Raw genomic sequence first — 56,406 nt, 5'->3', positions numbered from 1 at the left:
TTGGCGAGCTGGATCGTGATCGATCCGACGCCGCCAGAGCCGCCATGGATGAGCACCCGCTGGCCGGGCTTCACCTGACCCAGGGTGACCAGCGCCTGCCAGGCGGTGAGTCCTACGACGGGCAGTGCGGCAGCCTCCACCAGCGGGACCGTCCGGGGAGCGTGGGCGAGGGCGGTCTCGTCGATGACGGCATACTCCGCGAAGGCGCCCATCCGGACCACGCCGGTGTAGGCGATCACCTCGTCGCCGATGGCGAAGCCGGTGACCCCCTCGCCAACGGCCGTGACCTCACCGGACAGCTCGCCGCCGGCCACGGCGGGCAGGCTCGGCTTGAACAGGAGCTTGAACTCGCCCGTGCGGCTGCGCTCGTCGGCGTGGTTGACGCCTGCGGCGGTCATCCTGACGAGCACCTGGCCGGCCCGCAAGGGCTACAGCATCTTTCTTAGAAACTTCATATTCAGAATATTGGGGCTCGTGTTCAGTCTTCGCTGCATCTCGACATCTTCGCTGCATCTCGACACCGCCGCCCACCTCAGTGCTGCATGTCGACAAAGCGGCTGTAGTGGCCCTGGAAGGCGGTGACGATGGTGTCGGTGCGTCCGTTTCGGTGCTTGGCCACGATCAGGTCGGCCTCGCCGGCGCGGGAGGACTCCTTGTCGTAGACGTCGTCGCGGTGGAGCAAGATCACCATGTCGGCGTCCTGCTCCAGAGACCCGGACTCACGAAGATCAGAAAGCATCGGCTTCTTGTCGGTGCGCTGCTCCGGGCCACGGTTCAGCTGGGAGAGCGCGATCACCGGGATCTCCAGCTCCTTGGCCAGCAGCTTGATCTGGCGGGAGAATTCCGAGACCTCCAGCTGGCGGCTCTCCACCTTCTTGCCGGAGCTCATCAGCTGCATGTAGTCGATGATCACCAGCTTGAGGTCGTGGCGCTGCTTCAGCCGTCGGGCCTTGGCCCGGATCTCCATCATGGTCAGGTTCGGCGAGTCGTCGATGAAGAAGGGGGCCTCGCTCACCTGCGGCGTCTTGCGCACCACGCGGCTCCAGTCCTCCTCGGTCATCTTGCCGCCGCGGATGTGGTTCAGCGGCACCTGGGCCTCGGCCGAGAGCAGACGCATCACGATCTCGGTCTGGCTCATCTCGAGGGAGAAGAAGGCGGTGGTCAGCTTGTGGTGGATGGCCGCCGCACGCGCGAAGTCCAGCGCCAGCGTCGACTTTCCGACGGCGGGACGCGCGGCGATGATGATCATCTGCCCCGAGTGCAGGCCATTGGTCAGGTCGTCCAACTCGGAGAAGCCGGTCGGCACACCGGACATCTGGTCGCCACGGTTGGCGATCGACTCGATCTCGTCGATGGCCGGCTCGATCAGCATCGACAACGGCTTGTAGTCGTCGCTGGTCTTGCCCTCGCTCACCTCGTAGATGGCCTGCTGGGCGGCATCGACGATGTCGGTCACGTCACCCTGGCCCTGGTAGCCCATCTGCGCGATCTTGATCGACGCCTCCACCAGCCGGCGCAGCACCGCCTTGTCGCGCACGATCTCGGCGTAGTAGCCGGCATTCGCCGCGATCGAGACGCTCGCCAGCAGATCGGCCAGGTAGACGTGCCCGCCCACCTTCGAGATGTCACCACGCTTGCCCAGCTCGTCGGCCACCGTCACCGGGTCGGCGGGCTCGCCGCGGCCGTAGAGGTCCAGGATCGCGTCGTAGATGAGCTCGTGCGCGGGACGGTAGAAGTCGCGCCCCTTGAGCACCTCCACCACGTCGGCGATGGCGTCCTTGCTCATCAGCATGGCGCCCAGCACGCTCTGCTCCGCAGCCAGGTCCTGCGGGGGAGTGCGGTCGATCCCGCCACCACCCTGCTCGCGGGGGGCGTCCCCGTACGGTGCCTCACCCATCACAGCCTCCTGGCCTGTCGTGCTCGGCCCCGGATGGCCCGGGACAACGGGTCCAACGACCCGCGAGCGACAGTTCTCGCCTGCCCAAGATAGCCACCGACCCGAGCGTGGACAAACCTTGGGACGGAAGTTTTCCACAGGCCATGTGGACAACCGGTGGATGAGTGTGGAACACGCCGAGGGCCGGCTGTGGAGAACGCCGGGTGAACTGTGGGCGACACGCCATGTGTCGCGTCATAAGTGCATCTGGCAAGGGGTGATGAACTTGATGGCGGAACTTTGGAAACCTGTCCGTTCGGATGTGAACATCTTGCCCCGCCGGGCTGCGCCGGTTTGACAGCCATGCGGGAGAAGGTGCTATGGGAGTTGTCAACAGCTGCTGTCCACAGGCAGCTGTGGAACGAAGATCAGCCCGGTCAGCACGATCAACAGCCTCACGACAAGGGGTAGTACCCCGGACTTGAATCCATACCCAAGGGGGGTACTGTAGAGCGCATGGAGCACGCGAGTCATGCCTACATCGGCAACAAGGACGCCTACCTGAACCGCCTCAAGCGGATCGAGGGGCAGGCGCGCGGGCTGCAGAAGATGGTCGACGAGGAGAAGTACTGCATCGACATCCTCACGCAGATCTCGGCCATGACCAGTGCCCTCGAGTCGGTGGCCCTGGGGCTGCTCGACGAGCACCTCAACCACTGCGTCCTGCACGCCGCCCAGCAGGGCGGTCCCGAGGGCGAGGCCAAGATCAAGGAGGCCAGCCAGGCGATCGCCCGGCTGGTCAAGAGCTGATCCCACCGCATCACCACACCACGATCAACCGAGGAGTTCCCATGATCACCAACTACACCGTCACCGGCATGACCTGCGGCCACTGCGTCAACCACGTCACCGAGGAGGTCAGCGCCCTCGACGGCGTCCAGGCCGTCGACGTGCAGCTCGAGGGCGGCACCATGGCCGTCACCTCCGACGCCGAGATCGACTTCGACAAGATCACCGAGGCCGTCGCCGAGGCCGGCGACTACACCGTCGCCAAGGCCTGATCCTTCCCCGTGCCCTCCGCGTCGGCGTTGCCGTCGTGGACGGGCCGACCGGGCAGACGCCCACCCCCACCGTGAAAGGCACCTGAGTTGAGCACCACCACCGAGCAGCCCACGCGAGACCTGCGCCAGTCCGTCGAGCTCGACCTGCAGGGCATGACCTGCGCCTCCTGTGCCGCTCGCATCGAGAAGAAGCTCAACAAGGTCGACGGGGTGCAGGCCAGCGTCAACTACGCCACCGAGAAGGCGCACGTCCTGGCCGGCCCGCAGATCACCACCGAGCAACTGATCGAGACCGTGGAGAAGGCCGGCTACGGCGCCAGCATCCCGGTGCCCGATGCCCCGCCGGTGGACCACGCCAAGGACCTGAAGCTGCGCATGATCCGCTCCTTCGTCTGGTCCATCCCGGTGGTGCTGATGGCCATGGTCCCGGCCCTCCAGGTGCCGGGCTGGCAGTGGTTCAGCCTGATCCTGGCCACCCCGGTGGTCTTCTGGGCCGGCTGGCCCTTCCACAAGTCCACCCTGGTGAACCTGCGCCATGGCGCCACCACCATGGACACGCTGGTGAGCATCGGCACCAATGCCGCCTACTGGTACAGCGTCTATTCGCTCTTCTTCTCCTATGCCGGCTACATGGGCTACAAGCACGGCTTCGAGCTGCACCTGGGTCACGGTTCCCCGGCGGGCAACATCTACTTCGAGGCCGCGGTGGCCATCATCAGCTTCCTGCTGCTGGGGCGCTGGATCGAGGCCCGCAGCCGCCAGGAGGCCGGCGCCGCGCTGCGCTCCCTGCTGGAGATGGGGGCCAAGGAGGTCACCATCCTGCGCGACGGGCGCGAGGAACTGCTGCCGATCAGCCAGCTCATGGTGGGCGACAGCTTCGTGGTGCGCCCCGGCGAGAAGGTGGCCACCGACGGCGTGGTCCTGGAGGGCTCCAGCTCGGTGGACAACGCCCTGGTCACCGGCGAGTCCGTGCCCGTCGACGTGACGGTGGGCGACGAGGTGATCGGCGCCACCATGAACACCGACGGCCGCCTGGTGGTGCGCGCCACCGCCATCGGCTCCGACACCCAGCTCTCCCAGATCAGCCGCTTGGTGGAGGCCGCGCAGACCGGCAAGGCCCAGGCCCAGCGCCTGGCTGACCGGATCTCGTCGATCTTCGTGCCGATCGTGCTCGGCATCGCCGCGCTCACCTTCGTCGGCTGGACCATCTACGGCGCCGGCTTCGCCTTCTCCTTCATGGCCATGGTCAGCGTGCTGATCATCGCCTGCCCGTGCGCCCTCGGCCTGGCCACCCCCACGGCGCTGCTGGCCGGAACCGGACGCGGTGCCCAGCTGGGCATCGTGATCCGTGGCCCGCAGACCCTGGAGAGCGCCCAGCGGCTCAAGACCGTGATCATGGACAAGACCGGCACCATCACGTCGGGCGAGATGTCCGCGGCCGAGGTCGTCACCGTTCCCGGCGTCGAGGCCGACGAGCTGCTGCAGGTGGCCGGTGCCCTGGAGCAGCCCTCCGAGCACCCCATCGCCCGCGCCATCACCGCCCACGCCGGCTCCACGCTCACGGCCGAGGGCTTCACCAACCTGCCCGGACGGGGCGTGCGCGCCGAGGTGGCCGGCCGCAAGGCACTGGCCGGCAACCTGGCGCTGCTGCGCGAGAACGGCATCGAGGTGCCCGAGCAGCTGCAGCGGGCCGTCGACGACGGTGCCTCCCTGGGCCGCACCGTCATCCTGGTGGCCTGGGACGGACAGGCCCGAGGGGCCGTCGCGGTGGCCGACACCGTCAAGCCCACCAGCGCCCGCGCGATCGCCGAGTTCAAGAAGCTGGGCATGCGCACCGTCATGCTCACCGGCGACAACGAGCGCGCCGCCCGCGCCATCGCCCGGGACCTGGACATCGACGAGGTCCATGCCGACGTCCTGCCCGCCGACAAGGTGGAGGTGGTGCGCCGGGCGCAGCAGGGCCAGGAGCAGGTGGCCATGGTGGGTGACGGCGTGAACGATGCGGCGGCGCTCACCCAGGCGGACCTGGGCATCGCGATGGGCTCGGGCACCGACGCGGCGATCGCCGCCAGCGACGTGACCCTGATGCGCCCCGACCTGATGCTCGCCGTGGACGCGATCCGACTCAGCCGACGCACCCTGTCCACCATCAAGAGCAACCTGTTCTGGGCCTTCTTCTACAACGTGATCTCCATCCCGGTGGCCGCGGCCGGTTACCTGAACCCGATGTTCGCCGGTGCCGCCATGGCCTTCAGCTCGGTCTTCGTGGTGCTCAACTCGCTGCGCCTGCGGGCCTTCCGCCCGCTGCCCCGCTGAGAGCAGGCCTGCGAGGAGTCGTGGGCCACGCGGTCGGGAGAACGCTCAGCCGGGGTGAGCGTTCAGTGAAAGGTCACCGACCCTCACCCGGGTGCCCGCCTGAGCGCGGGCCATGGCGTGTCGGGTGTCACCCCGAGTCACCCGAACAATCACCCTGGCCGGCTCCACGCCGGGCTGGACGGGTGACATGATGGCTCTATGGGTCAGCGCAGCTTCTGCGCGGGCCCTGCGAGGCCTCGATATTGCTCGGGGGAGTGGCGAGTCCTCGCTGGTGGACGGGCCGGTTACCGCCCCAGGGCGCAGGTGGCCGGCTCCCACCATGTCTGGGGCGGTGCAGGCCACAGGACATGAGGCTCAAGACACCCCGGAATCCCAAGCACCATTCACTTTCGGGCAGAATTGCTCCAGTGCTGGAAACCGAAATGTCATCCGGGCGACCGGCTTCACAGCCGCCCCGCCACGTGCTACGCGCTTCCGACGTGACGAACCCCCGGCCCAGTTCACAGCGGCCGGGGGCTCGTCGTGGAGACACAGGTCAGCGACCGTAGGCGGCCTTCGCGCGCTCCAGAGCGGCCACGTAGCCGGCGCGCTCGTAGGCATCGGCCTGGGCATCGGTGGGCATCGCCAGCATTCCGCGCGCCTGGTCCAGGGTGAGCTCCTTGCGCTCCAGCCAGGTGGCCAGGCCGTCGCCGAGCTGCGCGGCATAGGCCGCCCCGTGGCGCACCAGGGCCGAGGTGCTCATCACCACGTCGGCACCGGCCAGGATGTACTTCACGACGTGCTCCGCGGTCTGCACGCCCGTCGTCGCGGCCAACGAGGCCTGCACCCGGCCCCGCAGCGCAGCGATCCAGGTGCGCGGCAGACGGCTCTCGAAGTCCGTGCTCAGCTCCAGGCCCGGTTCCACCACCACCTTCTCGATGTCGATGTCCGGCTGCACGAAGCGGTTGAAGAGCACCAGGCCGTCGGCGCCGGCCTCGCTCAGCCGCACCGCCATCTGGCCCACCGAGCTGAAGAAGGGCGAGAGCTTGACCGCCACAGGGATGTCCACCGCCTGCTTCACGCCGGCCAGGATCTCCAGGTGGCGCTCCTCCACCACGGGACCGGGCGTCGTCACGTCGCCGGGCACCATGTAGATGTTCAGCTCGACGGCCGCCGCCCCGGCGTCCTGCATCCGTCGCGCCACCTGTACCCAGCCACCGTGGGTGGCGCCGTTGACCGAGGCGATCAGCGGCACCTCCAGCCGCGAGGCGCCCTGCTCCAGCAGTTCCAGGTAGCGGGTGGTGATCCCGCCGGTATTGGTGGGCCGGGTGGGGAAGTAGCTCATCGCCTCCGCGAAGCTCTCCTCGTGCGCCTCGGTGATCGCGGCTGCCCGGGCCTCTTCATGGCGCAGCTGCTCCTCGAAGAGCGAGTACATCACCACGGCACCGACGCCGGCCTCCTGCAGCCGAAGCATCCCGTCCACGCTCTGCGAGATGGGGCCCGCCGAGGCCACGACGGGGGAGCGCAGCGCCAGGCCCAGGTAGCGGGTGGACAGGTCCAGGGTGCGCCGCACCGTTGGCTCCTGCCCCTGCGGCGACGAACCCTCGGTGCGCAACTCATCCGGCGGCACGATCCCGCCCGGCTTGAGCTGGTCGGTGGCATTGGAGCCGGTGGCCGCCTTGCGGGCGGCCGACTCCATGGCGGCCCGCAGGGCCTCGTTCATCTCGACGGCCATGGCTCAGTCCTCCTTGCGGGCGTCGGCGGCGAAGGCCTCGGCCGGTTGGGTGGCCAACTTCTCGTAGTCCAGCCAGCGTCGCATCACCTGGTCCTGCGCCAGTTCCAGCAGGCGCTGCGACTCCTCGGGGTCGGCATTGGCCAGCATCTTGTAGCGCAGCTCGGCCGAGTGGTACTCCTTCAGCGTGATCCGAGGGCGCGGCGAGTCCAGCAGGAAGGGGTTGCCACCGGCATTGCGCACCACCGGGTTGTAGCGGATCAGCGGCCAGTGGCCGGAGTTCACGGCCTTGTACTGCTGCTCCAGACCCTTGCGGATGTCGATGCCATGGGCGATGCAGTGGCTGTAGGCGATGATCAGGCTCGGGCCGTCATAGGCCTCCGCCTCCCGGAAGGCCTTCAGCGTCTGCTGCGGGTCGGCACCCATCGCCACCCGTGCCACGTAGACATTGCCGTAGGCGATGGCCTGCATGGCCATGTCCTTCTTGTTGGTCATCTTGCCGCCGGAGGCGAACTTGGCCACCGCGCCCAGCGGGGTGGACTTCGAGCTCTGGCCGCCCGTGTTGGAGTAGACCTCGGTGTCCAGCACCAGCACGTTCACATTGCGCCCGGAGGCCAGCACGTGGTCCACGCCGGCCGAGCCGATGTCATAGGCCCAGCCGTCGCCGCCCACGATCCACACCGAGCGACGCAGCAGGTGGTCGGAGACGCTGAGCAGGTCCGCCACCTGCGGGCCCTCCAGGGCGCCCAACCTCTCGCGCAGCCGCTGCACCCGCTCCGCCTGACGGGTCAGGTCGCTCTCCAGCACCTGGTCTGCGCCCAGCAGACCGTCCACCAGCTCGTCGTCGCCGATCTGCTCGCGCATCTGCTCCAGCCGGGTGCGCGCCAGGTCGGCGTGCAGGTCCGCGGCCAGCCGCAGGCCCAGGCCGAACTCGGCATTGTCCTCGAACAGCGAGTTCGACCAGGCCGGTCCGCGTCCCTTGGCATTCTTGGCCCACGGGGTGGTGGGCAGGTTGCCGCCGTAGATCGACGAGCAGCCGGTGGCATTGGCCACGGTGGCGCGGTCGCCGAAGAGCTGGGTGAGCAGCTTCAGGTAGGGCGTCTCGCCGCAGCCGGAGCAGGCGCCCGAGAACTCGAAGAGCGGCTCCAGGAACTGGGTGCCGCGCACCGTGCCGAAGTCGACGCGGGAGCGGTCGTTGACCGGCAGCGTCTCGAAGAAGTCGACATTCTGCTTCTCCTCGGTGCGCTCCAGCACCGGCTCTAGGTTGATCGCCTTGCGGTTCGGCATGCCGATCGGGTGCACCGGGCAGGCCTCGACGCACAGGCCGCACCCGGTGCAGTCCTCCGCGTAGACCTGCAGCGTGTAGCGGGTGTCCGGCAGGCCGGCCGCATCCAGCTCGACGCTCTGGAAGCCGTCGGGTGCGCCCTCCAGCTCGCCGGGGCTGTAGTACTTGGCGCGCAGCACCGAGTGCGGGCAGACGAAGGAGCAGTTGCCGCACTGGATGCAGGCCTCGGGATCCCAGACCGCGATGATGTCGGAGATGTTGCGCTTCTCGTACCGGGTGGTGCCCGAGGGGTAGGAGCCGTCCACGGGCAGGGCCGAGACCGGCAGGTCGTCGCCCAGGTCGGCCAGCATCGGGGCGGTCACCTGGCGCACGAAGCGCGGGGCGTCGGCCGGCACCGGGGCCAGCAGCTCGTGGCTGCTGGTGGTGGCCTCGGGAACCTCCACCTGGTGCAGGTGGGCCACGGCAGCGTCGACGGCCAGGTGGTTCTTGGCCACGATCTCCATCGACTTGCGGGCATAGGTCTTGGTGATCGCCTTCTTGATCTTCTCGATCGCCAGGTCGCGCGGCATCACGCCGCTGATCGCGAAGAAGCAGGTCTGCAGCACGGTGTTGGTGCGTCCGCCCAGGCCCGCCTCGCGCGCCACGGAGTTGGCGTCGATCACGTGCACCTGGATCCCAAGGTCAATGATCTTGGTCTGCATGGAGCGGGGCAGCCGGTCGAAGACCTCCTCGGCCGGGTAGGGCGAGTTGATCAGCAGGGTGGTGCCGCGTCGCGCGAACTTCAGCACGTCCACCCGCTCCAGGATCGACCAGTGGTGGCAGCCGATGAAGCCCGCCTTGCTCACCAGGTAGGGCGCCCGGATCGGGTTGGGCCCGAAGCGCAGGTGGCTGACCGTGCGCGAGCCGGACTTCTTGGAGTCGTAGACGAAGTAGCCCTGGGCGAAGGTCTCCGGATCCGAGCCCAGGATCTTGATGGTGTTCTTGTTGGCGCCCACCGTGCCGTCCGAGCCCAGGCCGTAGAAGACGGCGCGCAGGGTGGCGCTGTCCTCGATGTCCAGCTCCGCGTCGTAGGGGATCGACAGGTGGGTGACGTCGTCGTTGATGCCGACGGTGAAGCGGGGGCGGGGCTTGTCACGGCCCAGCTCGTCGAAGATGCCGGCCACCATGCCCGGCGTGAACTCCTTGCTGGACAGGCCGTAGCGGCCACCGATCACCAGCGGCATCTCGCTGCGACGGCCATTGGCCACCGCCTCGCCCAGCGCGGTGACCACGTCGAGGAACATCGGCTCGCCACCGGCGCCCGGCTCCTTGGTGCGGTCCAGCACCGCGATCCGGCGAACGGACGTGGGGATGGCGGCCAGCAGCTCCTCGGTGGGCAGCGGGCGGTACAGGCGCACCTGCACCATGCCCAGGCGACGGCCCTGCGCATTGAGGTAGTCGATGGTGGAGCGCACCGTCTCCGCACCCGAGCCCATCACCACCACCACCTGCTCGGCCTGCGGGTCACCGTGGTACTCCACCAGCTTGTACTGGCGCCCGGTGAGCGAGGCGAAGCGGTCCATCACCTTCTGGGTCACCGCCGGGGTCCAGGCGTAGAAGGAGTTGGCGGTCTCGCGGCTCTGGAAGTAGGTGTCCGGGTTCTGCGCGGTGCCGCGGATGAAGGGGTTCTCCGGGCTGAGCGCACGACGCCGGTGCTCCTGCACCAGGGTCTCGGGCACCATGGCGCGCAGCACCTCGTCGCTCAGCCGCTCCAGGGTGTTCAGCTCGTGGCTGGTGCGGAAGCCGTCGAAGAAGTGCACGAAGGGGATGCGGGTGTGCATGGTGGCCACCTGCGAGATCAGCGCCATGTCGTGCGCCTCCTGCACGCTGGCCGAGCTCAGCAGGGCCACGCCGGTCTGGCGCACCGCCATCACGTCCTGGTGGTCGCCGAAGATGCTCAACCCCTGCGTGGCCAGGCTGCGGGCCGCCACGTGGAAGACCGTCGAGGTGAGCTCACCGGCGATCTTGTACATGTTGGGGATCATCAGCAGCAGGCCCTGGGAGGCGGTGAAGGTGGTGCACATGGCACCGCCCTGCAGCGCACCGTGCATGGCGCCGGCGGCACCGCCCTCGGACTGCATCTCGATCACGGTGGGCACCTGGCCGTAGATGTTGGTGCGCCCGTGGCTGGCCCACTCGTCGGCCAGCTCGGCCATGGTGGAGCTGGGGGTGATCGGGTAGATCGAGCACAGCTCGTTGAGCCGGTAGGCCACGTCGACGGCGGCCTCGTTGCCGTCGACGATCAGCCGCTCGCCGGGCTCGATCGGCGGGCCGTCGTGGCCACCGGGCTCGGCCAGGATGCCGTGGGACATCTCCGGGATCGGCGGGGCCAGGGTGGCGCCGTCCTCCATCCGCTTCGTGGTGGTGGAGTCAGCCGCGTGCCACTGGTTGACGGGTTCGGTGGGGAGCACGGGGTTCATCAGATCTCCGGAATCATCTCGATGGCGTGGACGGGGCACTGGTCGTAGCAGCTGGCGCAGCCGGTGCACTTCTCGTAGTCGAAGCGGTAGCGGTGCCCCTTGCCGAGCTTGATGATGGCGTCCTCGGGGCAGGCACCCAGACAGCCGTCGCACTCGAAGCAGTTGCCGCAGCTCAGACAGCGACGCGCCTCGAAGTGGGCCTGCTCGGGATCGAGCCCGCCCACCACCTCGTCGAAGGCCAGCCGCTGCTCGGGGGTGAGCTCGGGCTGCACCCGCCGCGAGTGGTCGCCGAAGTACCACAGGTTCAGGTCGTCGAAGCCGACGACGGGGTGCTTGACCTGGCTCTCGGCCTGGAAGCGGTTCAGCCAGGCGTCGATCTGCTTGGCGGCCTTCTTGCCGTGCCCCACGCCCACCGTCACGGTGCGCTCGGAGGGCACCGCGTCGCCCCCGGCGAAGATGCCGGGCACGTCGGTCATCAGCGTGGTGGTGTCCACCTTCACCACATCACCGTCGAAGCTCATTCCGGGGATCGCCTGCAGGAATCGCGTGTCGGCGTCCTGGCCGATGGCCAGGATCACGGTGTCGGCCTCCAGCTTCTCGAACTGGCCGGTGCCGCGGGCCCGGCCGTTCTCGTCGAGCTCCATGATCTCGACGGTGAGGTCCTGCTCGTCCATGGAGGAGATGGTGCGCAGCCAGTTCATCTTCACGCCCTCGCGCTCGGCCTCCTCGGCCTCGAACTCGTGGGCGGGCATCTGGTCCTTGGTGCGGCGGTAGACGATCACCGACTCCTCGGCGCCCAGCCGGCGGGCCACGCGGGCGGCGTCCATGGCGGTGTTGCCGGCGCCGTAGACGGCCACCTTGCGGCCCAGCACCGGTCGCTCGCCGCTGGCCACCTCGCGCAGGAAGCTGACCGCGTCCACCATCCGGCTGGCGTCCTGGTTGGGGATGTCCACCCGCTTGGACAGGTGGGCGCCCACCGCGACGAAGACCGCGTCGAAGCTGCCCTCCTTCTGCTCGGCCAGCAGGTCGGTGACGGTGTGGTTGGTGGTGATCTTCACGCCCATGTCCACCAGGCGGCCGATCTCGGCGTCCAGCACGGTGCGCGGCAGGCGGTACTCGGGGATGCCGTAGCGCATCATGCCGCCGGGCTGCTCGGCCGAGTCACGGATCTCCACCTCGTGGCCCAGCCGGGTGAGGTGGTAGGCGGCGCTCAGGCCCGACGGGCCGCCGCCGATCACCAGCACCCGGAAGCCGGTGCGCTGGCGCGGACGGTCGAACTTCCATCCCTTCTCCACCGCGGTGTCGCCCAGGAAGCGCTCCACCGAGTGGATCGAGACGGCGCCGTCCAGCTCCACCCGGTTGCAGACCGTCTCGCACGGGTGGTAGCAGACCCGGCCGTGGATGGCGGGGAAGGGGTTGTCCCGGGTGAGCTGGCGCCAGGCCGACTCCTCCTGGCCGTGCTTGATCAGCCGCAGCCACTCCTGGATGTTCTCGCCGGCGGGGCAGCCAGCATTGCAGGGCGGCAGCAGGTCGACGTAGATCGGCATCCTGGTGCGCACCGGTCCCACCCGCGAGGTGCCGGTGGCGAGGTCCGGCAGCTGGGTGATGTCACGGGCCGTGGGCCCGTTCACGTCCTGGGTCATTGGAACTTCCCTTCGAACCGGACGCAGCGCCGCGCCCTCCTACGACCGATCGTAGTACCGGGCGATCCGTGGGAAATCGAGGGGTCCGACCAGTGGCCCGGGGCGGCTGGGACGCGCCCGGATCACGGGTGGGTCTGCCGTCCTGCCGGCCCGGCAGGGCTCAGGCTGCCGGCTCCGGGCGCCACATCCGGAACATGGGTGCGTGGAACCAGGAGGCCCCGCAGCTCACCTCCAGGCCCTCCTCGACGAAGCCGTTGCGACGGTAGAAGGCCTCGGCGCGCGGGTTCTGCCGCAGGATCCACAGCCAGGCGCCCCGCTGCCGCCCGGGATCGTGGGGGTCGGCCAGCGCGAGGTCCAGCAGCACCTGGCCGAGGCCGGTGCCGTGGGTGGAACGTCGGGTGTAGATGTGGTCCAGGTTCAGCTCCACCGGAGGCTCGGGATTGGTGAAGTGCTCGCGCTCCCAGGCGGCGACGCCCGGTCCGGCGCTGACGATGCCCACCACCTGGTCACCGTCGGTGGCCAGCCAGTGACTGCGCTTCGGCACCCGGTCGGCGGCCAGCGCCTGCTCCATCTCCACCAGCTCCTCACGGGTCTCGGTCGCCTCCTGGGCGAAGCGGTCGCGACGGATCTGGGCGAAGGCCGGCGGCATGATGTGGGCATAGGTCTCGGCCAGGCACTCGATGTAGCAGTGGGTGTAGGCCTCGGCATCGGCCGGGACGGCGGGCCGGACGGTGAGGGCACCGAGTGTCAACGGGGATCCGCCGTCCACAGGGAGGCCGGCTGGCGGCTCGGAGCTCACTGCTGCTCCAGCGCCTGCTCCAGGCGCTCCAGCTTGCCGGTGATCTCGCCGGTGTGGCCGGGCCGGATGTCGGCCTTCAGCACCAGCGCGACGCGGCTGCCGTAGCGGCCCACCGCCTCGGTGCAGCGGCGCACCACGTCCATGCACTCGTCCCAGTCACCCTCGATGGTGGTGAACATGGAGTCGGTGCGGTTCGGCAGGCCGGACTCGCGCACGATGCGCACGGCGGCGGCGACGGCCTGGTGGACCGAGGCGTCGGGATTCTCCCCGCCCTCGGGTCCCTGGCCGGACGGGGCGACGCTGAAGGCGACGAGCATGCTTCCTCCTGGTACTGGGTGCGGTGCTGTGCCGAGTCTAGGCAGCCACGCCACGTCACCGGCCCACAGCGGTGGGGAGGGGCGGTGCGCCCTGCCTCAGCCGCTGGGCCGGATGCCCATCATCCGCGCCCGTTCGATGGCCTCCTCGCGGTTGGCCACCCCCAGCTTCTTGTAGATCCGGCGCAGGTGGGTCTTCAACGTGTTCACGCTGATGAACAGCTCGTCGGCGGTGTCGCCCAGGGTCTTGGCGGAGTCCAGCCGGGCCAGCACGTTGCGCTCCGCCTCGGTCAGCGGCACCTCCTTGCGGGAGGAGACCGCCACCCTGGTGTGGCGGGCGGTGGGCAGGTTGAGCCCCATTCGCTCGGCGAGCACCCCGGCCCGCTGGAAGGCCTGCAGGGCCTCGTCGGCGCGGTGCATCTCGTCGGCCGCGATCCCGAAGATCATCAGCAGGAAGAGGGTGCGCTTGCCGTTCTCGACGGTGGTGCCGGGGCCGGTGAAGACGACCTGCAAGGCGTTGTAGGCGGTTCGCGCATCGCCGCGGGCCAGGGCCAGCCGGGCCTCGAAGTAGGGCAGGCCCGCCTGCACGTCGGCCAGTTCGACGGTGCGCAGCAGCCGCAGCTCGGCCTCGGCGACGTCCAGCTCGCCCAGCTCGATGGCGGCATTGAAGGCGGCGATCCCGATGCCCAGGACATGCAGGTCCACCATCGGGCCGCGCGGCTGGTCGCGGTAGGCGCCCACCAGGCGCTGCGCGCCCTGGGCGTCGTCCTCGGCCAGCAGCAGACTGGACTCCACGTAGACCCGCAGGGCGTCGTTCTCCGGCAGATGGTCGTCGTGGCGGTCCAGCTGGTCCAGCCAGCGACGCGCGCTGGGCAGATCCCCGGTGTCGACGGCCGTCAGTGCCAGGGCCAGCATGGCGCACTCGTCCAGCGCATCGGTGGTGAAGACGGTGTCGGCGCCGGTCAGGATCGCCTCGTCGGCCAGGCGATGGGCGGCGTTGACATTGCCCTGCTCGGCATTGATGAAGGCCAGCGCCCCCAGTGCGGTGACCGTGGTCCACGGGACATTGGACACCCGGGCCACGCCCAGGGCGCTGAGCAGCACCTCATGGGCCTCGGCCATCCTGGCATGGTGCATCAGCCACAGCCCGTACTCGGTGCGCACCGCACTGAGCAGGGCCAGGTCGAGCTCGTGGACGCTGCGCCCGTCGCTCTCGGCAGCGATCTCGAGGGCACGTGAGACGTCCACCTCGTCGGGATAGCTCACCCGGCGCACGGTGCCCAGCACGAAGCAGGCATAGGCCAGCCGGCCGGAGTCGCCGCGGGCGACCATCTGCTCGGCGTCGATGGTGTCCATCAGCGAGATCATGGTCTGCGGCGTGGCCAGGCCACGGGTGAGGCTGCGCACCAGGTCCAGTTCCCAGCCGGGGGGCAGCTGCTCCACCAGACGGGGCAGGGTCTGCACCAGCTCGGGGCGGTTCATGTGGGCGGTGAGGAATTCCGCGGCCAGCATCCAGGCCAGGTCCACCAGCCCCACCTGCATGGCCAGCTGGATGGCCTCCATCGAGCGGCCGCGGTTGCGCAACCAGAGCGCCGCGCGACGGCTCAGCTCCTGGCTCAGCTCGGGGTCCTCGCGGGCCAGCCGACGGCTCAGGTATCCGCGCAGCATCGGGTTGAGCCGAATGGTGTTGGCGTCGTCCCAGGTGATCGGGACGCCGTGGGCCTGCAACCGGCTGAGCTGGGCGGCGGCATCGCTGCGCCCCGTGATCCAGGCAGCTGACAACGGGTCCAGCGAGGGCAGGGCGGACAGCTGGGCCAACAGCTCGCGGTCCGCTGGGGAGAGGTCGTGCAGCACCTCGCGGTCGATGTAGGAGTCCGCCAGCCGGGCGACCTTGGAGGTGTGCGCCCAGGTGAGCGGCTCGGCCGCCAGCATTCGCCCGATGGCCGGCCAGCCGCGCGTGCCGCTCATCACGGTGTCCAGTGCCGAGCCCGGCAGTGCCGGGTTGCGAGGGGCCAAGGCCTCCCCCATCTCCTGGCGGGTCCAGGCGAGCTGGTCGGCGTCGAGGTCCACCAGCAGGCCACGGGCCGCCAGCGAGCCCAGCGGCGCCTCGGGGCGGGAGCGACCCACGAAGACCACCCGGACGCGGGCATTGCGCTCGGCGAGGTCCAGGGCTCGGGTGACGAAGGCCTCGTCCTCCAGCAGCGCGCCGCTCTCCGCCACCAGCACCAGCAGCTCTGCCTCGGACTGTCCGAAGCCTTCCAGGACCGCGTCCAGCTCGTCGGCGGAGCCGAGCCAGTGGGCGTGCAGGTCCTCGCGGCTGGAGATCCAGGTGCGCACCAGGTCCCGCTTGCCGAAGCCGGCCGGTGCACAGATGACGGCGATGCGTGCCTGCACCAGACGGTCCAGCTCGCTGACCAGGCGCTGGGGCACGGCGGGGCCGTCGTGGTCGGTCGTGGCCACGCCCATGCATCCCCCGTCCTGCCTGTTCCGCGGCACGTCCCCTGCGTGCCGGGCCCACGGGTCTGCCGGCCGGTTCGAGCCCGACCAGGAAGTCCTCGTGGGGGTCCTATGACGAACAGGCTAGCGTCCGGCCTTGCCCGCTGTCACCCGTTGCATCACCCCGTGGGCGGCAGGGCGCTCACCCTGTGCGCCGACGGGGGCCGCGAGGTGGAGACGGTGGCTGCAGCTGGCCACCACCGTCGGGTCATGGGTGATGACCACCACCGGGGCACGGCCCACCGAGGCCCACAGGTCAGCCATCAGGGCCTGCGCGGTCTCCGGGTCCAGGTGCTCTGTGGGCTCGTCCAGCAGGTAGACCTGGCTCTCCTTCCCCAGGACGTCCTGGCTTGCCAGGAGCCTGGCGAGGGCAAGCCGACGGGCTTCGCCGCCGCTCAGTGTGGCGCCCTGCTCGCCCACCACCCGGGCTGGATCCAGGGGCAGGCCGGCGCGCCGCAGGGCCGCGCCCACCTGCTCGTCGGTGGCCTCGCGGTGACCGATGCGGACGTTCTCGGCCAGGCTGGTGGCGAAGACGTGCGCGTCCTGGGCCAGGTAGGAGACCGGCCCCGTGACCTCAAGAGCACCTTCCAGCGCTGGAACAACACCCATGATGGTGGCGGCCAGCGTCGTCTTGCCCACCCCGGAGGCCCCGGTGACGGCCAGCCGCTCACCGGGCCCCAGGCTGAGCGTGAGCCGTTCGGCCAGCGCCGGCTCGCCGGGCCAGCCGATCGAGACATCCCGCAGCACCAGGCCGGGGCGGGACGAGGGTGGCACCTCGGGTCGGTCCCCGCGCCCCACCGGTGGCTCGTCGAGCACCTGGGCCACCCGCGCCAGCGAGGTGCGAGCCCGGGTCCAGGTCTGCGCAGCCTGGGTGAAGGTGGCCAGCACCTCGTGCAGGGCCAGTGGTGTGAGGACCAGCACGGCCAGGTCCCGGGCCGGGAGCCTGCCCGCGGCCACCGCATGGCCGCCGATCCACAGGGCTGCGAGCACCGCCGTTCCGGCCGCCAGCAGCTGGCCCGCGGTGGCCAGGCCACGGGTCCAGGCAGCGCGGCGCTCGGCCTGCTCCAGCACCCGCTGCGCGGCACCGACGCGGTGCAGGACGTCCTCCTGCAGGCCGTAGGCCACCAGGTCGGGAGCATGGTGGCTCAGCTCGTCCATCGCGACGGCCAGCGCGGCCCGGCCCGTCACCGCCTGGGCATCGGCCTCCCGGCTGGCATGCTGCGCCAGCCAGGGAAGCAGCAGCCCGGCCAGCAGGGCGGTGCCCAGCAGGACGGCTGCCGAGGCAGGGCTGAACCAGCCCAGCATCAGGGTGGTGCCCAGCATCACCACGGAGGCGGAGGCCAGCGGGACCGCCACTCGCACCACCACGTCCTGGACCGCCTCGACGTCGGCCACCAGCCGGGTCAGCAGGTCGCCGCGGTGACGCCCCAGAAGGGTGGTGCCGCTCAGCGCCTGGTAGCTGCGCAGCCGCAACGCTCCCTGCATCCGCAGGGCGAGGTCGTGGCCCACCAGGCGTTCGGCATACCGGGCCACGCCGCGGGTGATGCCGAAGAAGCGCACCCCGACCGCAGCCACCTCCAGGTAGAGCACCGGCGGGTGCTCGGCGGCCCGGCTCAGCAGCCAGGCGGAGGTGGCCATCAGCGCCACCGAGGCGCCGGAGGCCAGGGTGGCCAGCAGCGTGGCCAGCCAGAAGCGGGTGCGTCCGCCGGGCAGTTCGCGCAGCAGGTCGCGCACGATCCGCACCGCGGCTCCTCCCGAGGGGCTCGTGCCAGCTGGGGCGTGGACGGTGGCCTCAGTCATGCTGCCCCCGCCCGGTGCCGGCTCCGGCAGCGCTCCCGGCCGGCTCGCGGCCGTCCAGCTGCACCAGACGGTCAGCCATCGCCAGCATCGCGGGCCGATGGCTCACCACCAGGGCTCCGGCGCCGGAGCGGCGCACCGCCTCCACCACGGCGGCCTCCGCATCGGCGTCCAGCCCGGCGGTCGGTTCGTCCATCACCAGTAGCCGGGCCCGGCCGTGGCTGATCCGCAGCAGGGCTCGCGCCACCGCCACCCGTCGTCGCTCGCCCGCGGAGAGGCCCTCGGCGTCGTCGCCGACGGTGCGCTCCAGCGCCAGGCCCTGGCCACCGGCCAGGTCGAGCACCTCACGCAGCACCTGGTCGGGCACCGGATGCGGCGAACCGAGCGCGACATTGCGGCCGATGGTGTCGGCGGGCAGTCCGGGTTCCTGGCCCACCCAGGCGATCAGCTCGCGGCGGCGGGCTGCCGGCCACAGCTCCCCGTCCACCAGCACCTGCCCCTCGTCGGGCTCCAGGAAGCCCATCAGCACCGAGACCAGGGTGGACTTGCCGCCGCCGGAGCGCCCCTGCAGGGCCACCACCTCGCCGGGCGGCAGGACCAGGTCGACCCCGTCGAGCACCGGGTGCTGTGCTCCGGGCCAGGTGTGGCGGATGCCGCGCAGCTCCAGCGTCGGGGCCAGCGGGAGCGTGGGGGCCTCGACGCCCCCGGCCTCGTCGGCCTCGTCGATCCCGGCGGCCTCGAGGTAGCCCAGCGCCTGGTCGGCGGCGGCCATGCCGTCGGCGGCGTCGTGGTAGTGGGTGCCCACCTGGCGCAGTGGCAGGTAGGCCTCGGGCGCCAGTACCAGCACGAACAGGGCGGTCTGCAGGTCCATCCGGTCGAAGACCACGCGGAAGCCCACCTGGACGGCCACGACGGCGACGCTCAGCGTGGCGATCAGCTCGAGCGCGAAGGAGGACAGGAAGCTGATCCGCAGCGTCTTCATGGTCTCCGCGCGGTTGCGCTCCTCGGTGACCCGCAGGCCCTCGCGCTGGCCGCGGGCCCGGCCGAAGGCCTGCAGCGTGGGCAGGCCGGTCACCAGGTCTGCGAAGTGGTTGGCCAGCCGGGTCTGCACCCGCCAACGACGGTCCACCTGCTTCTGGGTGGTCCAGCCGATCAGCACCATGAAGACCGGGATCAGCGGGAGCGTGACGGCCATCACCACCGCGCTCAGCACGTCGGCGCGCAGCACCATGACGCCCACCACCAGCGGCACCAGCACGGCGAGCACCAGCTGCGGCAGGTACTTGGCGTAGTAGCCGTCGAGCGCGTCCAGCCCCTGCGTGGCCAGTGTGACCAGGGTGGAGGAGCTGGTGCCCGGGTCCAGCGGACGGGCGAGCCGGGCGCGGGCCAGGTCGTGGCGCAGGCCGGCCTTCACCGCAGCGGAGGCGCGATGGGCCAGCAGGGCGTTGAGCCAGGCCAGGGCGGCCCGCAGGGCGAAGACTGCCGCCAACGGCCAGATCCAGCGCACGAGCTGGTCGGCGCGGTGGCTCGCGAAGACCTGGGAGATGGACACCGAGAGCAGGTGGGCCTGGGCGACCAGCGCCACGGCCTGCACCAGCCCGACCAGGCAGAGCGCGACGAGGAACCACCTGGTGGCCCTCCCGCGTCGCACCAGGCGAGGATCGATCGGACCAGCCATGCTGCGAAGGCTAGGCGTCGACGGTCCGGCAATCGGGCGCAAAGCCAATCCCGACAGGGATTCCACAGTTTTCGCGACACGCCGGACGGACAATTCTGATCGGGAGCACTTGGGGACACCTGACCAGACCGGATTTTTCCGGGTCAATTCATGAATTCATGGCGGGTAGGGAAAAGGCGCATTTCCGTCCGGGGAATTCCGGACGCCGGGAATGGAGTGGGGTGGTTGGCGATTCCGCAGCAGGAAAGAACAAGGCCGTCGGGTGGACGATTCCACCCGACGACCTCAGGACTTCTTGCGGTGCAAGGAATTCAGGCGGTGCGGGCCCGCCGCGCCCCCACCGTGACCACCGGCAGGTTCCCGGTGGACAGCCGGCGACGGAAGACCCAGTAGCTCCAGGCCTGGTAGCCCAGCACCACCGGCACCGCGGTGCAGGCCGCGATGGTCATGATCTTCAGCGTGTAGGGGGAGCTGGAGGCGGTGGTCATGTCCAGCGGACGGCCGGCGTCGAGGCTGATGAAGCCCAGGTTGCCGTACATCTTGCAGAAGATGTCCACCACCAGCGCCACGATCGCCAGGCCCGTGAAGGCGAAGGCCCAGCCGTCGCGCTCCCGGGTGGCCATCAGCGCACTGACGGCCAGACAGGCGACGGCCAGCAGCCCGGTGGCCCAGCAGATCACCGTGGCGGCGCCGCCCAGCCAGCTGGTCTCGCCGGCCGGCCAGGCCAGGTTCTGCCAGACCACGAACAGTGCCATCAGCACCGCCGCGGCCAGGGTGGCCCGCACCCCGAACCGGTTGGCCCTGGTCCGCACCTCGCCGCGCGTCTTCAGCGCGATGAAGACCGCGCCGTGGGCCAGGAAGAGCACCACGAAGAGCACGCCGCCCAGCAGGCCGAAGGGGTTGAACAGGCTCCAGAAGCCCTGGGCCACGAGCACGTCGGAGCCCACCCGGATCCCCTTCACGAAGTTCGCGAAGCCGATGCCGAAGACCAGCGAGGGCAGGAAGGAGCCGATGGTGGCGCACCAGTCCAGGCCGTTCTTCCAGCGGGCGTCGTCACGCTTGGCGCGGTACTCGAAGGCGACGCCGCGCAGGATCAGGCCCACCAGCACCAGGAAGAGTGGCAGGTACAGACCGCTGAACAAGGTGGCGTACCAGCCAGGGAAGGCCGCGAACATGGCGCCACCGGCGGTGAGCAGCCAGACCTCGTTGCCGTCCCAGACCGGGCCGATGGTGTTGACCAGGACGCGGCGCTCGTCGTCGTCGCGGCCCAGCACCGGCAGCAGCATGGCCACGCCGTAGTCGAAGCCCTCCAGGAAGAAGTAGCCGGTCCACAGCACAGCGGCCAGCACGAACCAGATCATCTGCAGCCCGGTGGGCTGGGTGTGCATCAGTGTCAGCATGACGGTCTCCTCAGTAGGCGAAGGACAAGGGGGCATCCTCGTCCTCCACGACCTCGACGGGGGCGACCTCGGGCAGGCCGGCGCGGTTCCACTTCAGGATCAGGCCGAACTCGACCACGGCGAGGGCGCCGTAGATGACGGTGAAGAGCACCATCGTGAGGATGGCCTCACCCAGGCTCACCGACGGGGAGACCGCCGCCTGGGTGGGCAGCACGCCCGCCACGATCCAGGGCTGGCGTCCCATCTCGGCCATGATCCACCCGAAGGAGATGGCGAACAGCGGCAGGAAGGGCAGGGCCGCCATGGACCACTGCCACAGCTTTGTGGGCATCGGGTTGCGCCCGCCCCGCAGGGCGAAGAGGACCCAGGCGCCGATCAGCGCGCCCAGACCGCCCAGGCCCATCATCAGCCGGAAGCTCCAGTAGGTCACCGGGACGTTGGGGGTGATCTTGACCGGCTGCTGCTTGGGCTGGTCGGCGAACTCGGCCTGCAGCGGCAGCTGGCCGCGGTCGTCCAGGCGGAAGCCCTGCTGCTCGTACTGGGCCTTCAGGTCGTCGATGCCCTGCACCTCGCCGTGGATGTTGCCGGTGGCCATGAAGCTGAGCACATAGGGCACGCGCACGCTGAAGACCTCCTCGGTGCCGTCCAGGTTGCCGACGGTGAAGACGCTGAAGGAGGCGTCGTCGCGGGTCTGGTAGAGCGCCTCCGCGGCCGCCATCTTCATGGGCTGGGCGTGGGTCATGGCCTTGGCCTGGATGTCACCGGAGATGATGGTGAGCACCGAGGCGGCCAGCAGTACCCAGGCGCCGAACTTGGCCGCCCAACGCCAGGTGGTGATGTCGCGTTCGACGTTCTCGGCCTTCACGTGGGTGCCGCTGTAGTCCAGGTCAGTGCCGGGGGCGGCCTGCTGACGTGCCTTGTTGAGCCGCGCCAGGTGCCAGCCCGACAGGCCGGCGATGAAGCCACCGGCCACCATGTAGGCGCTGGAGATCTGGTGCGGGAAGGTGGCCAGGAAGACCGGGTTGGTCAGCAGGGCGCCGAAGTCGGTGAGCTCTGCGCGACCGTTGCGGTAGGTGGCGCCCACCGGGTGCTGCATCCAGCTGTTGGCGGCCAGGATGAAGACTGCCGAGAGCATGGTGCCGAAGGCGGCCAGGTAGATGGCCATCAGGTGCAGCTTCCTGGGCAGCCGGTCCCAGCCGAAGATCCACAGGCCGATGAAGGTGGACTCCAGGAAGAAGGCCAGCAGGGCCTCCAGGGCCAGCGGGGCGCCGAAGACGTCACCCACGAAGCGGGAGTACTCGGACCAGTTCATGCCGAACTGGAATTCCTGCACGATGCCGGTCACCACGCCGGCCGCGAAATTGATCAGGAAGAGCTTTCCGAAGAACTTTGTCAGGCGGAGGAAGTTGTCATTGCCGGTCTTGTACCAAATCGTCTGGAGCACGGCGACGAGCATCGACAGCGCGATCGTCAGCGGCACGAAGAGAAAGTGGTAGACCGTCGTGATCCCGAATTGCCATCTGGCAATGATCTGCGCGTCCATGCGGCGAAAGATACTACTCAGGGTCGTAGCCACCAAGCGGGCAACTATGCTTGTGACATGGCGATCTTGGGCGAGCTCGAACAACGAATCATGGAAACCCTTTGGCAGCAAGACAATCCGGTATCCGTGCGGTTCGTTCATGAAAGTTTGCTGACGGAACGCGAGCTGGCCTACACCACGGTGATGACGGTGCTGGACCGGCTGGCCAAGAAGGGCCTGGTGGATCGTGAGCGCGACGGCCGGGCATGGCTCTACACCGCGGGCACCAGCCAAGCCCGCCTGGTCTCCGACTCGCTGGCCGAGGTGCTGGGACAGTCCGGCCGCCACCGCGGCGACGTGCTGCGCCAGTTCGTCGCCGGGCTCGACGAGGACGACCGCGCCACGGTCCGCGAGGCCCTGGGCTGACCCCGGGGGTGCGGCCGCCGTACCGCCTAGGGTGCGGCAGGCGGGCGAGGCCAGCGAGCGTAGCCAGTTCAGCGTCGTGGGCCCTCGGTCGCGATCACGGCCCGTGCTGCACGATCACCCCTACAGGAACGGGGGCGATGCGGCCCGTACTGCCGTGATGCGGGCGCGGGCTCCCCGCGCCGCGAGCAGCTGGCTCAGTCCAGCACGCGGTAGCGGCCGCGCACGTGGTGCAGCGGCGCCGGGTCCTCGCCCGCCCCGGCCTCGACGACGGCCAGCACCAGCTGGCGTGACCAGCCCAGGTCGGTGGCGGACTCCAGCTCCAGCGTCGCCCAGTTCTGCGCGCCCGCCAGGCGTGGGCCGTACGCAGTCTGCTCCCAGTCCGCCAGGGTGAAGACCCCACCCGGGGCGGGAGCCGTGCCGGCGAAGGCGTCGGCCAGGTACTGGTGGCCGCCGTCGAGCAGCTGCAGCACCGCGCGTCCGCTCTGTTCCACCCGCTCGACGAAGTCGCAGTCGGGGTCCAGGAAGGCCACCACCCGCCACGGATCGCCGCCCACCACCGCCAGCGAGCTGACCGTCCAGCCGGCGCGCTCGCGTCCCTCGCCGGCGGTGAGCAGCGTCACCCGGCCGCCCAGCCGGCCACGCAGCTGGCGCGCCGCCTCGCGGGAGGAGTCGGCAAAGGGGTGCTCGGCGTGGATCGTCATGGCCCCATCCTGCCAAGCCCCTTGTCCGAACGGGGACTGTGGCGCCCTCGGGGCCGACGCTAGGTTGGGCGGATGGACCCGCGGACCCGTCGCGTGCTGCTGGCTGTCGGCGCGCTCACCTACCGGCTGCCGGAGGCCCAGCTCGACCGTTTCCTGCTGCGGCTCGGCTTCGGCCTGCCCGAGGCCGTCGACGAGGTGGAGATGGTGCGCCGCCGTCTGGAGCGACGCCAGGAGTCCACCGCGCTGGAACCGGTGCTGGACGCCGGGCAGCTGCTGCGACTGCAGGCCACCGTCGAGACCGTGCACGTCTCCGACCAGGTGCAGCGCTATGCCGTCGAGCTGGTGCGCGCCACCCGCAGCCACGAGGCGGTGCTGGTGGGTGCCTCGCCCCGCGGCTCGCTGGCCCTGGTCACCTGCGGTCGGGCGCTGGCCCTGCTGCAGGGGCGTGACCACGTGGTGCCCGAGGACCTCAAGGCCTTGGCCCCCGCCGCCCTGGCCCACCGGATCACGCTGCGGCCCGAGCTGTGGCTCGGCGAGGTCCGGGCCGAGCAGGTGGTGGACCAGGTGCTGCACTCCGTCGCCGTGCCGGATGCCCGACGATGAGCCTGTACCCCGGGCTGGAGACTGACCGCCGCGTGGTGGCCGGCCCTGCCCTGACAGTGGCGGTGATGCTGGCGGCCGGGCTGTCCATCGCGGCCGTCCCTGCTGCACCGGCCGGTACTGGCCCTGCTGGCCAGCCCCTACCTCGCCTTCTCCCTGCGCGCGGCCGGCCGGCGGTTGGCGCCCAGCTGGCGCCTCGCCGAGGTCAACCAAGTGATCGACGAGGGGAGTTCGGTGCGGGTGGAGGTGGAGGGCGGCGAGCGGGAGCTGGTCACGCTGGCGCTGGAGCCGGCGAGCCTGCAGCACCGCTGCCCCGCCACCGCCGCCGTCACCGATGCCGGGCGGGCCGTCGTCGAGGTGCAGCCGCTGCGCTGGGGACGGCACCGGGTGGGGGCGGGCGTGGCCACCGCCACCGACCCCTCGGGCGCCTGGCTGGCCTGTGCCACCGTCGAGCCCCTAACGCTGCGGGTCCGGCCCGCCAGCCAGCAGATGACCGGCGGCGCCGGCGTCGGCCGGCCGCTCGGGATCCAGGGCGACCACCTCTCGACCCGACGCGGCGAGGGCACCGAGCTGGCCGAGGTGCGCGAGTACCGCCCCGGTGACCGGCTGCGTCGCATCACCTGGCGGATCAGTTCGCGCACCGACGAGCTGCACGTGGTGGACGCCCTGACCGAGCGCGACACCGACGTGCTGCTGGTGCTCGACAGCCTGCGACCCGCCCAGGAGCTGGGCCTGGAGCCGGACAGCTCGCTCGACGTGGGGGCGCGCGCCGTGCTGGCGCTGGCCCGCCACTACCTGGGCTTCGGCGACCGGCTCGGCGTGCACGACCTGGGCCATCGGCTGCCCGACCTGCCGCTGGGCAGCGGCCCCCGGCAACTGGTCCTGCTGCACGAATTGCTGGCCGCGGCCAACCGCACCGACCGCACGGACGCGGTGCGCCAGGCCACCCTGCGCCCCACCCGGGCACCACGGCCCGGCACGCTGGTCTTCCTGTGCAGCCCGCTGCTGGCCGACGAGGTGCTCGCCGAGGTCGGGCGGCTGCGGCGCCTCGGCGTTGAGCTGGTGGTGGTCGACACCCTCCCCGCCGCCCTGGGGCAGGTCGGCCAGCACGCCCAGCCCGCCGGGGGCCACGGCGTGCAGGAGGCGTGGATGCTGCGACGGTTGCAGCGCGAGGCCGTACTGGAGCGGCTGCGCGCCGCCGGCATCCCAGTGGCCGCCTGGCGGGGACCGGCGAGCCTGGCCGCGGTGCTGCAGGCCATGGAGGACAGCCGTCACGCCCCACGGATGGCCCGGCGATGAGCCCGACGCCGCGCGCCCTGCCCCGCTCCTGGCGACGGCTGGCCCGGGCCGGGCGCTTCCAACTGCTGGTGCGGCTGTGCCTGCTGCTGGTGGGGCTCGCGCTGGGGCTGCTGGTGGCGCTGGCGGGCGACAGCCAGGTCTCCCGGCTGCTCGCCGTGCTGGTGGTGGCCGCCGTGGTCGGCTGCGCCCTGGGCCACGGACCGGTCTGGCTGGGTGCGGCCGTGGTACTGCTCGCCCTGTGGGCGGTGGGCCGCCCGCTGGCCTGGCCCGTGGTGGCGGCGCTGGTGGCGCTGGTCTGGCTGGCGCACCGGCTCAGCTGCTGGCTCCAGGTCGGGCCCTTGCACGGCGAGCTGGGCGCGGCCGGGTTGCGGCTGTTGCTGGGCGACGCAGTGCGCGAGGCCGGCTGGGTGCTGGGGATCGTGGGCCTGCTGCTGGCCGGCGGTCTGCTGGCCCACCGGCTGCCCGCCACCGGGGTGCTCGCCTGGGCGCTGCTGGCGCTGGCGGCTGTCGCGACGCTGGCCTGGCTGTCGGTGCCGCGTCGGGACTGACGGACGCCCTACGCGACTGCCCGGAGACGAACAGGGCCCGCGCCCCGGAGTCGATCCGGTGGTGCGGGCCCCGTGCCCGGGCGGCCGGCTCAGGCGGCCTCGACCGGGGCGGCGAACTGGCTCTGGTAGAGCTCGTAGTAGTGACCCTTGGCCTCCAGCAGCTCGTGGTGGGTGCCCTGCTCGACGATGTCGCCGTGCTCCATCACCAGGATCAGGTCGGCATCGCGGATGGTGGACAGCCGGTGCGCGATCACGAAGCTGGTGCGGTCGGTGCGCAGGTTGGCCATCGCCTTCTGCACCAGCACCTCGGTGCGGGTGTCCACCGAGCTGGTGGCCTCGTCGAGGATCAGCAGACCCGGCTCGGACAGGAAGGCCCGCGCGATCGTGATCAGCTGCTTCTCGCCCGCGGAGACATTCGAGCCCTCCTCGTCGATCACCGTGTCATAGCCGTCGGGCAGGGCGTGCACGAAGCGGTCCACGTAGGCGGCGGTGGCGGCGGCCACGATCTCCTCCTCGGGGGCGTCGGTGCGGCCGTAGGCGATGTTCTCACGGATGGTGCCGCCGAACAGCCAGGTGTCCTGCAGCACCATGCCCATCTGGTCGCGCAGCTCGCGTCGCGGCACCGTGCTGATGTCCACCCCGTCGAGCGTGATCCGGCCGCCCTGCAACTCGTAGAAGCGCATCAGCAGGTTCACCAGGGTGGTCTTGCCGGCGCCGGTCGGGCCCACGATCGCCACCGTCTGGCCGGGCTCGGCCAACAGGTTCAGGTCGTCGATCAGCGGACGGTCCGGCAGGTAGCGGAAGTCGACGTGGTCGAAGACGACGCGCCCCTTCACCGGGCTGCGCAGCTGGCCGGTGGCCTCGGCGGACTGCTCCGGGGCATCCAGCACCTGGAAGACGCGCTCCGCGGAGGCGACGCCGGACTGCAGCAGGTTGCTCATGCTGGCCACCTGGGTGACCGGCTGGGTGAACATCCGCGAGTACTGGATGAAGGCCTGCACGTCGCCCAGGCTCATCGATCCGTTGGCCACCTTGAGCCCGCCGATCACGGCGATGGCGACGTAGTTCAGGTTCCCGACGAAGAACATGACCGGCATGATGATGCCGCTGATGAACTGGGCGCCGAAGGAGCTGCGGTACAGGCCCTCGTTGTGCTGGGCGAAGACCTCGGCCACCTCGCGCTGGCGGCCGAAGACCTTGACCAGCGAGTGGCCCGAGTAGGCCTCCTCGATGTGGCCGTTCAGCTCGCCGGTGGACTTCCACATCTGCGCGAACTGCTTCTGCGAGCGCTTGCCGATGATGCCGGCCAGCACGCCCGAGACCGGGATGATCAGCAGGCTGACCAGCGCCAACTGCCAGCTCACCCAGAACATCATCACCATCACGCCCACCAGCGTGAGCAGCGAGTTCAGCAGCTGCGAGAGGGTCTGCTGCAGGGTCTGGGAGATGTTGTCGATGTCATTGGTGACACGGCTCAGCAGCTCACCGCGGGGCTGCTTGTCGAAGTAGGACAGCGGCAGCCGGTCCAGCTTCGCGCTGACCTCCTGGCGCATCCGGTAGATGGAGCGCTGCACCACGCCGTTGAGCAGGTAGCCCTGGGCGAAGCCGAGCAGCGCGGAGGCGACGTAGAGCCCGACGGCCAGCAGCAGGATCCTGCCCAGCCGCTCGTAGTCGATGCCCTGGCCCACGATGACGCCCATCTTCTGCACCATGTCGGCCATCTCGCCCTGGCCGGCCCGGCGCAGCATCTCCGCGACGGTCCCGGCGGGGGTGCCGGCCGGGATGCCCTGAGACTCCAGGGCCTTGCCCATCACGCCGCCGAAGATCACGTCGGTGGCCCGGCCGATGATCTTGGGACCCACCACGCTGAAGCTCACGCCGACGGCCGCCATCAGCACCACCAGGCTGATCAGGGCGCGCTCGGGACGCAGGTGGCCCAGCAGCCGCTTCAGGCTGGGGACGAAGTTGACCGCCTTCTCGGCGGCGCGACCCATGCCCATCGGGCCGTGGCCGCCCCCGGTGGGGGCATCCTTGGGGCGTTCCGGAGCATCGGCGGCGTCGACCGCCGCCGCGGCGGCCATGTCGGCATTCAGGTCGACGGCCTCGGAGGTGGCGGTCCCGGAGGCCTCGCGCGCGGCCGGAGGGGTGCTCGGGGGCTCCTCCACCAGGGCGTGGCGAGGGCTGGCCGCCGGCGCGGCGGGGGACTCGTCGTCCATGGCGTGACGAGGACTGGTGCTGGTCATGCTGCCTCCTCGGCGCTCAGCTGGGAATCGACGATCTCGACATAGGTGGGGCAGGTCTGCAGCAGCTCGTCGTGGGTGCCGCGGCCGACGATCCGGCCGTGCTCCAGCACCAGGATCTGGTCGGCAGTGCGGATGGTGGACACCCGCTGGGCGACGATCAGGGTGGCGGCCTCCGCGGTCTGGCGGGCCAGGGCGGCGCGCAGCCGGGCGTCGGTGGCCACGTCGAGGGCGCTGAAGGAGTCGTCGAAGACGTAGATGCCGGGCTTCTTCACCAGGGCGCGGGCGATCGAGAGCCGCTGGCGCTGGCCGCCGGAGACATTGGTGCCGCCCTGGGCGATGGGGGCCTCGAGCTGGCCGTCCATCTCGCGCACGAAGTCCTCGGCCTGGGCGGTGCGCAGCGCCGCCCACAGCTCCTCGTCGGTGGCATCGGGCTTGCCGTAGCGCAGGTTGCTGGCCACGGTGCCGGTGAACAGGTAGGGCTTCTGCGGCACCAGGCCGATCTCGGCCCACAGGGTGTCGGGGTCCAGCTCGCGCACGTCGGTGCCATCCACCAGCACGGTGCCGCCGGTGGCGTCGAAGAGCCGCGGGATCAGGTTCACCAGGGTGGACTTGCCCGAACCGGTGGAGCCGATGATGGCCGTGGTGCGGCCGGGCTCCATGGCGAAGGAGATGTCCGAGAGCACCGGCTCCTCGGCGCCGGGGTAGGTGAACTCCACGTCGCGGAAGTCCAGCCGGCCGATGCCGCCGCCGTCGCTGCTGCCCAGCTCGGTGACGCCCCGGGTGGGCGGGACCACGGAGGAGGAGGTGTCGAGCACCTCCATGATGCGCTTCGCGCAGACCGCGGCGCGGGGCACCATGATCATCATCATCGTGGCCATCATCACGCTCATCAGGATCTGCATCAGGTAGGTGAGGAAGGCGGTGAGCTGGCCCACCTGGATGTGGCCGTCCATGATCCGGTGGCCACCGAACCACATCACCCCCACCGAGCCCAGGTTCATCACGAACATGACGAAGGGGAACATGGCGGCCATGTGGCGGCCCACGCTGGTGGCGACGTCGGTGAGCTCGGCATTGGTGCGCTCGAAGCGGGCCGCCTCGTGGGGCTCGCGGACGAAGGCGCGCACCACGCGGATGCCGGTGATCTGCTCGCGCAGCACCCGGTTCAGCGCGTCGATCCGGTCCTGCATGGCCTGGAAGAGCGGGGTCACCCGGCTGATCAGCAGCACCACGCCGGCACCCAGCAGGGCGACGGCGGCCAGGATCAGCCAGCTCATCCCGGCGTCCTCGCGCACCGCCATGAAGACGCCGCCGGCCATCGTGATGGGGGCCGAGACCATCATCACCAGGGTCATCAGCACGAGCTGCTGCACCTGCTGGACGTCGTTGGTGGTGCGGGTGATCAGGCTGGGGGCGCCGAACTGGTTCACCTCGCGGGCGCTGAAGGAGAGCACCCGGGAGAAGATCGCGGCGCGGATGTCGCGGCCCACCTGCATGGCGGCGCGGGCACCGAACCAGACCGCACAGATCTGGGCGGCGATCTGCACCAGGCTGACGGCCAGCATCCAGCCGCCGTGCACCCAGATGTAGTGGGTGTCGCCGCGGGCCACGCCCTGGTCGATGATCCGGGCGTTCAGGTTGGGCAGGTAGAGCGAGGCGATGACGGCGATCAGCTGCAGCAGCAGCACGATTCCCACCAGGCCCCAGTAGGGCTTGATGTAGCGATTGATGAGTCTGACGAGCATCGGTATTCCTCAGGAGACCAGGCCGTGGACCAGCAGCTGGGCCAGGCGATGGGGGTCGGTGACGTGGTGGTCGCTGATGTGCGGGTGCGCGGTGGAGAAGGCCATCGCGCGCAGCAGGGAGGCGGCCTCGTCCGGGCTGGCGGCCAGTTCTTCCGCGTCGGGGACGAGCAGCCGCAGCACCGAGGCGTGCAGTCGCTCCGACTGCTCCTGGTGACGGGCGCGGGCCGCCTCGTCGTGGTGGCTCTCCTTCATCCGCGGGCCCTCGTCCTGCTGCATCATCACGGCGAAGACGGCCGAGACCTCGTCGACGCCTCGCTGGATCCGCGCCAGGGCGGCAGCGATCCGCTCCTCCAGCGGGAGCTCCAGGCTGATGGCATCCAGGTCGGCGCAGATCTCGCGGGGGTCCATGAGCTGCTCCACCACCGCGTCGAACAGGTCGCGCTTGGTGGGGAAGACGCGGAACAGGGTTCCCTCGGCGATCCCGGCGGCCTCGGCCACCTGGCGGGTGGTGAACCGGGCTCCCTGTTCCAGCAGCAGGGGGCGGGCGACGGCGAGGATGGCGGCGCGACGCTCGTCGGGGGGAAGAGGAGCCGCCCGGGTGGTCCGCGCGGGTCTGGCACTGGCTTCTGGCACGTCCGTCAGCGTAGTGAGTGAGTGCTCACTCATTCAAGCGGATTTCTGTGGTCCAGCTGACAGCGCCCATGCCGCCGCCAGTTCAGGACAGCCGGATGCCCTCCCGGGTGACCTCCCAGTGCACCTCGGAGAGGTCGGCGACCACGGCGTCGGCCTGCAACTGCTCTCGCGGGGTGGAGGTGAGCAGGGCCAGGCTCGCCATGCCGGCGGCCCGGGCGGCGTCCAGGCCCAGGGGAGCGTCCTCCACCACCAGGCAGTCGGCCGGGTCCAGGCCGAGGCCGTGCGCGGCCTGCAGGAAGACATCGGGCGCGGGCTTGCCGTGCTCCACGTCGCTGGCGGTCACCAGCACCGACGGGACCTCGAGGCCGGCGGCCGCCAGCCGGGCCCGGGCCACGTGGTGGCTGCCGCTGGTGCCCACCGCCACGCGCTCGCGGGGCAGCGCGGCCAGGGCGTGCTGGGCGCCCGGCAGCGGCACGATGCCGGTCGTGGTGGTGGTCTCCAGCTCCTCCATTCGCGCCAGGCCCTCGGCCACGCGCTCCTCGGGCAGGCAGAGCCGGATGATGTCCTCGCTGGTCCAGCCACCCCAGTTGCGGCTCGGGTCCGGGGTGATCTGGTACTCCCGCATCCACGTGCCCCAGGTGATCGCCAGCGACTCGCGGGAGTCCACCAGTGTCTGGTCGAGGTCGAAGATGACGCCCTGGAAGAGGCGTCCGGACAGCGCGGGAATGGCCATGGGCCCATCCTCGCACCGCCGCAGCCAGGGCCGGGCGGTCAGCTGGTGGGGCGGACCATGAACCAGGTGTGGAAGCCGTGCATGGTGTCCTGCTGCACCACCTGGAAGCCCTTGCGCCGGTACAACCGGGCGTTCTGCTCCAGGTTGGTCTCCAGATAGGCGGGCAGCTGCAGCCGGTCGGCGGTGGCCAGGCCACGGTCCAGCAGCTCCGAGCCCACGCCCTCACCCTGCCGGCCGGGCAGCACGCCCAGACCGAGCAGGTAGAGGTGGGGTGCGGACATCAGCTGGTGGTGCACCTGCCCGATCCGCTCCTGCACGCTCATCAGCCGCAGCGCGTCGCGCAGGCCGGCGGCCAGGCCCATCCGCACCAGGCCAAGGCGCGCCACCTGGGTCCAGCCGATGTCGGCGCGCAGCCCGTCGACCCACAGGGCCGCCCCGGCCGGCTGGCCGTCCCGCTCGGCAAGGTCGATCCACCCCTCGCCGGCGCAGTGCTGGGCCAGGGCTCGCCACAGCAGGGGCAGGGCGGCCACGCGACGCACCGGATCGCGCAGGGTGCCGGTGAAGATGGGATCGTCACGGAAGGCGGCGGCCAGCACCTCGGCCGCCACGGCGACCTGCTGGGCGTCGATCTCTCCGCGTGGCAGGACCTGGGTGCGCGCGCTTCTGGCCATGGCTCCATCCTGCACCGTGGCAGGGATTGCCGAGACCGTGCCATGTCCCCGGTTTCGGTGACACCGGCCCGCCGACCCTCCTGCTGGCCGCCGTGGAGCGGGAGCGGGTGGGCCGTGCGGGGATGACTCAGAGGCCCTGGGCCCGGGCGGCGTCCTCGGCCGCACCCTCGGAGGCGGGCAGGCCGAAGTCGTCCTCGCCGACGGGCGCGGTGACCGCATCGGCGGAGCGCACCTCGGCCTGCTCGCGGCCCTGCTCGACGTCCTCGCTGCCGGTGGCGTCGGGGCCCACGGCGTCGGGCAGGTCGGGGCTGCCGGGATCCTGGTCGTGGTCGGGGGCGTAGGGATTGCTCATGGCGTGCTCCTGTCGACGGGGCCGGCACGGCCGGCGTGGTCCCTCCAGTCTTGGCCTCGACGGCGCCCCGGGACCAGAGCTGGGGCGTCGAGTTCACGAAGAAGTAACCAGCGGCGAAACGATAGGCTGTCACCGTGAGCCAGAAGACCCAGAACAGCGCCGCCGTCCCCGAGACTGCCTCCGTGCCGGAGCAGATGCAGGTGCGCCGCGAGAAGCGTGAGCGCATCCTCGAGGCGGGCAAGCAGGCCTACCCGGCCGACCTGCGCCGCAGCCACAGCCTGGCCCAGGTGCGCGCCACCTGGGATGCGCAGCTGCCCGAGCCGGAGGATGCCGACACCGAGACCGAGGTCACCATCGGCGGCCGCGTGGTCTTCGTCCGCAACACCGGCAAGCTGGCCTTCGCCACCCTGCAGGACGGATTCACCCATGCCGACTCCGGGGAGCGGCTGCAGGTGATGCTCTCGCTGGCCAATGTGGGCGAGGAGGCGCTGGCGCAGTGGAAGGCCGAGGTGGACCTGGGCGACTTCGTCTGGGTGCGCGGCCACGTGGAGCGCTCCCGACGCGGCGAGCTGTCGGTGATGGCGCACGAGTGGCGGATGGCCTCCAAGTCGCTGCGCCCGCTGCCCACCCTGCACAAGGAGCTCAGCGAGGAGGCGCGGGTCCGCCAGCGCTATGCCGACCTGGTGGTGCGCCCCGAGGCCCGCGACATGGTCCGCACCCGCGCCGCCATCACCCAGGCCGTGCGTCGCACCCTGGACGGCCAGGGCTTCCTGGAGGTCGAGACCCCCACCCTGCAGCTGGTGCACGGCGGCGCCGCCGCCCGCCCCTTCAACACCCACCTCAACGCCTTCGACATCGACATGACCCTGCGCATCGCGCTGGAGCTCTACCTGAAGCGCGCCATGGTGGGCGGCGCGGACCGGGTCTACGAGATGGGGCGCATCTTCCGCAACGAGGGCATCGACTCCTCGCACTCGGCCGAGTTCACCATGCTCGAGGCCTACATGAGCTGGGGCGACCAGTTCACCATCGCGCAGGTGATCAAGGACGTCATCATGGCCGCCGCCGAGGCCACCGGCATCCACCAGGTGGAGACCGAGGCCGGCACCATCGACCTGGACGGCGAGTGGAAGTGGCTCTCCTTCTACCCCGGCCTGTCCGAGGCGCTGGGCGAGACCATCGACGTCAACACCCCTGCCGAGCGGCTGGTGCAGCTGCTGGAGGAGCGCGAGATCGACCACGACCCGAAGTGGTCGGCCGGCAAGCTCGCCATGGAGCTCTTCGGCGAGGTGGTGGAGCCCACCCTGATCAACCCCACCTATGTCTGTGACTACCCGGCCATCGCCCAGCCGCTGGCTCGCCCGCACCGCAGCGAGCCCGGCCTGGTGGAGGCCTGGGACCTGATCATCGGCGGCATGGAGCGAGGCACCGGTTTCACCGAGCTGGTGGACCCCGTGGTGCAGCGCGAGGTGCTCACCGCGCAGTCCCTGGCCGCCGCGGCCGGAGACCCGGAGGCGATGCAGCTCGACGAGGACTTCCTCAACGCGCTGGAGTTCGGCTGCCCTCCGATGGGCGGCCTGGGCCTGGGCATCGACCGCCTGGTGATGCTCTTCACCGGCGCCGGCATCCGCGAGACCATCCTGTTCCCGCTGCTCAAGCCGCAGGGCTGAGCCCGGACCAGCGAAAGGCCCGGCCCCCACATGGGGGGCCGGGCCTTCGTCGTGTCAGGGGTTGAGGGCTACTTCCACAGCGTGGAGATGCCGAAGGCAGCACCGATCAGGCCCATGCCCACCAGGATGTTCCAGTTGCCCAGCTGGCGCATGCCCGGCACCAGCTGGCCGGCGACGTAGAAGGTCACCAGCCAGGCGACACCCAGCAGGCCCAGGATGCAGAAGGCCCACGGCACCCAGGCGGTGCTGCGCGGTGCGCGCGGGGTGTGGCGCTCCCGGTCGGCTCGCTTCTCGGCGAGCTCGCGGCGGTCCTCCACCTTGCGCTTGGTGGCGGCGTCCTTGCGAACCTTCGACTCGGGCACGGGGAATCTCCTGGTGGGTCTGCGTCGACGGGTGGCCGACCTGCTGCAGGTAGCCTAGTTGACGCCTCGACCAAGAACCCAGCCAGCCGGGCCGTGCGCCCGTCGCCAGACCTCCAGGAGCCCCCCGTGGATGAGCCCCGCAGCCTGCGTGCGCGGGTCGGTGGCGTCCTCGGCCGGGCACGACGGCTGCAGCGGGCCAAGCCGGTCCCCACCGTCGGGCGCCTCGCCTCCTTCCTGGTGGTGGTCAGCGCCGGCGTCATGCTGGCGGTGAGCGCCAATGTCTCCAGCGGGACCGACCTGCGTCCGGACCGGGAGCAGGACCTGGCCGACCTGGTGCGTAGCCAGGCGGCCCGCAACAAGCAGCTGTCCGCCGAGGTGGACGGGCTGCGTCGTGAGGTCGACCAGGCCTCGGCCGCCGAGGGAGAGCAGGCCGACCGGGGAGCCCTGGACCGGGCCGCTGCCCGGGCCGGGCTCAGCCCCGTACAGGGGCCCGCCGTGCGGGTGACGCTCACCGACGCCCCGCTCAGCGTGCAGCCGGCCGGCGTGGACGGCGACCTGCTCGTGGTGCACCAGCAGGACATCCAGATGGTGGTGAACGTGCTCTGGGCCGCTGGTGCGGAGGCGATGACCATCCAGGGACAGCGGGTCACCTCGCAGACCGGCATCAAGTGCGTCGGCAACACCGTCGTGCTGCACGGCGTGCCCTACGCCCCGCCCTACGTGATCACCGCCATCGGTGACCAGCGGCGCCTGGAGGCGGCACTGGCCGACAGCCCTGAGGTGGCCGTCTACCGCGAGTACGTGCAGGCCTACCGGCTGGGGTGGAAGCAGGAGTCGCCGGGACGGGTCACCATGCCGGGCTTCACCGGCTCGCTGGACCTGGCGCACGCCCGGGTACCCGGTTCCTGAAACAGCTGCCCGACGCCAGCCGCACCGGGCGCCGTCCACGGTGGGCCCGGCCGCGGGCCGCGCGCTGGTCGGCGTCCGGAGCGCCCGGCCAGGTGCGCGAGAATGGACGGCATGGCCCGCATCCTGGTGATCGACAACTACGACTCGTTCGTCTACAACATCGTGCAGTACCTGGCGCAGATCGGCGCCGAGGTGGAGGTCTGGCGCAATGACGACGAGCGCTTCGGCACCGTGGCCCAGGTGGACACCTCCTGGGCGGACGGCTTCGACGGGGTGCTGCTCTCGCCCGGGCCCGGCACCCCCGAGGAGGCCGGGGTGTGCATCGAGGTGGTGCGACGGCTCAGCGGCGCTCTGCCGATCTTCGGCGTCTGCCTGGGCCTGCAGTCGATGGGGGTGGCCTACGGCGGCGTCGTGGACCGGGCCCCGGAGCTGCTGCACGGCAAGGTCAGTGAGGTCTTCCACAGCGGCCAGGGCGTCTTCGCCGGGCTGCCCAACCCGGTGAGCTGCACCCGCTACCACTCGCTGGCGATCGTCCCGGAGACCCTCCCGCAGGAGCTGGAGGTGACCGCCCGTACGGCCACCGGCGTCATCATGGGCGTGCGGCACCGCGAGCACCCCACCGAGAGCGTCCAGTTCCACCCGGAGAGCGTGCTCACCGAGGGCGGCCACCGGATGCTGGCCAACTGGCTGGCCGAGTGCGGCGACGCCGATGCCGTGCGCCGCGCGGCCGGCCTGGGGCCCCTGATGAACCTGGGCTGAGCCCGCACGGCCCCGGACACGACGACGCCCCGCAGCGCTGCTGCGGGGCGTCGGGCGTCCTCACGGGGTGGAGCTGGCCGTGCTGGTGGCCGGCGGTGCCGAACTGGCGGGCGGCCGGCTGCTGGCTGCCGTGCTGGGCGCCGTGCTCTGCGGCTGGCTCGAGGTGGGATCAGCGGGCGCCGGGGCTGCGCGGTAGGTGCCCACCGAGATGGTGACCGTGCTGCCCTTCGTGGCGGTGCCGCCCTTCGGGTCCTGGTCCACCACGGTGCCGTCCTGGGACTGGTCCGTCACCGCGGAGGTGGTGACCTTGACCCCGAAGCCGGCCTTCTCCAGCAGCTGCTTCGCCTCGTCCTCGCCGCGGCCGACCACCGAGGGCACCTCCGGGTCCTCCTGCTCCACCTGCACCGTGATGGTCTCACCGCGGGTCAGCATGCTGCCCGCCTTCGGGTTCTGGCCCACCACGACGGCATCGCTGTCCCCAGCAGAGGGGCTCAGCGCGAAGCCGGACTGCTTGGCCTCCTTCTCCGCGCGGGCGTGGGTCATGCCCTCCAGCGACGGCACCGGCGACTTGCCGGTGGCACGGAAGAGGGTGACCTTCTGCGTCGCCGGCACCACCTCGGCACCGGAGGCCGGGTTGGAGGCGACGATCTGGCCGGCCGTGAAGTCCAGGTGCTCGCTCTCCTGCTCGACGGAGGCGTCCTTCACGGTGATGTTGCCCGCCGGGAAGTTGGCCTCGGTGAGGGCCTTGCGGGCCTCCGCCTCGCTCATGCCCACCAGGCCGGCGGGAATCTTGTTGGTGGCCGGGCCCTCGTTCAGCTCGATGGTGACCGTCTTGCCCTTCTCCAGCGTCACGCCGGCATCGGGATCCTGGTCGGTGACCTGCCCCTCGGTGTCGGCCGGGCCGTTCACCTTGGTCACCTTGGCCGTGAAGCCGGCCGTCTCGACCTGGCTGATCGCGCCCTGCTCGGTCTGGCCGATCACGGTGGGCACCATTGCGGTGTTGTCCTGCTTGCCGCCGCCCAGCAGCTGGTAGCCGAAGATGCCACCGACCAGCAGCAGCAGGCCCAGCAGCCCCGCGATGATCCAGCCGACGCGCGACTTCTTCGGCTGCTCGTCGGTCTCCTGCTCGGCCGTCTCGTAGGAGGGCACCAGGGTCTCGGTGGCGGAGGCGGCCGAGCTGGCCGTGGCCGGGCTGGAGACCACCTGGGTCACGGCGGTGGGTGCCGCGACGGGGGCCACCGGCGTCGGGATGACCGCGGTGACCTCCTGGCCCGCCAGCAACCGCGCGATGTCGTCGCGCATCTCCTTGGCGCTCTGGTAGCGCTGGGCCGGGTCCTTGGCCAGCGACTTCAGCGCGATGGCATCCATCTGCGAGGTGAGTTCGGGGTCCAGCTGGCTGGGCGGCACCGGGGCCTCGCGGACATGCTGGTAGGCCACGCTCACCGGGGAGTCGCCGACGAAGGGCGGACGGCCGGTGAGCAGCTCGTACAGCAGGCAGCCCGCCGAGTAGATGTCGCTTCGCGAGTCCACCGTCTCGCCGCGCGCCTGCTCCGGGGAGAGGTACTGGGCGGTGCCGATCACGGCGGCCGTCTGCGTCATCGTCGCCGAGGTGTCGGCCACGGCGCGCGCGATGCCGAAGTCCATCACCGTGACGTGCCCGTTGGGGGTGAGCATCACGTTCGCGGGCTTGATGTCACGGTGGATGATGCCGGCGCGGTGGGAGTGCTGCAGCGCGTCCAGCACTCCCTGGGTCCACTCCAGCGCCTTCTCGGGGCGGATCCGACGGTCGCTGCGCAGCACGTCGCGCAGGGTGTGGCCCTCCACCAGCTCCATCACGATGTAGGGGACGGCGATCCCGGTCTTGTCGTCGGGGTCCTCCCCGGTGTCATAGGTGGCCACGATGTTGGGATGGTTCAGCCCGGCCGCGGACTGCGCCTCACGGCGGAAACGGGCCTGGAAGGTGGGATCGGTGGCCAGGTCGACGCGCAGCCGCTTGACCGCCACGTCACGGCCCAGCCGGATGTCACGGGCCCGCCACACCTCGGCCATGCCGCCGCGGCCGATCACTTCGTCGAGCTGGTAGCGCCCGCCGAGCACCTGGTCGTGCTGCGTCATCGCATCGGTCCTTTCACTGGTCCGTGCCCGGTCTGGTCGCCCGCGCTGCTGCTGCGGGCGGCGACGGGGCCGGGGCTGGTGCGGGGAGTAATCATCTGAGGGCCTCCACGACGGCGGCGAAGACCGGTCCGGCGAGGCGTCCGCCGGCGATGTCGGAGCGCTGCACCTGCGCGTCCTCGATGAAGACGGCGATGGCCACGTCCGGATCCTGGCTGAAGCCGATGAACCAGGCATAGGGCGGGCGCTTGGGATCGCTCTGCGCGGTACCGGTCTTGCCGCCCACGGTGGTGCCGGGCACCTGGGCCCGCTGCCCGGTGCCGGACTCCACGACGTGCACCATCATCTGCTGCAGCGCCTTGGCATTGTCCGGGCTCATGGCCCGTTCCAGCTTGGTGGGGTCGTGGCTGCTGAGCACGCTGAGGTCGGGATTGCGGACCTCCTGCACCAGGTAGGGCTGCATCACCTGGCCGTCGTTGGCGATCGCGGCGGCCACGACGGCCATCTGCACCGGGGAGGCGGCCACCTCGAACTGTCCGATGGCGCTCATCGCCAGCTGCGGCTGGTCCGGGCTGTCGGGGAAGCGGCTGGTCACCGGGTTCAGGTCGCCCTCCAGCGAGGAGCCGAAGCCGAACTTCTCGGCCTGGCCGCGCAACTTGTCGGCGCCCAGCTGCAGGCCCAGGTTGGCGAAGGCGGTGTTGCAGGAGACCTTCAGCGCCTGGTCGATGCTGACCTTGCTGCCGCCGCAGTTGGTCTCGTTGGTCAGGGTGGTGGAGGTCTGGGGCAGCCGCAGCGAGGCCGGGGAGGCCACCGTCGTGTCGGCACCCATGCCGTCCTCCAGCGCGGCCGCGGCGGTCACCAGCTTGAAGGTGGAGCCGGGCGGGTAGATCTCCTTGGTGGCGCGGTTGGACATGGGTCGGCCGGTGCTGGCGGTGAGCTGCTTCCAGGCCTGCTGGGCCGCGGACAGGTCCGTGCTGGCCAGCGCGTTCGGGTCATAGCTGGGGCTGGAGACCAGCGCCTTCACCGCGCCGGTGCGGTAGTCGATGGCCACCACGGCGCCGGTCCGGTCGCCCAGCGCCTGGGCGGCGGCGCGCTGCGCCTTGGCGTCCAGAGTGGTCTGCAGCGAGGCGCCCTGCACCTTCTTGCCGGTGAGCTGGTCCAGCGACCGGCGGAAGAACTGCGAGTCGTCGGTGCCCGAGAGCTGGGTGTTGTAGCTGCTCTCCAGCCCTGCGCGGGCGAAGTCGTAGGAGTAGTACCCGGTGACCGGGGCCCACAGCGGCCCGTCGGCGTAGCTGCGCTTGTAGGCGAAGCGGCCCTTGGCGGGGCTGGTCTGCGCGATCGGGCTGTTGCCCACCAGGATGGCGCCACGGTGGGTGGCGAACTCGGCATCGCGGGTGCGTCGATTGCGCGGATCGGCGTTCAGGTCGTCTGCGCGGAAGACGGCCAGATAGCTGGCATTGGCCAGCAGGGCCAGCACCATCAGCGCGGCCACGACGGCGACGCGTCGGATCGGACGGTTCATGCCTGCCCCCTCACCACGGGGATCACCATGGTGTCCTCGTCCTGCAGGTGTGCCTCGACGGGCGCGGCGGCGGCCACCGGTGGGCGACGCGCCTGGTGGCTGATCACCAGCAGGACTGCCACGATCACCCAGTTGGAGATCATCGAGCTGCCACCCTGGCTCATGAAGGGGGTGGTCAGGCCGGTCAGCGGCAGCAGCCGGGTGACGCCGCCGATGATGGCGAAGACCTGCAGGGCGAAGACGAAGCCCAGGCCGCAGGCCAGCAGCTTGCCGAAGGCCTCGTGCGCGGCCAGCGCCATGCGCAGGCTGCGGGCCACGATCAGGGCGTAGACCATCACGACGGCCATCAGGCCCAGCACGCCCACCTCCTCGCCGATGGCGCCGGCGATGAAGTCGCTCTTGGACAGCGGGGTCAGGCCGGGCCGGCCCAGCCCCCAGCCGCGGCCGGTCAGCCCGCCCCAGGCGTAGCCGAACTGGGCGCTGATCACCTGCAGGTTGCGTTCGTAGTCGTCGAAGGGGTGCAGCCAGGCGCCAACCCGGACCCGGACGTGGCCGGCGAACTGGTAGGCCAGCGCACCGCCCGCCACGAACAGGGCGATGCCGAGCACGGCCCAGCCGCCCTTCTCGGTGGCGACGTAGAGCATCATCACGAACAGCCCGAAGAAGAGCAGCGAGGTGCCCAGGTCGTTCTGGAAGACCAGCACGGCCAGGCTGGCCAGCCACATCACCAGGATCGGGCCGAGGTCGCGCAGCCGGGGGAACTCGATGCCGGCGAAGCGTCGCCCGGCCAGCGCCAGCACCTCGCGGTGGTCGGTGAGGTAGGCGGCGAAGGCGACGGCCAGCACGATCTTGGCCACCTCGGCCGGCTGGAAGGAATAGCCCGCCACCCGGATCCAGATCCGCGCGCCGTACTGGTCGACGCCCAGGCCGGGCACCAGCGGCAGCAGCAGCAGGAAGAGGCCGGCCAGGAAGAGCAGGTAGGGGAAGCGCTGCAGGCGGCGGTGGTCGCGCAGGAAGACCACCACCAGGCTGAACAGCACCATGCCCAGCACGGTCCACAGCAGCTGGGTGGAGGCGTCGTGGCGCACCGGGTCAGGGATCTGGTCGATCCGGTGGATCATGGCCAGGCCCAGCCCGTTGAGCAGCAGCACGCAGGGCAGCAGCAGCGGGTCGGCATAGGGCAGCCGCCAGCGCACCACCAGGTGCAGGGCCAGGCCCAGGGCGAACCAGACGCCGCAGACCACGGGCCAGCTGGAGGGCACCGCCCCGTGGAGGTTGAGGCTGGTCAGCGCCCAGGCGGCCGGGCCGAAGCACAGGGCGAACAGGTCCATCAGCAGCTCGACGGTGCGGCGGCGACGGTAGACGAACTGGTCGGTGGCCATCAGCACTCCTCGTCCAGTCCGGACGGCGACGTGGTCACCGCCTGGGACGGGGTGGGGCTGGCGCTCGCCCCCACCAGGCCGCTGGCGCCGACGGTCGGCCTCGGGCCGATCGGCAGGCCGGGATGGCTCGCGGACGGCGAGGCGGAGGCCGAGGGCAGGCTGGACGGCTCGACCCGCGGGCCGGGCAGCCGGTTGGCCCGCCGGGCGATGCAGGCCTCGGCGCGGGTGCGCAGCTGCTCCACGGTGGAGTGCGCGCCGTCCAGGTCCTGCGCGGGGATGGTGGAGAAGACCTGCTGCTGGAAGAAGGCCGGCAGGTCCGCGACGCGTACGTCGGTGATCTCCGCCGTCTCGTGCAGGGAGATGCCCAGCAGTTCGCCGGGGATGCCGCGGAAGATCGCCACCTGGTCGTCCTGGTCGCCCACGAAGTACTGGGTGCGCGACCATCGCCAGCCACCCCACAGGGCGCCGCCGGCCAGCAGCACCAGGGCGGTGGTCAGCGCCAGCGCCTTGACCAGGGTGCGTCGCCGCACGGCGGTGGGGGCGTAGCGGGTGGTCTCGGCCTCGTCCACCACGCCGGGGGCCATCACGCGCTCCTGGCGGGCGACGGGCTCGGGGGCCGGGCTCTGCGCCGCGAGGCCCACCAGGGTGTGCTCCTCGGTCTCCGGCACGATGCCGTCCACGGCAGCACCCACCACCACGCCCTCGCGGGCGTCCAGGGCGGCGTCCTGCGGCACCACGTCGGCCAGCAGGACCGTGATGTTGTCCGCGCCACCGCCGGCGTGGGCGGCGGCCACCAGCTCCGCCATGGCGGTGTCCAGGTCCGCCGCGGTGACCATGATGTGGCGGATCGCGGTGTCCTTGACGAAGCCGCACAGGCCGTCGGAGCAGAAGAGCAGCCGGTCGCTGCTCTGCAGCTCCACGTGGGAGTAGTCCGGCTCGTGGCTGGGCTGGCCGTTGAGCACCTTGAGCAGCAGCGAGCGGTGCGGGTGCACGGCCGCCTCGGCCAGGCTGATCTTGCCGTCGTCCACCAGCGACTGCACCCAGGAGTGGTCGTGGGTGAGGCGGTGCAGCACCTCGTCGCGCAGCAGGTAGGCGCGCGAGTCGCCGATGTGCACCATCCCCAGCTCCTCGCCGGTGAACAGCGCGCCGCAGACGGTGGTGCCCATGCCGTCCAGCGAGGGGTCCTGCTTCACCAGGTCGGCCAGGGTGTGGTTGGCGCGGGCCAGCGAGCCGGCCAGCACCTCGTCGGTGTCCTGCGGGCGATGGGCGCGGTCGGCGCGCATCACCTCGCGCACGGCGACGGTGGAGGCCAGGTCACCGGCGGCGGCGCCGCCCATGCCGTCGGCCACCAGCAGCATCGTGGGGGAGGCGTAGCCGGAGTCCTGGTTGTTCTTGCGCACCAGGCCGACCTCGGAGTGGGCGCGGATGTCGAGGCTGAAGGCCATCAGCTCTCCAGCCTCAGCTGGGTGCGCCCGATCCGGATGGTGTCGCCGGTGCCCACGCGGGTGGGCTGGGTGATCCGGGTGCCGTTGACATAGGTGCCGTTGGTGGAGTTCAGGTCCTCCACGATCCACGAACCGTCACCGGCGGGCACCAGCTGTGCGTGGCGAGAGCTGGAGTAGTCGTCGTCGATCAGCACGGCAGAGCCGGCTGCGCGTCCGATGCCCATCACGCCGCGCAGCTCGCGTCGGGTGCCCTGGGAACGTCCCTCGGTGATGACCAGCTCGGTGGGCAGCGCGGGCCCGGCGGGCACCTCGGCCACGGGCTCGTCGCGGCGACGGCGGCGCAGCCCACGGCGCGAGCTGCCGGCGTCGACACGCTCACCGAAGATGTCGGTGCGGATCACGCCGGCCGCCATCAGGATGAACATCCAGATGGCAGCCAGGAAGGCGATCCGCAGAACGGCGACGGCGAATTCCGACAAGGTCAAGCACCCACCGGGGAGTGCACCAGCATCCGCGTCGAGCCGATCTCGATGCGGGTGCCGTCGTCCAGCTCGGCGTGCTTCACCTTGGCGCCGTTGACGATGATGCCGTTGGTGGAACCCAGGTCGTCGATGCTGATGGCGAGCTCGTCGCCGGCGCCCACCACGGAGATCTGCGCGTGGCGACGCGAGACGCCGGGGTCGTTGATGCGCAGGTCGGCCTCGGAGCCGCGGCCGATCAGCAGACCGGGGGCGGTGAGCGGGTGGCGCACGCCGTTGACCTCCAGGACCAGCGCGGAGCGTCGGATCATGGTGGTGGAGGCGGGGCCGTCGGCCTGCTCGATACCGGCAACGGCGGCGCTGGTGACGGTGAAACGACCGGTGGGCAGGCTGGGCTCGAGCTCGTAGGCGATGGAGATGGGACCGTTGAAGACATAGCGACGCTCCGCGGCGTGCTGGCGCAGTTCCGGAACGATCTCGCTGGTCAGCGTCTTGGAGTAGGGCACCAGGCGGTCGTAGTCGTGCTGGCTGAGCTGCACCCCGAACTCGTTGGGCACCAGGCGCTTGTCACGGCTCAGCAGCTTGGCCTCGGCGTCCAGCTCGCGCTGCAGGCGCGCGGCGATCTCGACCGGCTGCACGTCGCCCTTGAAGGCGCGGGCGAAGACACCGTTCACGGCCCCCTCGATCTTGTTCTCGAAACGATCGAACAGTCCCATCGGCCCTCCTCCACTTGGTTCGTGCGCCACTCCGGCTTGGTCGATCTTACTGGGCTGGCCGGTACGGATCACCCCGCCTCAACTCGGACTTGAGGCCACGATTCCTGCGACCACGGTGCTACCGGAGCCTCCGCGCCCCGCTGGCGCCCGCCTGGCGACGTCGACAGATTGGGACGAAAGACCAAAATGTGTCCACGGTTTCGGCGCGTCGTCTCCGGCGCGTCGCGGGGCCGACCGGCGCGTCGGGCCTCGCGGCTCTGGCCGAAAGATCCTTCCCCGGACAAGGCAACAGGGGTCCGGGAGCGTGCGCTCCCGGACCCCTGTCGGTGCCGTGCGGGCCGGTGGCCCGGGGCGGTCTCAGCCCAGCAGCTCCTTGAGGCGCTGCTCGGCCGGGGCCGGGGTGAAGCCGGCGGCGATGATCTTGTCCAGCTTCAGCGCGGAGTGCACCGGGCGGGGCGAGATCTGCTTGCCGGCGGCGTACTCCTCGGTGGTGACCGGGGTGACGTCGTCGGCGCTGGCACCGGCCAGCTCGAAGACCTGCTTGGCGATGTCGGCCCAGCTGGACACCTCACCGGTGTTGGTGAGGTTGTAGGTGCCCGGCTCGGCGCCGGAGTCCAGCAGGTGCACGATGCCGGCGGCCAGGTCAGCCGTGAAGGTGAGGCGGCCGAACTGGTCGGAGACGACGGTGGGCTTGACGCCCTTGCGTGCCAGGTCAGCCATGATGCCGACGAAGTTCTTGCCCGAACCGATCACCCAGCTGGTGCGCACGATGAAGTGCTGCGGCAGGGTGGCCACGAGCGCGTCGCCGGCGGCCTTGGTGACGCCGTAGACGCCCAGCGGGCTGAAGGCCTCGTCCTCGTCGTGCTCCTCGGTGACGCCGTCGAAGACGTAGTCGCTGGAGACGTGCACCAGGCGCATCCGACGCTCGCGCGCCACCTCCACCAGGTTCTTCACCGCGCTGACATTGGCGTCCCAGCAGTCCTTGCGGCCCTGCTCGGTCTCGGCCAGGTCGACGGCGGTGTAGGCGGCGGCATTGATGATGGTGCCCACGCCGTTCCAGTTGTAGGCCAGCACGGCCTCGCGGTCGGTGAGGTCCAGCTCGTCGCGGTCCACGCCGGTGGCCTCGTCGAGCTGCGCCATCAGCGCCTGTCCCAGCTGGCCGCGGGCGCCGAGCACCACGGTGCGGGCCGGCTTCATGGGCACCACATCGGCCAGGCGCGGGTGCGCCTTGTCCGCCTCGCTGATCTCGGCCTGGTCCAGGCTGATCGGCCACGGGATGTCCGCGGTCTCGTCGGCCAGGTTCAGGTAGGTGTAGCTGGCGCGGGCCTCGGGGCTCCAGTGGTCGTTGACCAGGTAGGTGTAGGCGGTGCCGTCCTCCAGCGCCTGGTAGCCGTTGGCCACGCCCCGCGGGACGTAGACCGCGGTCTCCGGGCCCATCTCCAGGAAGAACTTCTGCCCGAAGCTCTCGCCCTCGCGCAGGTCCACCCAGGCACCCATGATGCGACCGGTGGCGAGGGAGACGTACTTGTCCCAGGGCTCGGCGTGCAGGCCGCGGGTGGCGCCCTTGGAGGTGTTGAAGGACATGTTGTTCTGGACCGGCCCGAAGTCGGGCAGGCCCAGCGCGGTCATCTTCGCGCGCTGCCAGTTCTCCTTGAACCAGCCACGGTTGTCACCGGGCATGGGCAGGCTGATGACCAGCAGCCCCGGGATCGGGGTCTGCTGGATGTCGAGGTCAGCCATTCACTGACCAGCCTTCGCGTACTTGGCCTCGGTGGCGTCCTTCATGGGCTTCCACCAGGCCTCGTTGGCCGCGTACCAGTCGATGGTGGCCTTCAGGCCGCTCTCGAAGTCCTGGTAGGTGGGCTGCCAGCCCAGCTCGTCGACCAGCTTGGAGTTGTCGATGGCGTAGCGCATGTCGTGGCCGGGACGGTCGGTGACGTGCTCGAAGTCGTTCTGGTCCTTGCCCATCAGCTTGAGGATGAGCTGCATGACCTCGAGGTTGTTCTTCTCGCCGTTGGCGCCGATCAGGTAGGTCTCGCCGGAGCGGCCCTTGTCGATGATGTCGAGCACGGCCGAGTTGTGGTCGTCGACGTGGATCCAGTCGCGCACGTTCTCGCCGGCGCCGTAGAGCTTGGGGCGGATGCCCGAGAGCACATTGGTGATCTGGCGCGGGATGAACTTCTCGACGTGCTGGTAGGGACCGTAGTTGTTCGAGCAGTTGCTCAGCGTCGCGGTGATGCCGAAGGAACGCACCCAGGCGCGCACCAGCAGGTCGGAGCCGGCCTTGGTGGAGCTGTAGGGGCTCGACGGGTTGTAGGGGGTGTGCTCGGTGAACTTGGCCGGGTCGTCCAGCTCAAGGTCGCCGTAGACCTCGTCGGTGCTGATGTGGTGGTAGCGCTTGCCGTGCTTGCGCACCGCCTCCAGCAGCGTATAGGTGCCGATCAGGTTGGTCTTGATGAACGGCGACGGGTCGTTGAGCGAGTTGTCGTTGTGCGACTCGGCCGCGAAGTGGACCAGGATGTCGCAGTCGGCGACGAGCTTGTCGACCAGTTCGGCGTCGCAGATGTCGCCCTCGACCAGCTCGAAGCGGTCGGCGGGCAGGCCCTCCAGTGAGGAGCGGTTGCCCGCATAGGTGAGGGCGTCGATGACGGTTACGTTGTGGTCGGAGTTGGCAAGCACGTAACGCACGAAGTTGCTGCCGATGAACCCCGCTCCACCGGTGCACAAGATGTTGGACATGGCCTCAGCCTAGCCAGACGAACCTGTGCGTCGCCCGTGAGTCGGCTTGACTTCCAAACCTTGCGTGAGCACGAAAGATGCCACACTGAGGTCATGCACGGAATCATTCTCGCCGGGGGGTCCGGGACACGACTCCATCCGATCACGATGGCCAACAGCAAGCAGCTGGTGCCCGTCTACGACAAGCCGATGATCTACTACCCCTTGTCCACGCTGATCTTCGCGGGCATCAAGGACATCCTGGTCATCACCACGCCGCACGAGGCCGACGGCTTCAAGCGCCTGCTGGGCGACGGTTCGCAGTTCGGCGTGAACATCTCCTACGCCGTCCAGCCCGAGCCCAAGGGCCTGGCGCAGGCCTTCACCATTGGTGAGGAGTTCGCCAAGGGGCAGAAGGTCTGCCTCGTCCTGGGCGACAACATCTTCTACGGTGCCGGCCTGGGCACCCAGCTCAAGCGCTTCGAGAACATCGACGGTGCCGCCGTCTTCGCCTACTGGGTTGCAGAGCCCGAGGCCTACGGTGTGGTCGAGTTCGACGAGAACGGCACGGCACTCTCCCTGGAGGAGAAGCCGAAGCAGCCGAAGAGCCACTACGCCGTTCCCGGCCTGTACTTCTACGACGAGGACGTCGTCGAGATCGCCAAGTCGCTGGAGCCGTCGGCCCGCGGCGAGTACGAGATCACCGACGTCAACCGGGTCTACCTGGAGCGCCAGAAGCTGCAGGTGGAGGTGCTGCCCCGCGGCACCGCCTGGCTCGACACCGGAACCTTCGACTCGCTGAACGACGCCGGCAACTTCGTGCGCACCATCCAGGCCCGTCAGGGCCTGCAGGTAGGGTGCCCGGAGGAGGCCGCCTGGCGTCTGGGCTTCCTGACCGACGACGAGCTGCGCCAGCGCGGCGAGAAGCTGTTCAAGTCCGGCTACGGCGACTACCTGATCGGTCTGCTGGACAACCGCTGAAGACACTGAACATCGGCTGATGACCGGTGCCGGCCTTCCGGTCAGCACACCATCAGTTTCGCGAGGGCCCCGGACCACCGTCCGGGGCCCTCGTGCTGTCCCCGGTTGGCGAGGCTGCCGCGTGGTTGTGCTCCGCTGGCTTCCGGCCGTCCGGGCAGGGCGGTCGGGGGCCGGGGCGGTATTGCGTAGCCACGGGCTGCCGAAGCCTCGGGCGCTCGGTGCCGCCGGATGCGGGTCGAGTGTCCAACCCTGAAAATGCCCCCGTCGATTGCCAGATCGGGCCGAAACCGGCCAGATCCGGGATCGACGGGCCGGTTTTCAGGGTTGGACACCTGTACAGCACAGGGCGACCAAGGCGTGGCCGCCGACAGGGTGGCTGGTTCGGCTCAGTCGTCGGCGGGCAGATCGCGAGTGGCGCGATGCCAGGCCAGGGCGAGCTGCTCGAGATCGGCGCGGTGGCTGGCGATCCGACAGCCCCGCCCGCCGGGGCGCAGCTCGACGCCTTCGTCGGCCCAGTGGTCGCGGGCCCGCTCCAGCAGGTGGGGCGGGAAGTCGCCGGAGGCATTGGTGATCCGCCACCAGGCCACGTCGGAGCCCCAGTGGGCCATCACCCGGCCCACCTGCCGCGGGCCGGTGCCCACCAGGGTGGCGATGTCGCCATAGCTGGCCACGCGCCCGGCCGGCACCAGCTCGACGGCGCGCAGCACCCTCTCCACCAGCAGCTCGTCCATCACCACCTCCTGGCGGGGAAGGCTATTCCAGGTTCGCGTGCCGAGCAGCCATCCCCGCCTCGTCGACGCCGAGACGGTCCGCGAGGTCGGCCAGTACCGCCTCCAGCACCAGGAAGCAGAGCTGCTCGAAGCCCGAGCCCAGCGGCTGGGCCAGGCTGGGCGCGGGCAGGACCAGGGTGGGCCCGGCGAGCTGGGCCAGCGGGGAGTCGGCCACCGCGGTGAGGCAGGCCACGGCGGCACCCAGCTCGCTGCTGCCTCGGGCGGCGGCCAAGACACCAGCGGTGTTGCCGGAACGGGAGACGGCCAGCAGCAGGTCGTCGGGGCCGATCGCGGGGCAGGTCACCTCGCCCACGAGGTGCACCGGCCGGCCCAGGTGCATCAGCCGGTTGGCGAACATGGCGGCCACCAGTCCGGAGCGGCCGGCGCCGGTGACGAAGACGCGCGGTGCCCGGGCCACCGCCTCCTCCAGCGCCTGCATCGTGGTGGGGTCCACGCGGGAGGCGTCCTGCGCGAGGGCTTCGGCCAGATCGGTGAGGCGGGTCATCTCAGGCCTCGGGGTGGGGGTGGCGGCCCCAGTAGCCGTCGGGGGAGAAGAGCTCCTCCACGAGGGTGCCGAACAGTCCCACCTCGAAGAGCACGTCCATGATCGTGTAACGACTGCGGATGGTCTGGGCCTGGTAGTAGGTGCGCCGCAGGCGCTCCAGGCTGATGTCGATCTGCTCCGGGTGCCAGGCAGCGCCCACCTGCCGCAGCATGGCGGCCGCCTGGTCGGCCGTCACCAGCTGCTCGCGCAGCCGCGGCACCAGGGCGGGCCACTCCTGCTGGATCCGGCCGATGCGGTCCGCGAGCTGGTCGGCCGGCAGGTACTTGGCCATGGACTGCGTGACGGCGGCCTCGGCGATCACGTCCACGTCGTGCAGCGCCAGGACGCGCTCCCGGTTCTGCTGCGGGTCGGGCCAGGCGGCCACCAGTGCCTCCACGTCGAGTGTGGACAGGTCGAGCTCCAGGGCCCGGTCATAGAGGGCGCAGACGGCCACCGTCCCGATCCCCACCTTGGCGCCGTGGCTCAGCGGTGGTTCCCAGTCCAGGCCGTGGCCCTCCATCTCCCACTGGTGGCTGAAGTTGTGCCCGGCGCCGGAGCCGGGCCGGGAGGACTGGTGGGCTTGGATCGCCAGTCCGGAGAGCATGCTCTCCTCGGTCAGGGCGGCCAGTGCCGCCCGGTCGCCGTGCGCCAGTGCCTCCGGCTGGGACATCGCCGCCCGCAGGGGGGACTGCACCATCTGCCAGGTGTGCTCGTCGAGCGCCTCGACGCCGATGGCGTCCGCAACCAGCCAGTCGGCACCGCCCGGGAACTTCTCCATCATGTCGCCATAGCCGTTCGCGGTCATGGTGGCGGGGGCGGTGGCCATCACCGCCAGATCAGCGAGCAGGGCTGCCGGTGCGGGGCAGGTGCGGGTGATCTTGAAGCCGTCGCGGGTGATCGCGGCGCCGAAGGCGGCATAGCCGTCCATCGAGCAGGCGGTGCAGACGTGCACGTAGGGCCGGGAGAGCTCCCCGGAGGCCAGCTTGGTCAGGTCGTTCAGGGTGCCCGAGCCGATCGAGCAGGCATGGGCCCCGGTGGCTGCCAGCCGCTCGCGCACCAGCACGACATTCTCGTAGCCGGCGTAGACGGGGGGCGTTCCGGGCAGCACCAGGGGTTCCAGCACCTCGACGCCGGCCTGCTGCAGCGAGCGCATGACGGCCGGCCCGGCCAGCCGCCAGGTGGTCTCGTCGGCCACCAGCAGGGCGGTCCGTCCCGGCAGGCTGCGGGTGAACAGCTCACCGGCCTGGTCGAGCAGGTGCTCGCCCAGCAGGATCTCGCGGGTGTCGGTGGCGCTGCGCAGGGCCTGCGCCAGGCGTTCGGATGTCATCTCTCTCCATGATCGGTCAGCAGGGCTGGGGTGCGGCCCCCCCGGCGTCGCACCCCAGCCTTGGTCCTCAGGCCCGGGTCTGGTGCCGGGTCATCCGCGTCATCAGCTCCTGCATGGCCGGGTAGGTGTCGCGGTAGGCCTCGAAGTTGAAGCGGTACTGCTCGTGCGCCTCGGCATCGGGCTCGATCACCTCGGCCGTGCGGGTCATCTCCCGCGACGCGGTGGGCAGGTCGTGGTGGAGTCCCGCGCCGACAGCCGCCATCATCGCCGAGCCCAGCACCGGGCCCTCGGTGACCGCCGGCAGCATCAGCGGCAGGTTGTGCACGTCGGCGTGCATCTGCAGCCACAGCCGGTTTCGGGTGGCGCCGCCGGAGACCACCATCGCGTCGAGCGGCACCTGCTGCTCGCGCATGATCTGGACGATGTTCTCGGTGCCGAAGCAGATGCCCTCCATTGCCGCGCGGAACAGGTGCGCCTCGGTGTGCGCCAGGGTCATGCCCCAGAAGATGCCGCGGGAGCGGCCGTCGAAGTAGGGCGCCCGGTTGCCCTGGAAGTGGTCCAGCATCACCAGCCCGTCGCTGCCGATCGGGATCTTCGCGGCCTCCTCGGTGAGGATGTCGAGGACATTGCGGCCGGTCTGCACCGCCTTGGCCTGCGACTGGGCGGCGAGGTTGCGACGGAACCAGTCGATGATAGAGCCGGTGGAGGTCTGCCCGCCGTCGATCGTGTAGTAGCCCGGCACGGTGGCGTCGGTGAAGGAACCCCACAGGCCGCGGGAGTAGAGCGGGCTGGCGAGCTGTCCGGTGATGACATGGCTGGAGCCGGTGATCAGGGCCAGCTTGCCGGGCTCGGCCACGCCGAGGCCGACGGCGCCGACATAGGCGTCAATGCCGCCCTCCACCACCAAGGTGCTGGGGGACAGCCCCAGTTCCTCGGCCACCTGCGGCAGGATCTGTCCCACCACCTCGCAGACCTGGGCGACGTGCGAGGGGTAGCGCTCCAGGATGTCCATGGCGTCGACGGCCCGGTAGAGACTGGTGGGCCAGCCGCCCGCATCGCCGTCGTAGAAGTACTTGCCGGCCGCATGGGCCACCGACATGGTCCACTCGCCGCTCAGCTTGTTCACCAGCCAGTCGGTCTCGTCGCAGATGATCGCCACTCGCTCGAAGACCTCGGGCTCGTGCTTCTTGACCCACATCGCCTTGGGCAGGCCCCATTCGGCGGAGACCGGGCCCTCGCCGCAGTACTTGAGGGCGGCATCACCGGTTGCCCGGATCTGGTCGGCCTCCTCCACCGCCCGCACGTCCATCCAGAGCAGGGCGGGGCGCACGGTGCGGTCTTGGTCGTCGAGGAAGACGACGGTGGAGCTGGTGGCGTCCATGGAGACGGCCTTGATGGCCTGGGGGTCGACGCCGGACAGCTTCACGGCGTCCTGCACGGCCGCGACGATGGCGGCCCACCAGGCCTCGGGGTCCTGCTCGGCCCATCCGCTGTGGGGGTGCGTGGTGGCCCACTCGCCGGAGCCGAAGCCGTACTGCTTGCCGGTGGCGTCGAAGATGCCGGCGCGGGCGCTGCCCGTGCCCATGTCGATGCCGAGGAGGTATTCGGTGCTCATGACTGGTCCTTTCCTGGCCGCAACGTCGGTGGTGCGGCGGTGTGCCCCGCCAGCGGCACTGCCGGCGGGGGTCCTGCTGGTCCTGCTGTGGTCGGGCGCTGGGCGCCCGGGTGCTCTCAGAGCTCGATGGGCTCCAGGGTGACGACCTGGCCGGTGCGGATGGACTCGTTGCCCGCGTCGACGATCTCGACGGCCCGCAGCCCGTCCACGCCAGTGACCCGGGGCTCGGTGCCGGAGCGGATCGCCTCGACGAAATCGCGGTCCTCGGCGATGTAGGCGTCGTGGAAGAGGTTGCGCCAGCTGGGCACGAAGTCGGCCTCGCTGCGCCCCTCGCGCTGGTGCAGCACCACACGGTTGGCCTTGAGGTCACCGACGTCGATCTGCCCGTCGGTGCCCAGCACCTCCACCCGGGCGTCGTAGCCGTAGCGCACGCCCTGTGCGCCCTCGACGCAGCCGATGGTGCCGTTGGCCATCCGCGAGGTCATCAGCACGGTGTCGTAGAAGTCCGGCCACTGCTCGCGCGCCTCGGCCGAGCGGTAGTTCCCCGCGACCGCGTGAACCTCGGCCACCTCGGTACCGCTGAGCCAGCGCAGGGTGTCGATGTCATGGCTGCTGACCTCGGCCAGCGGGCCATTGCTGGCGGTCAGGTCGTACATCCACGGCTGCGGGATGCTGGGACCGTGGGTGCGGGAAGAGACCCGGACCACTTCGCCGATGGCCCCCGCGTCGATCATTTCCTTGGCGCGCTGGAAGCTCGCGTCGAAGCGTCGCATGTAGCCGATCTGCAGGGCGACGCCCGCCTGCTGGGTGGCCCGCACCATGTCCGCGCACTCCTCGGCGGTCATGGCCATCGGCTTCTCGCAGAACACGTGCTTGCCGGCATGGGCGGCGTCCAGCACGATCTGGCGGTGGAAGCGGGTGGGGGTCACGATGACCACCGCGTCCACCGCGGGGTCCTCCAGCAGCTGGGTGTGGTCGGCATAGGTGCGCTCGACGCGCAGTTCCTGGGCGGCCTGCGACAGGTTGCCCGGATCGGGGTCGGCCAGGGCCACCAGACGGGCGTCGTCGACCATCCGGGCGAAGCTCTTGGCGTGGATCATGCCGGCGCGGCCGGAGCCGATCACGGCCACTCCCAGGGGCGTGCTCATCGGGCACCCACCATGGTCCTGTACTCGGACAGGATGGCGATGCTGGCCGAGCTGCCAACCCGGGTGACGCCCAGATCGAGGTAGCGCAGCACATCGTCCAGGGTGCGCAGGCCGCCCGCGGCCTTGATCTGCACCTTGTCGCCCACCGCGGAGCGCATCAGCTCGACGTCGGCGAATGTGGCGCCCCCGGTGCCGAAGCCGGTGGAGGTCTTGATGAAGTCCGGTTCCACGTCCTTGGCGATGCCGGCGAGGCTGCGCTTCTCGTCGTCGGTGAGGTAGCAGTTCTCGAAGATCACCTTGCTCAGCACACCGCGCGCCCGGCAGAGCTCGACGATCTCGCGCATCTCCCGCTCGACCAGTGCCAGGTCGCCGTCCTTGAGGGCGGTCTGGTTGACGACGTAGTCGATCTCCTGGGCGCCGTCGTCGATCGAGGCGGCGGTCTCGGCCACCTTCTGGGCGACGGTGTTCTGGCCCAGCGGGAAGGCGATGGCCGCGCCGACGCGGACATCGCTGCCCGCCAGCAGCTCGCGGCACAGGGCCACGGGGCCGGGATTGATCGCCACCATGGCGAAGCCGTGCTCGCGCGCCTCGGCGCAGAGCTGCTCGAAGCCGGCCCGGCGGGCGTCGGCCTTGAGCAGGGTGTGGTCGAAGAGCTTGGCGAACTGCTCGACGGTCAGCTGGGGCATGTCTGCTCCTTGGTTCGGGCACCTGATGTCTGCAAACGTACGCTTGTACGTACAACTTTGGAAGAGCTGGCAGCGATCGTCTCGGCGGGCCCGTCGTGGTGTACCGGCTGAGGCGGACGACGGCACTACCCTCGTCGCATGCCCACCACGCCGCCCGCAGCCCTGGAGATCGACCGGGGCTCGGCGATGCCCTTCTACCACCAGCTCAAGCACATCCTGCTGGTGCGCATGGAGGCGGAGGGGCTGGCCGGTGGGGATCGCTTCTGGAGCGACCACGAGCTGTGTGCCCGCTACGGGCTCTCGCGCAGCGTGGTGCGCCAGGCTCTGTCCGAACTGGAGTCCGAGGGGGTGGTGGAGCGCACCCGGGGCAAGGGCACCTTCGTGGTGCCGCGCAAGACCGAGCACGGCCTGGCCCGCACCGCCGGTGGACTCTTCGACGTCGCCGCCGCGCGGGGCCTGAGGCTCACGAGCCGGGTGCTGCGCCAGGAGGTGGTCCCGGCCAGCGATGTGGTGGGCGCGAACCTGGCCGTGGATCCGGGGGAGCCGGTGGTGGTCATCGAACGGGTGCGCAGTCTGGAGGGGGAGCCGTGCGTGCGTACCTCCACCTGGTTGCCGCTGCGGCGCGTGCCCGGTCTGGAGGCCGTCGACCTGACCGACGACTCGCTCTACCGGGTGCTGCGGGAGCAGTACGGGATCGCCTTCGGCGGGGCGAGTCGTAGCGTCGAGGCCGCGGCGGCCAGCAGTGAGACCGCCAGTCTGCTGGGCCTCAGCCAAGGGGCGCCGATCCTGCTGCTGCGCAGCACCCAGCGCGATGCCGAGGGTGAACCGATCGAGACCTATGTGGCGCACCACCGTGGCGACCGCAGCCGCTTCGACCTCGAGATCGGCGCGGCGGTCGAGTCCGCGACGGTGCAGATCAGCTGAGGGTGCGGATCAGCTGACTGTGAGGATCGGCCGACGGGGGCCGGGCTCACTCGAAGCTGTTGACCATGGCGGCCGCGGCGCGGGTCAGGTAGTCGCGCAGGGCGGCGTCCTGCTCCGGCGGAAGCTGCAGCTCGTCGAGGCTGGTGAGCATGTAGCGCAGCCAGGTGTCGTGCTCGGTGGGGGAGATGTGGAAGACGTTGTGGCGCATCCGCAGTCGCGGGTGGCCCCGGTTCTCCTGGTAGGTCTTCGGGCCGCCCCAGTACTGCTCCAGGAAGGTGCGCAGCCGCTCCTCGGCCGGACCCAGATCCTCCTCCGGGTACATGGCGCGGAAGTCGGCATCGGCCGCCACCTGCTCGTAGAAGCGGTGCACCAGCCGCTGGAAAGTCTCGTGCCCGCCGACCGCGTCGTAGAAGGTCTCGCTCACCGTCCCATCCTCCCACCCGCAGGACGCGCAGCGTGCCGTCCGTCCGCCAGTACACCGGCCTGGTCCCGCGCTGGTGGACCCGCTATGGCTTGGCAGGTTCAAAGGGCCTGTGGCCTGCGGTGGGAGGGCCCACCGAGCTCGATGTGCATTGCCCGCCGGGGCTGTGCTAGATTTCTGGAGCTGGGTTTCCCAGTGATGCGCGAGTGGCGGAATGGTAGACGCGCTGGCTTCAGGTGCCAGTGTCCCTTGGGACGTGGAGGTTCAAATCCTCTCTCGCGCACGATCTCGGAACCGCTCCGACCAGGGAAGACTCCCAAGTCGGAGCGGTTCTTGCTTGTCCGTGCAATATACGTGCAATAGCGGGCTTCTGGTCCAGGACGGCGATGTCCTGTGGATTGAGCCCCACGGGTGCCCCTCGTGGCTTGGGGAAGCATGAGCGCACAGCAGATGCCCCGAGGGGGAACGCAACTTGGTCGCGAGGGGGAACGTGGACCCAGCCGAGGGGGGACGTGGGGGAACGCCGAGTTCATCAGCATCAAGGACGCGGCCGAGCCGCTGGCGGTGAGTGAGGTGACGATCCGACGCATGATCATGCGAGGTGAGCTGCGTGGCTACCGGGTAAGCAAGCGGTTGATCCGAATCCGGACGGACGAGCTGGCTGCGGTGCTGGGTCGCTGATATCCGGCTGGGGGGAGGACAGAGTGACGCACTATGGGTATCGGCCGCAGGTCGTCTTCGACGCCCTCACAGCTCGAATAGGTGTGTGAGGTCCCCTGACCGACGGCTGTGCGCCAGGTTGACGCTAGCCGCTGCAACGGCGTCTAGGGGAGAGCGTGCCTCCAAGTGGGCGGCAACAACGATTCGGTCTAGCAGGGCTCCCCCGAGAGGGCCCGTGGTTCTCGCAGTGGAGGCCAGTGCCACAGATCGAACGGCTCCACCGTGCATGATCAGGTTGCGTTGGCGGTAGAGACGCCGGAAGGACCCCTGCATATAGGTCTGGACGCGTCCCAGCGTCGCGGAAGGGTTGCTTATCAGCTGACTCACTCGGTTCACTGCGGCCACGTCGGTGGGGGGGAAGGCCGGCGGCTCCTTCAGCCGAAGCCCAATTCTCCAGCAGAACGTGACAGCGACGTACATTGTCTTCGCCAGCTTCCTCAAGCTGATGTCGAAGGACCATAGGGCATTCATTGTGCGGGTCAGCCAACCGATAGCTCAAGCGAGTCAGTTCTGCCCGAGGCCACCCGGCCGCGGTGATGGCAGCGGCGCGATCGGCAGCTACCACCCGTCCGCCAGCGCTGCGGTCAGCTTCTTGCGGATCGATCAGGAGCGACTCCAGTGCAGCCCAAGCGCTGGAAACGGCTACTGCCGGGGGCGAAGCGATGAGGTGCGATCCCAACTCGAAGGCGTCGTCGATGCGTTGCAATCCGGGGGATTGCTGGTCCAGCGTGTACAAGACTTCAGACTTCGAGAGGGACATCGCGCTCACGGCAGCTTGGCGTGGCGCTAGGCGGACGCTGGACCCATCCTCCAACCACCAGGTCAAGTCCAGGCAAGTGGTGTAACGGCTGGTGATCCTGCAGGGCGGGGTCAGCTGGCGAGTGCGGG

General features: G+C 70.3%; 48 protein-coding genes and 1 tRNA gene (1 of these 49 only partly in view). 14 read left to right on the top strand and 35 right to left on the bottom strand.

Annotation, left to right across the window (positions count from 1 at the left end):
• Both ABD073_RS09020 and dnaB read right to left on the bottom strand, forming a co-directional pair.
• On the bottom strand, positions 1-410 hold the beginning of the coding sequence (locus ABD073_RS09020) for an NADP-dependent oxidoreductase (protein ID WP_343873821.1). It extends 535 nt beyond the left edge of the window; the window shows 410 of its 945 coding nt (coding positions 1-410); the start codon lies at positions 408-410; its stop codon lies beyond the left edge, outside the window.
• A 122-nt stretch (positions 411-532) separates the two neighbouring features.
• Positions 533-1,897 carry a replicative DNA helicase gene (gene dnaB / locus ABD073_RS09015; protein ID WP_343873818.1) on the bottom strand — a complete coding sequence of 455 codons (1,365 nt, stop codon included), beginning with the start codon at positions 1,895-1,897 and terminating at the stop codon, positions 533-535.
• Between the two features lie 495 nt (positions 1,898-2,392).
• Here dnaB and ABD073_RS09010 point away from each other — a divergent pair, with 495 nt between their 5' ends.
• The 3 genes from ABD073_RS09010 (at position 2,393) to ABD073_RS09000 (ending at position 5,253) form a co-directional block, all read left to right on the top strand.
• Entirely contained in the window at positions 2,393-2,686 is a 294-nt protein-coding gene (locus tag ABD073_RS09010) for a metal-sensitive transcriptional regulator (RefSeq protein ID WP_343873817.1), read from the top strand.
• A gap of 41 nt (positions 2,687-2,727) precedes the next feature.
• Entirely contained in the window at positions 2,728-2,937 is a 210-nt protein-coding gene (locus tag ABD073_RS09005) for a heavy-metal-associated domain-containing protein (protein WP_343873815.1), read from the top strand.
• A gap of 87 nt (positions 2,938-3,024) precedes the next feature.
• The gene (locus tag ABD073_RS09000; protein ID WP_343873813.1) at positions 3,025-5,253 is read left to right on the top strand and encodes a heavy metal translocating P-type ATPase; all 2,229 of its coding nucleotides are present in this window, start codon (positions 3,025-3,027) and stop codon (positions 5,251-5,253) included.
• Positions 5,254-5,788: 535 nt separating this feature from the next.
• Here the strand turns inward: ABD073_RS09000 and ABD073_RS08995 are convergent.
• The 10 genes from ABD073_RS08995 to ABD073_RS08950 all read right to left on the bottom strand — a co-directional run bounded on the left by ABD073_RS08995 (position 5,789) and on the right by ABD073_RS08950 (position 22,378).
• A complete protein-coding gene (locus ABD073_RS08995; RefSeq protein ID WP_343873812.1) occupies positions 5,789-6,967 on the bottom strand; it encodes a dihydroorotate dehydrogenase-like protein in 1,179 nt (392 codons plus the stop codon).
• A 3-nt stretch (positions 6,968-6,970) separates the two neighbouring features.
• Complete coding sequence (nifJ, locus tag ABD073_RS08990) at positions 6,971-10,708, bottom strand: pyruvate:ferredoxin (flavodoxin) oxidoreductase (RefSeq protein WP_343873811.1); 3,738 nt, start codon at positions 10,706-10,708, stop codon at positions 6,971-6,973.
• On the bottom strand, positions 10,708-12,351 hold the full coding sequence (locus ABD073_RS08985) for an NAD(P)-binding protein (protein WP_343873809.1): 1,644 nt from the start codon (positions 12,349-12,351) through the stop codon (positions 10,708-10,710). Before ABD073_RS08985 ends, nifJ begins: the two co-directional genes overlap by 1 nt.
• Before the next feature lie 160 nt (positions 12,352-12,511).
• Complete coding sequence (locus ABD073_RS08980) at positions 12,512-13,102, bottom strand: GNAT family N-acetyltransferase (RefSeq protein WP_343873806.1); 591 nt, start codon at positions 13,100-13,102, stop codon at positions 12,512-12,514.
• Positions 13,103-13,146: 44 nt separating this feature from the next.
• Positions 13,147-13,467, bottom strand: a complete 321-nt coding sequence (locus ABD073_RS08975; protein ID WP_343873805.1) for a thiamine-binding protein — start codon at positions 13,465-13,467, stop codon at positions 13,147-13,149.
• A gap of 96 nt (positions 13,468-13,563) precedes the next feature.
• Positions 13,564-15,924 carry a winged helix-turn-helix domain-containing protein gene (locus ABD073_RS08970; RefSeq protein WP_343873803.1) on the bottom strand — a complete coding sequence of 787 codons (2,361 nt, stop codon included), beginning with the start codon at positions 15,922-15,924 and terminating at the stop codon, positions 13,564-13,566.
• Positions 15,925-16,044: 120 nt separating this feature from the next.
• On the bottom strand, positions 16,045-17,760 hold the full coding sequence (gene cydC, locus ABD073_RS08965) for a thiol reductant ABC exporter subunit CydC (protein ID WP_343873801.1): 1,716 nt from the start codon (positions 17,758-17,760) through the stop codon (positions 16,045-16,047).
• Positions 17,753-19,435 carry a thiol reductant ABC exporter subunit CydD gene (gene cydD / locus ABD073_RS08960; protein ID WP_343873799.1) on the bottom strand — a complete coding sequence of 561 codons (1,683 nt, stop codon included), beginning with the start codon at positions 19,433-19,435 and terminating at the stop codon, positions 17,753-17,755. The genes cydC and cydD overlap by 8 nt, the downstream gene beginning before the upstream one ends.
• 311 nt (positions 19,436-19,746) lie before the next feature.
• The gene (cydB, locus tag ABD073_RS08955) at positions 19,747-20,835 is read right to left on the bottom strand and encodes a cytochrome d ubiquinol oxidase subunit II (protein WP_343873797.1); all 1,089 of its coding nucleotides are present in this window, start codon (positions 20,833-20,835) and stop codon (positions 19,747-19,749) included.
• 10 nt (positions 20,836-20,845) lie between these two features.
• Positions 20,846-22,378 (bottom strand): cytochrome ubiquinol oxidase subunit I, encoded by a 1,533-nt coding sequence (locus ABD073_RS08950; RefSeq protein ID WP_343873795.1) that lies wholly within the window; start codon positions 22,376-22,378, stop codon positions 20,846-20,848.
• A 57-nt stretch (positions 22,379-22,435) separates the two neighbouring features.
• On the opposite strand from ABD073_RS08950, the gene ABD073_RS08945 reads away from it, so the two are divergent.
• On the top strand, positions 22,436-22,783 hold the full coding sequence (locus tag ABD073_RS08945; protein ID WP_343873794.1) for a BlaI/MecI/CopY family transcriptional regulator: 348 nt from the start codon (positions 22,436-22,438) through the stop codon (positions 22,781-22,783).
• A gap of 194 nt (positions 22,784-22,977) precedes the next feature.
• On the opposite strand, the gene ABD073_RS08940 is transcribed toward ABD073_RS08945, so the two are convergent.
• Complete coding sequence (locus ABD073_RS08940; RefSeq protein ID WP_343873793.1) at positions 22,978-23,484, bottom strand: flavin reductase family protein; 507 nt, start codon at positions 23,482-23,484, stop codon at positions 22,978-22,980.
• A gap of 72 nt (positions 23,485-23,556) precedes the next feature.
• On the opposite strand from ABD073_RS08940, the gene ABD073_RS08935 reads away from it, so the two are divergent.
• The 3 genes from ABD073_RS08935 to ABD073_RS08925 all read left to right on the top strand — a co-directional run bounded on the left by ABD073_RS08935 (position 23,557) and on the right by ABD073_RS08925 (position 25,931).
• Positions 23,557-24,087, top strand: coding sequence for an AAA family ATPase (locus ABD073_RS08935; RefSeq protein WP_343873791.1), 531 nt, complete (start codon positions 23,557-23,559; stop codon positions 24,085-24,087).
• Positions 24,088-24,297: 210 nt separating this feature from the next.
• Positions 24,298-25,383, top strand: a complete 1,086-nt coding sequence (locus tag ABD073_RS08930; protein WP_343873789.1) for a DUF58 domain-containing protein — start codon at positions 24,298-24,300, stop codon at positions 25,381-25,383.
• Positions 25,380-25,931, top strand: coding sequence for a hypothetical protein (locus ABD073_RS08925; RefSeq protein ID WP_343873788.1), 552 nt, complete (start codon positions 25,380-25,382; stop codon positions 25,929-25,931). Before ABD073_RS08930 ends, ABD073_RS08925 begins: the two co-directional genes overlap by 4 nt.
• 89 nt (positions 25,932-26,020) lie before the next feature.
• Here ABD073_RS08925 and ABD073_RS08920 read toward each other — a convergent pair whose 3' ends face one another.
• From ABD073_RS08920 to ABD073_RS08895, 6 genes are all read right to left on the bottom strand, one after another.
• Positions 26,021-28,012, bottom strand: coding sequence for an ABC transporter ATP-binding protein (locus ABD073_RS08920; protein WP_386751698.1), 1,992 nt, complete (start codon positions 28,010-28,012; stop codon positions 26,021-26,023).
• A gap of 158 nt (positions 28,013-28,170) precedes the next feature.
• Positions 28,171-29,919: an ABC transporter ATP-binding protein gene (locus tag ABD073_RS08915; RefSeq protein ID WP_343873783.1), complete on the bottom strand. Its 1,749-nt coding sequence runs from the start codon at positions 29,917-29,919 to the stop codon at positions 28,171-28,173.
• Positions 29,920-29,928: 9 nt separating this feature from the next.
• Positions 29,929-30,552, bottom strand: a complete 624-nt coding sequence (locus ABD073_RS08910; RefSeq protein ID WP_343873781.1) for a TetR/AcrR family transcriptional regulator — start codon at positions 30,550-30,552, stop codon at positions 29,929-29,931.
• A gap of 82 nt (positions 30,553-30,634) precedes the next feature.
• Positions 30,635-31,285 (bottom strand): HAD-IA family hydrolase, encoded by a 651-nt coding sequence (locus ABD073_RS08905; RefSeq protein ID WP_343873779.1) that lies wholly within the window; start codon positions 31,283-31,285, stop codon positions 30,635-30,637.
• Between the two features lie 38 nt (positions 31,286-31,323).
• Positions 31,324-31,956 (bottom strand): GNAT family N-acetyltransferase, encoded by a 633-nt coding sequence (locus tag ABD073_RS08900; RefSeq protein WP_343873777.1) that lies wholly within the window; start codon positions 31,954-31,956, stop codon positions 31,324-31,326.
• A 127-nt stretch (positions 31,957-32,083) separates the two neighbouring features.
• The gene (locus ABD073_RS08895) at positions 32,084-32,308 is read right to left on the bottom strand and encodes a hypothetical protein (protein ID WP_343873775.1); all 225 of its coding nucleotides are present in this window, start codon (positions 32,306-32,308) and stop codon (positions 32,084-32,086) included.
• 194 nt (positions 32,309-32,502) lie between these two features.
• On the opposite strand from ABD073_RS08895, the gene lysS reads away from it, so the two are divergent.
• Positions 32,503-33,978, top strand: coding sequence for a lysine--tRNA ligase (gene lysS / locus ABD073_RS08890; RefSeq protein WP_343873845.1), 1,476 nt, complete (start codon positions 32,503-32,505; stop codon positions 33,976-33,978).
• Positions 33,979-34,046: 68 nt separating this feature from the next.
• Here the strand turns inward: lysS and ABD073_RS08885 are convergent, their stop codons facing one another.
• A complete protein-coding gene (locus ABD073_RS08885; protein WP_343873773.1) occupies positions 34,047-34,340 on the bottom strand; it encodes a cell division protein CrgA in 294 nt (97 codons plus the stop codon).
• Between the two features lie 126 nt (positions 34,341-34,466).
• Here ABD073_RS08885 and ABD073_RS08880 point away from each other — a divergent pair, with 126 nt between their 5' ends.
• Positions 34,467-35,249, top strand: a complete 783-nt coding sequence (locus ABD073_RS08880) for a DUF881 domain-containing protein (protein WP_343873772.1) — start codon at positions 34,467-34,469, stop codon at positions 35,247-35,249.
• A gap of 111 nt (positions 35,250-35,360) precedes the next feature.
• Complete coding sequence (locus tag ABD073_RS08875; protein ID WP_343873770.1) at positions 35,361-36,008, top strand: aminodeoxychorismate/anthranilate synthase component II; 648 nt, start codon at positions 35,361-35,363, stop codon at positions 36,006-36,008.
• Positions 36,009-36,068: 60 nt separating this feature from the next.
• On the opposite strand, the gene pknB is transcribed toward ABD073_RS08875, so the two are convergent.
• From pknB to rfbB, 8 genes are all read right to left on the bottom strand, one after another.
• On the bottom strand, positions 36,069-38,123 hold the full coding sequence (gene pknB / locus ABD073_RS08870; protein WP_343873768.1) for a Stk1 family PASTA domain-containing Ser/Thr kinase: 2,055 nt from the start codon (positions 38,121-38,123) through the stop codon (positions 36,069-36,071).
• 91 nt (positions 38,124-38,214) lie between these two features.
• Entirely contained in the window at positions 38,215-39,642 is a 1,428-nt protein-coding gene (locus ABD073_RS08865; RefSeq protein WP_343873767.1) for a peptidoglycan D,D-transpeptidase FtsI family protein, read from the bottom strand.
• Entirely contained in the window at positions 39,639-41,024 is a 1,386-nt protein-coding gene (locus tag ABD073_RS08860; RefSeq protein ID WP_386751697.1) for an FtsW/RodA/SpoVE family cell cycle protein, read from the bottom strand. The genes ABD073_RS08865 and ABD073_RS08860 overlap by 4 nt, the downstream gene beginning before the upstream one ends.
• On the bottom strand, positions 41,024-42,469 hold the full coding sequence (locus ABD073_RS08855) for a PP2C family protein-serine/threonine phosphatase (protein WP_343873765.1): 1,446 nt from the start codon (positions 42,467-42,469) through the stop codon (positions 41,024-41,026). The genes ABD073_RS08860 and ABD073_RS08855 overlap by 1 nt, the downstream gene beginning before the upstream one ends.
• A complete protein-coding gene (locus ABD073_RS08850) occupies positions 42,469-42,954 on the bottom strand; it encodes an FHA domain-containing protein FhaB/FipA (RefSeq protein WP_343873763.1) in 486 nt (161 codons plus the stop codon). Before ABD073_RS08850 ends, ABD073_RS08855 begins: the two co-directional genes overlap by 1 nt.
• Complete coding sequence (locus ABD073_RS08845) at positions 42,951-43,664, bottom strand: FHA domain-containing protein (protein ID WP_343873760.1); 714 nt, start codon at positions 43,662-43,664, stop codon at positions 42,951-42,953. The genes ABD073_RS08850 and ABD073_RS08845 overlap by 4 nt, the downstream gene beginning before the upstream one ends.
• Before the next feature lie 357 nt (positions 43,665-44,021).
• Positions 44,022-45,404 carry a sugar nucleotide-binding protein gene (locus ABD073_RS08840; RefSeq protein WP_343873759.1) on the bottom strand — a complete coding sequence of 461 codons (1,383 nt, stop codon included), beginning with the start codon at positions 45,402-45,404 and terminating at the stop codon, positions 44,022-44,024.
• Positions 45,405-46,403, bottom strand: coding sequence for a dTDP-glucose 4,6-dehydratase (gene rfbB, locus ABD073_RS08835; RefSeq protein ID WP_343873758.1), 999 nt, complete (start codon positions 46,401-46,403; stop codon positions 45,405-45,407).
• 93 nt (positions 46,404-46,496) lie between these two features.
• Here rfbB and rfbA point away from each other — a divergent pair, with 93 nt between their 5' ends.
• Positions 46,497-47,363, top strand: coding sequence for a glucose-1-phosphate thymidylyltransferase RfbA (gene rfbA, locus ABD073_RS08830; protein ID WP_343873757.1), 867 nt, complete (start codon positions 46,497-46,499; stop codon positions 47,361-47,363).
• 386 nt (positions 47,364-47,749) lie between these two features.
• On the opposite strand, the gene ABD073_RS08825 is transcribed toward rfbA, so the two are convergent.
• The 6 genes from ABD073_RS08825 to deoC all read right to left on the bottom strand — a co-directional run bounded on the left by ABD073_RS08825 (position 47,750) and on the right by deoC (position 53,453).
• The gene (locus ABD073_RS08825; RefSeq protein WP_343873756.1) at positions 47,750-48,094 is read right to left on the bottom strand and encodes an MGMT family protein; all 345 of its coding nucleotides are present in this window, start codon (positions 48,092-48,094) and stop codon (positions 47,750-47,752) included.
• A gap of 22 nt (positions 48,095-48,116) precedes the next feature.
• Positions 48,117-48,638 carry a 6-phospho-3-hexuloisomerase gene (gene hxlB, locus ABD073_RS08820; RefSeq protein WP_343873754.1) on the bottom strand — a complete coding sequence of 174 codons (522 nt, stop codon included), beginning with the start codon at positions 48,636-48,638 and terminating at the stop codon, positions 48,117-48,119.
• Between the two features lies 1 nt (position 48,639).
• Complete coding sequence (locus ABD073_RS08815) at positions 48,640-50,004, bottom strand: sn-glycerol-1-phosphate dehydrogenase (protein WP_343873752.1); 1,365 nt, start codon at positions 50,002-50,004, stop codon at positions 48,640-48,642.
• Between the two features lie 67 nt (positions 50,005-50,071).
• The gene (locus ABD073_RS08810) at positions 50,072-51,619 is read right to left on the bottom strand and encodes an FGGY-family carbohydrate kinase (RefSeq protein WP_343873749.1); all 1,548 of its coding nucleotides are present in this window, start codon (positions 51,617-51,619) and stop codon (positions 50,072-50,074) included.
• Positions 51,620-51,735: 116 nt separating this feature from the next.
• Positions 51,736-52,767 carry a Gfo/Idh/MocA family oxidoreductase gene (locus ABD073_RS08805; RefSeq protein ID WP_343873747.1) on the bottom strand — a complete coding sequence of 344 codons (1,032 nt, stop codon included), beginning with the start codon at positions 52,765-52,767 and terminating at the stop codon, positions 51,736-51,738.
• Positions 52,764-53,453 (bottom strand): deoxyribose-phosphate aldolase, encoded by a 690-nt coding sequence (deoC, locus tag ABD073_RS08800; protein ID WP_343873744.1) that lies wholly within the window; start codon positions 53,451-53,453, stop codon positions 52,764-52,766. Before deoC ends, ABD073_RS08805 begins: the two co-directional genes overlap by 4 nt.
• Positions 53,454-53,591: 138 nt before the next feature.
• Here deoC and ABD073_RS08795 point away from each other — a divergent pair, with 138 nt between their 5' ends.
• Complete coding sequence (locus tag ABD073_RS08795; RefSeq protein WP_343873741.1) at positions 53,592-54,377, top strand: GntR family transcriptional regulator; 786 nt, start codon at positions 53,592-53,594, stop codon at positions 54,375-54,377.
• A 46-nt stretch (positions 54,378-54,423) separates the two neighbouring features.
• On the opposite strand, the gene ABD073_RS08790 is transcribed toward ABD073_RS08795, so the two are convergent.
• Positions 54,424-54,801, bottom strand: a complete 378-nt coding sequence (locus ABD073_RS08790; protein ID WP_343873738.1) for a globin — start codon at positions 54,799-54,801, stop codon at positions 54,424-54,426.
• A 197-nt stretch (positions 54,802-54,998) separates the two neighbouring features.
• Between ABD073_RS08790 and ABD073_RS08785 the strand changes: the two genes are divergently transcribed.
• Positions 54,999-55,081, top strand: a tRNA-Leu gene (locus ABD073_RS08785).
• 152 nt (positions 55,082-55,233) lie between these two features.
• On the top strand, positions 55,234-55,479 hold the full coding sequence (locus ABD073_RS15555; protein WP_386751696.1) for a helix-turn-helix domain-containing protein: 246 nt from the start codon (positions 55,234-55,236) through the stop codon (positions 55,477-55,479).
• The last annotated feature ends 927 nt before the right edge of the window (positions 55,480-56,406 follow it).

Origin of the sequence: Luteococcus peritonei, from assembly GCF_039526385.1 — a bacterium.
Classification (GTDB): Bacteria; Actinomycetota; Actinomycetes; order Propionibacteriales; family Propionibacteriaceae; genus Luteococcus; species Luteococcus peritonei.
The sequence above is the reverse complement of the archived record's forward strand: the minus strand, read 5'-3'. Positions and strand labels throughout refer to the sequence as shown.

Excerpts from the sequence above, each read along its gene's own strand:
- rfbB (WP_343873758.1), bottom strand. The coding sequence starts at position 46,403 with ATGTCCAACATCTTGTGCACCGGTGGAGCGGGGTTCATCGGCAGCAAC.
- cydB (WP_343873797.1), bottom strand. The coding sequence starts at position 20,835 with ATGCTGACACTGATGCACACCCAGCCCACCGGGCTGCAGATGATCTGG.
- ABD073_RS08920 (WP_386751698.1), bottom strand. The coding sequence starts at position 28,012 with ATGGCCGCCGCGGCGGCGGTCGACGCCGCCGATGCTCCGGAACGCCCC.
- ABD073_RS08805 (WP_343873747.1), bottom strand. The coding sequence starts at position 52,767 with ATGAGCACGCCCCTGGGAGTGGCCGTGATCGGCTCCGGCCGCGCCGGC.
- dnaB (WP_343873818.1), bottom strand. The coding sequence starts at position 1,897 with ATGGGTGAGGCACCGTACGGGGACGCCCCCCGCGAGCAGGGTGGTGGC.
- cydC (WP_343873801.1), bottom strand. The coding sequence starts at position 17,760 with ATGACTGAGGCCACCGTCCACGCCCCAGCTGGCACGAGCCCCTCGGGA.
- ABD073_RS08865 (WP_343873767.1), bottom strand. The coding sequence starts at position 39,642 with ATGAACCGTCCGATCCGACGCGTCGCCGTCGTGGCCGCGCTGATGGTG.
- ABD073_RS08940 (WP_343873793.1), bottom strand. The coding sequence starts at position 23,484 with ATGACGATCCACGCCGAGCACCCCTTTGCCGACTCCTCCCGCGAGGCG.
- deoC (WP_343873744.1), bottom strand. The coding sequence starts at position 53,453 with ATGCCCCAGCTGACCGTCGAGCAGTTCGCCAAGCTCTTCGACCACACC.
- ABD073_RS08900 (WP_343873777.1), bottom strand. The coding sequence starts at position 31,956 with ATGGCCAGAAGCGCGCGCACCCAGGTCCTGCCACGCGGAGAGATCGAC.
- lysS (WP_343873845.1), top strand. The coding sequence starts at position 32,503 with ATGCAGGTGCGCCGCGAGAAGCGTGAGCGCATCCTCGAGGCGGGCAAG.
- ABD073_RS08995 (WP_343873812.1), bottom strand. The coding sequence starts at position 6,967 with ATGGCCGTCGAGATGAACGAGGCCCTGCGGGCCGCCATGGAGTCGGCC.
- ABD073_RS08855 (WP_343873765.1), bottom strand. The coding sequence starts at position 42,469 with ATGGCCTTCAGCCTCGACATCCGCGCCCACTCCGAGGTCGGCCTGGTG.
- rfbA (WP_343873757.1), top strand. The coding sequence starts at position 46,497 with ATGCACGGAATCATTCTCGCCGGGGGGTCCGGGACACGACTCCATCCG.
- ABD073_RS09010 (WP_343873817.1), top strand. The coding sequence starts at position 2,393 with ATGGAGCACGCGAGTCATGCCTACATCGGCAACAAGGACGCCTACCTG.
- ABD073_RS09005 (WP_343873815.1), top strand. The coding sequence starts at position 2,728 with ATGATCACCAACTACACCGTCACCGGCATGACCTGCGGCCACTGCGTC.
- ABD073_RS08950 (WP_343873795.1), bottom strand. The coding sequence starts at position 22,378 with ATGGACGCGCAGATCATTGCCAGATGGCAATTCGGGATCACGACGGTC.
- ABD073_RS08935 (WP_343873791.1), top strand. The coding sequence starts at position 23,557 with ATGGACCCGCGGACCCGTCGCGTGCTGCTGGCTGTCGGCGCGCTCACC.
- ABD073_RS08875 (WP_343873770.1), top strand. The coding sequence starts at position 35,361 with ATGGCCCGCATCCTGGTGATCGACAACTACGACTCGTTCGTCTACAAC.
- ABD073_RS08825 (WP_343873756.1), bottom strand. The coding sequence starts at position 48,094 with ATGGACGAGCTGCTGGTGGAGAGGGTGCTGCGCGCCGTCGAGCTGGTG.
- ABD073_RS08845 (WP_343873760.1), bottom strand. The coding sequence starts at position 43,664 with ATGGGACTGTTCGATCGTTTCGAGAACAAGATCGAGGGGGCCGTGAAC.
- ABD073_RS08840 (WP_343873759.1), bottom strand. The coding sequence starts at position 45,404 with ATGGCTGACCTCGACATCCAGCAGACCCCGATCCCGGGGCTGCTGGTC.
- ABD073_RS08895 (WP_343873775.1), bottom strand. The coding sequence starts at position 32,308 with ATGAGCAATCCCTACGCCCCCGACCACGACCAGGATCCCGGCAGCCCC.
- ABD073_RS08815 (WP_343873752.1), bottom strand. The coding sequence starts at position 50,004 with ATGACATCCGAACGCCTGGCGCAGGCCCTGCGCAGCGCCACCGACACC.
- ABD073_RS08860 (WP_386751697.1), bottom strand. The coding sequence starts at position 41,024 with ATGGCCACCGACCAGTTCGTCTACCGTCGCCGCCGCACCGTCGAGCTG.
- pknB (WP_343873768.1), bottom strand. The coding sequence starts at position 38,123 with ATGACGCAGCACGACCAGGTGCTCGGCGGGCGCTACCAGCTCGACGAA.
- nifJ (WP_343873811.1), bottom strand. The coding sequence starts at position 10,708 with ATGAACCCCGTGCTCCCCACCGAACCCGTCAACCAGTGGCACGCGGCT.
- ABD073_RS08810 (WP_343873749.1), bottom strand. The coding sequence starts at position 51,619 with ATGAGCACCGAATACCTCCTCGGCATCGACATGGGCACGGGCAGCGCC.
- ABD073_RS08975 (WP_343873805.1), bottom strand. The coding sequence starts at position 13,467 with ATGCTCGTCGCCTTCAGCGTCGCCCCGTCCGGCCAGGGACCCGAGGGC.
- ABD073_RS08905 (WP_343873779.1), bottom strand. The coding sequence starts at position 31,285 with ATGGCCATTCCCGCGCTGTCCGGACGCCTCTTCCAGGGCGTCATCTTC.
- hxlB (WP_343873754.1), bottom strand. The coding sequence starts at position 48,638 with ATGACCCGCCTCACCGATCTGGCCGAAGCCCTCGCGCAGGACGCCTCC.
- ABD073_RS15555 (WP_386751696.1), top strand. The coding sequence starts at position 55,234 with ATGAGCGCACAGCAGATGCCCCGAGGGGGAACGCAACTTGGTCGCGAG.
- ABD073_RS08925 (WP_343873788.1), top strand. The coding sequence starts at position 25,380 with ATGAGCCCGACGCCGCGCGCCCTGCCCCGCTCCTGGCGACGGCTGGCC.
- ABD073_RS08915 (WP_343873783.1), bottom strand. The coding sequence starts at position 29,919 with ATGCTCGTCAGACTCATCAATCGCTACATCAAGCCCTACTGGGGCCTG.
- cydD (WP_343873799.1), bottom strand. The coding sequence starts at position 19,435 with ATGGCTGGTCCGATCGATCCTCGCCTGGTGCGACGCGGGAGGGCCACC.
- ABD073_RS08985 (WP_343873809.1), bottom strand. The coding sequence starts at position 12,351 with ATGACCCAGGACGTGAACGGGCCCACGGCCCGTGACATCACCCAGCTG.
- ABD073_RS08795 (WP_343873741.1), top strand. The coding sequence starts at position 53,592 with ATGCCCACCACGCCGCCCGCAGCCCTGGAGATCGACCGGGGCTCGGCG.
- ABD073_RS08945 (WP_343873794.1), top strand. The coding sequence starts at position 22,436 with ATGGCGATCTTGGGCGAGCTCGAACAACGAATCATGGAAACCCTTTGG.